Origin of the sequence: Pseudomonas sp. S30_BP2TU TE3576, from assembly GCF_050436025.1 — a bacterium.
Lineage (GTDB): Bacteria > Pseudomonadota > Gammaproteobacteria > Pseudomonadales > Pseudomonadaceae > Aquipseudomonas.
The window spans coordinates 2781818-2839488 of sequence record NZ_JBNDLK010000001.1; the positions used below are offsets into that span (position 1 = coordinate 2781818).

The window sequence follows — 57671 nt, forward strand, 5'->3', positions numbered from 1 at the left end:
CGGCTGCTGGAAATAACCTTTGAGAAAACGCAGCTTGTCGCGGCGGGTCAGGCCAATGTCCAGGGCCGAAAAGTACAGGGCCGCCAGGTCCTTGTTGCGCCACCGCGAGGTGATCGTCGGACGGGTCTGGGCACGGTGCAGATCGATCACCGAGAGTTTGAAGTCGTCCGCGGTCACCGGTTTGTCGGTGTGCAGCAGGAAATGGCAGATGTAGCAGTCGCGGTGGTTGACCCCGGCGCGGTGCATCATGCCGGTCATGCGTGCGACTTCGGCGATCAGCGCGCGCTTGAGTCTTGGCTCGGGCGGCTGCCGGATCCAGTTGATGCTGAAATCTTCGAGGCTGACCGTAGGCGCCAGCTCTTCGGTGACAATGAACGAGTGCTGGTCGGCCGGGTTGCTACCCTTCTCGCCGTACGCCACGGCGGTCATGGTGGGCACGCCGACTTCCTGCAGGCGCTGGATGGCCCTCCACTCTTGACCCGCGCCCAGTACAGGAAGCTTGGCAGTGAGCAGGTTCTTGAAGATTTCGCCCCAGCCGATGCCACGGTGGATTTTCACGAAAAACCCGTTGCCGTCGACTTCCGTGCGTAATGTCCGGCGTGCTTCCAGCTCGCGGTACACCTCGCCCTCAAGCCCCTCGACTTCGGCGAACGGGTCGCGTCCGGCCCAGAGGCTTTTGAACGGTTCAGCCAGCATCAACTTCATTTAAGCGTGCTCCGCCAGAATCACATCGGCCGCGTGCTGCGGCATGCTGTAGAGGTCGGCCGTTTCGGCGAAGGCCAGACCGTTGCGGCTCCAGGCCGCCCTTGCCAGAGCGTCGTTCAACATGCCGGTCAGGTACTGCGTCAGTTGTGCCTGATCGAACGGTTCGTCCAGCACCAGGCCCGCATCGGCCTCGGCAATGTAATGGGCGTAACCGCACACCGCGCTCACCAGTACCGGCAAGCCGGCCACCAGCGCTTCGAGCAAAACCGTGCCGGTGTTTTCGTTGTACGCCGGGTGGATCAACAGATCGGCACCCAACAGGAAACGCGGTATGTCACTGCGGCCCTTGAGGAACGTGACGTTGTCGCCCAGCCCCAAGGTCGCGCTCTGCATCTGGAATAACTTGGGGTCATCCTGGCCAATTACAAACAGCCGGGTGCGCTTCTTCAACTCGGCGGGCAATGCCGCCAACGCCTTGAGACTGCGGTCCACACCCTTGGTCTTGAACCCGGAGCCGATCTGCACCAGCAGCAGTTCGTCGTCCTGGAGCTTGAATTCCGCGCGGAACCCTGCGCGAATTTCGTCGGCATCGGCCGGCCGGCGACGATCCTGGGCAATGCCCGGCGGCAGCAGGTGGAAACGCTCCAGCGGTGTGTCGTAATGCTTGATGAACAACGGCTGCTGGACCTCGGAAATCATCAACACTTCGGTCCTGGCGTCCCTGGCGAACACTGCGCGCTCGTATTCGGCGAAGTGGCGATAGCGGCCCCAGCGGCGATACAGCGAATTGCGCAGGTTCTGCGCCTTGTCTTCGAAGCAGCCGTCGGCGGCGTAGTACACGTCCAGGCCCGGCATCTTGTTGAAACCGATCAGACGGTCAACCGGGCGCTTGGCCAGGTCCGCTTCCATCCACTCGCTGAGCTTTTCGTTGCGCCGATGGTTAAAGAACGCCTTGACCGGCGCCACCAGCACTTCGAAGCCCGGCGGCACGTCGCCCTCCCAGATCAGCGTGTAGACACGAATCTGATGGCCGCGCTTCTGGCACTCCAGGGCGATGCGCATGAAATCGCGCTGCAAGCCGCCGAACGGGAAATATTTGTACAAGACAAATGCCAATTGCATCAGCGCAGCTCCTCAGCCAGTAACAACGTGCTCAGTCGGCTGGCGACACGCTCGGGATTCAGTCGCGTGAAGCACAATGGCCACTCGCGTTTCAGGTCAAACTGACGGGCATCTTCGGCCGTCGGTTGGTAAGTGCATTTCTTTTGCAGGCACGGCGCGCAGGGGAAGTCGCTGGCCAGGTGAATCTGCGATTTGCCGTAGGCGCCGGTCAGGCCCGGATTGGTCGGGCCGAACAGCGACAGCGTCGGCACATCCAGCGCGGCGGCCAGATGACCCAGGCCGGTGTCTACCGCCACGCAGGCTTGCGCGCCGGCCAGCACCTTGCCGACACCCGCCAGGTTCAATTTTGGCAACACTTCGGCGTGTTTGAAATCCGCGGCGATGCGCTCGGCGCGGGCTTTCTCCTGGGCATTGCCCCAAGGCAACTTCACCCCTACGCCAAGGTAGCCGACCCGTTCGGTCAGCTCGCGCCAATAGGCTTCAGGCCAGTGCTTGGTGTCCCAGGTGGTGCCATGCAGAAACACCACGTAAGGATTCTTGCGCGGCAATTCCACCAGGCGCTCGACATTCAGACCGTAGTCGCCCAGGCCTTTGGGCAAGTCATAGCCCAACGCGATGGCGAACAGCTGACGCACTCGCTCCACCGCGTGCTGGCCTCGGGCGACGGCCAGACGTCGATTGTAAAAGTGTGCAGCAATTGGCTCGCGTGCCGAACTTTTATCGAGGCCGGCCACCGGCGCCTTGACATAACGGGTCAGCCAGGCGCTTTTCAGCAAGCCCTGGGCGTCGATCACCAAATCGTATTTCGTGGCACGAACGCTTTGCTTGAAACGCTTCCACTCACCGCTCTTGATGGTCTGCCAGATGTTTTTGCGCCAGCGACGAATCGCCACCGGAATCACCTTGCCCACCGCCGGATGCCAGGTCGGGATCTCGGCAAAGCCTTCTTCCACCACCCAGTCGAATTTGATGCCGGGGATCGCCCGCGCCGCGTCGGTCAACGCCGGCAACGCATGAATGACGTCGCCCAGCGAAGACGTCTTGATCAACAGAACCCGCAAGCTATTTGACCTCGACCACAGTGCCATGCAACCGCTGCAAGGCTTCGTTCACGGCCTGCGGCATGAGCTGGCGCAGACAGTTGTAATGGCCGAAACGGCAGGTGCGGTCGAAGCATGGGCTGCACTCGATGCCCAGGCGTACGATTTCCACATGCTCGGCCAACGGTGGCGTGAAACCCGGCGACGTCGAACCGTAGACCGCTACCAATGGGCGGTTCAGCGCGGCGGCGACGTGCATCAGGCCGGAGTCGTTGGACACCACCGAATCGGCGCAGGACATCAGGTCGATGGCTTCGGCCAGCGAGGTGCCGCCACTGAGATTCACTGACTCTTCACGCAGGCCGGGAATCAAACGTGCGCGAATGTCTTCGCCCACGGCGTGATCGTTTTTCGAACCGAACAGCCAGACTTGCCAGCCTTCGCGGATCTTCGTTTCGGCAACCTTGGCGTAATGCTCGGACGGCCAGCGCTTGGACTCGCCGAACTCGGCGCCGGGGCACAGGGCCAACACCGGACGGTCGAGGGTCAGGCCAAACTTTGCCAGTGCCGCTTCACGCGTGACCGGATCGATCTGCAGCGTCGGGCGCGGATACGGTTTTGGCAATTCAACGCCCGGCTCGTAAGCCAGGGCCATGAAGCGTTCGATCATCAGCGGGTAACGATCTTTGTCCAGCGTGCGCACATCATTGAGCAGGCCATAACGGAATTCACCGCGCCAGCCAGTGCGTTTCGGGATGCCGGCAAAGAATGGCACCAGCGCCGACTTCAGGGAATTGGGCAGCAGGATCGCCTGGTCGTACTGGCCGGCCAGGGATTTGCCGATGCGCCGACGCGTCGCCAGATCCACAACGCCGTGACCGAGCGGAAAGCTCAAGGCCTGGCGAACTTCGGGCATGCGCTCAAGAATCGGCCGGCTCCACTCGGGGGCCAGCACGTCGATTTCGCATTGCGGGTGGCGTTGCTTAAGACACTGGAAAAGTGTCTGCGCCATCACCATGTCACCGACCCAACTGGGCCCAACGATCAGAATTTTCATGTGGTTTCCATAAACGAACCGGGGAGGCCTACGCCTCCCCGCCTCGAAAATCACTGTGGAAGCGCTCTGCTCGCGATGGGGTCATCACCTTCAACATTGCTGTCGACTGTCACTCCGCTATCGCGAGCAGGCTCGCTCCCACATTGGGTATTGGTGTACCTCGATCTGCCCGACACTGCAGATCTACTGTGGGAACGGGCTTGCTCGCGAAGGGGCCATCACATTCAATATCTCTATCGACTGACACTCCGCCTTCGCGAGCAAGCCCGCTCCCACCTTTGAATCTTGTCACTCCGACTGGCGCGTGTCAGTTTAACCCCAGCTCACGCCAGATCCGCATGACTTGCCGCCGCTCGTCCGCGAACTGGTCGCCCGGAATCACCCCTGGGTCCTTCTGCAAGGCCTGCCGGTGGGCGGCGGAACGGTACGCTTTATACGCTTCACGCAACAGGCTGGCATCTTCGACGGGCATCAGTCCTTCATGCTCCAGCTCTTCCAGAATGCGGATGTTATCCGTCCAGCGCAGCAATGGCGGGTGTGTTTCGGACCACGCCAGGGCCGCGTATTGCACCATAAATTCAATATCGACGATACCTCCAGCATCCTGCTTGATATCGAACGGCGCCGTGGCTTCGAAGGCATTTGCCCCAGTGCCGGCCGCCGTACTCTTGCTGCCGAGGTTATCGCGCATCTTCGCGCGCATCTCGCTGACGTCCTGGCGCAAGGTTGGCAAATCACGCGTCTTGCCCAATATCGTGGCGCGGACTTTCTCGAATGCCTGGCCGACATCCTGACTGCCCACCAGCACTCGCGCCCGCACCAACGCCTGATGCTCCCAGGTCCAGGCTTCGTTCTCCTGATAACGGGCAAACGCCCCCAGGGAACTCACCAGCAACCCCGACGCACCGGACGGGCGCAGACGCATGTCCACTTCGTACAACTGACCGGAGTTGGTCTGCGCCGTCAGCAAGTGAATGATCCGCTGCCCCAACCGAGTGAAAAACTGCGCGCCATCGATGGGTTTCGGTCCATCGGTTTCAGCCTGTGGATCGCCGTCGTGGATGAACACCAGGTCCAGGTCCGAACCATGCCCGAGTTCCAGGCCACCGACTTTTCCATAACCGACAATGATGAAGCCGGGATCGCACAAGGTGCCATCCGTGCGCAGCGGCGTGCCGTACTTGGCCACGGTCTGGCGCCAGGCCAATGCCAGCACTTGCTCCAGGATCGCTTCGGCGAGCCAGGTCAGGTAGTCGCTGACTTTCATCAGCGGCAGGCTGCCGGCGATTTCCGATGCGGCCACCCGCAGGCGGTGCGCCAGCTTGAAGTGGCGCAGGGCTTCCATTTGCTGTTCGAGGTCATCCTCGGGAATCCGCGTCAGGCGCTCGCGCAGTTCAGCGGCCAACTCCGGCGCCAGTGGTGGCTTGAACAAGCGGCCTTCGTTGAGCAATTCGTCGAGCAGCAGCGGGAAACGGGTGATTTGCTCGGCGATCCACGGGCTCGCCGCGCACAGGGTCAACAAACGCCGCAACGCACCGGGGTTCTCGGTCAGCAGCACCAGGTACGCGGAACGACGGGCCACGGCTTCAACCAGCGGCAACACCCGCTCCAGCACCAGGTCCGGATTGTCATGTTCCACGGCCTGTGCCAGCAAACGCGGAATAAAGGCATCGAGGCGTTCACGTCCCAGCCGCTGCATCGCCCGCAATTGCGGACTGCTGCGCAGGCTGGCCAAGGCCTTCAGAGCTTTGGGGGCATCCTTGAAACCACCCTCTTCCAGCTGGCGACAAGCGGCCTCATCGTCCTGAGCCTCTTCCCACAGCGGCAACCACTCGCCGCCGACCACCACTTCGCTTTCGGCACCCTGCTCTTCGTCGGGATCGGCGATCACCTGCCCGAAGTGCCAAGCCACGCGGCCGCGCCAATACATCAATTGTTCGTGGAAGGCGGTCCAGTTGGCGAACCCCAGCATAAAGGCAATACGCGCCTGATCCTGTTCGCCATTGGGCAACATTTGCGTCTGGCGGTCGGCAATCGCCTGAATCGCGTGTTCGGTGTAACGCAGAAACTCGTAACCTTCACGCAGCTCGCTGATCACCGCCGGCGGCAGGTAACCCTGACCTTCCAGTGTGCTCAGCACCTTTAATAGAGGGCGTTGCTGCAAGCTCAAATCGCGGCCGCCGTGGATCAACTGGAACGCCTGGGCGATGAACTCGACTTCACGAATACCGCCGGAGCCGAGCTTGATGTTGTCGGCCATGCCCTTGCGCCGCACTTCCTGCTGAATCAACTGCTTCATGGTGCGCAGCGCTTCGATGGCCGAAAAGTCCAGGTAGCGCCGGTAAACGAATGGCCGCAGCATCTCTTGCAGTTGCGCACCGGCCACCTGGTCGCCGGCCACCACCCGCGACTTGATCATCGCGTAGCGTTCCCAGTCGCGGCCCTGATCCTGGTAATACTGCTCCAGCGCATTGAAGCTCAGCACCAGCGCGCCTGCCGAACCGTAGGGGCGCAAGCGCATGTCGACGCGGAACACAAAGCCGTCGACGGTCATCGGGTCCAGGGCCTTGATCAGCCGCTGGCCGAGACGAATGAAGAATTCCTGGTTATCCAGCGGGCGTTTGACGCCGACGGTTTCGCCACCCTCGGGGTAGGCGAAAATCAGGTCAATGTCCGACGACAGGTTCAGCTCCACCGCGCCGAGCTTGCCCATGCCGAGGATGACCATCTGCTGTGGCTCGCCGCTGCGGCGCCCGGTCGGCACGCCGAACTGCTGGCAATGGCGCACGTACAACCATTGATAGGCCTGATCGATACTGGCATCGGCCATGTCCGAGAGGTCGCGGCAGGTCTGGATCAAATCGGCCTGGCGGGTCAGGTCGCGCCAGATGATCCGCACCTGATGGCGTGCACGCTGGCGACGCAAGGCACGGCCAAGTTGATCGTCGGTCTCGGCTGCATTCACGGCAGCCGCGATCTGCGCGCACAACTCACCGGGAGCGAAGCTGCGGTCCAGTTCTCCGGACTGCACCAGCTCGAGCAACATCAAAGGGTCACGAACAGACTGTTCAATCACGAAATCGCTGGCGGCGGTGATGCGGGCAAATTGCGCCCAGCGTTCAGGCGTCCAGGCAGACAACCCGTGGTCGTCGTCCAGGGCGGCGACGGCAGCCCGGAACGACTGCTCGGCGCGGGTGACAAACGGCAGGAGAATGGCGGGCAGTTCGGCAAGCGAAGGGAGGCTCATGGTCTATCCTTGATCGGCGTACAACGGGCTGCATGTAGTGGATTTCTAAAACCCACTACCTGAGGGACTGTCGAACAAAAGTTAGAAATAGCTGAAATTTCTTTTATTTTGGCAGCCAGCATCAAGCTTTTACCTTTAGTAGTTGGAAAAAGACCAACCTTAACGATTATTCTCACAACGCAGCCGGGGGGCACAAGCCGCTCATCTGTAGTTTTACTACTCGTATATACATTAGACGGGCTGAAATGCCGGAAGATTTGTAGTAAAACTACACGCCGCCGGAACAACCTGTCGGCAATCCAAGAATTCATAACGTCTGCCCACAAGGCCAGTCGCTAACTCAGGCAACCGATTCTGGTAGCCTTTCCGCCCTGGAGCAAGCCATGCAAGACCTCGATCCCGTCGAAACCCAGGAATGGCTGGACGCCCTGGAATCGGTTCTCGACAAAGAAGGCGAAGACCGTGCTCACTATCTGATGACCCGTATGGGTGAACTCGCGACCCGCAGCGGTTCGCAGTTGCCTTACGCCATCACCACGCCTTACCGCAACACGATCCCCGTTACCCACGAAGCACGCATGCCTGGCGACCTGTTCATGGAACGCCGCATTCGCTCGCTGGTACGCTGGAACGCGATGGCCATGGTAATGCGTACGAACCTGAAAGATTCTGACCTCGGCGGTCACATCTCCAGCTTCGCTTCCAGTGCGACCCTGTATGACATCGGCTTCAACTACTTCTTCCAGGCCCCGAGCGACGAACACGGTGGCGACCTGATCTACTTCCAGGGCCACACTTCGCCAGGCGTTTACGCCCGTGCATTCATGGAAGGCCGCATCACCGAAGACCAGATGAACAACTTCCGCCAGGAAGTCGACGGTCAGGGCCTGTCGTCCTACCCGCACCCTTGGCTGATGCCTGACTTCTGGCAGTTCCCGACCGTATCCATGGGTCTGGGCCCGATCCAGGCGATCTACCAGGCTCGCTTCATGAAGTACCTGGAACACCGCGGCTTCATCCAGCCAGGCAAGCAGAAAGTCTGGTGCTTCCTGGGCGACGGCGAGTGCGACGAGCCGGAATCCCTGGGCGCGATCTCCCTGGCCGGCCGCGAGAAGCTGGACAACCTGATCTTCGTCATCAACTGCAACCTGCAGCGCCTCGACGGCCCGGTTCGCGGCAACGGCAAGATCATCCAGGAACTCGAAGGCGTGTTCCGCGGTGCTCAGTGGAACGTGACCAAAGTCATCTGGGGCCGTTTCTGGGACCCACTGCTGGCCAAGGATGTCGACGGCATCCTGCAACGCCGCATGGACGAAGTCATCGACGGCGAGTACCAGAACTACAAGGCCAAAGACGGCGCGTTCGTGCGTGAGCACTTCTTCAACACGCCGGAACTCAAGGCGATGGTTGAAGACCTGTCCGACGACGAGATCTGGAAACTCAACCGTGGCGGCCACGACCCGTACAAGGTCTACGCGGCGTACCACGAAGCGGTCAACCACAAAGAACAACCGACCGTCATCCTGGCCAAGACCATCAAGGGTTATGGCACCGGTGCCGGCGAAGCGAAAAACACTGCGCACAACACCAAGAAAGTCGATGTCGACAGCCTGAAGTTGTTCCGCGATCGTTTCGACATCCCGGTCAAGGACGACGAGCTGGAAAACCTGCCATTCTTCAAACCGGAAGAAGGCAGCGCCGAAGCCCGTTACCTGAGCGAACGCCGTACCGCGCTGGGCGGTTTCGTGCCACAGCGTCGCGCCAAGAGCTTCAACATCCCGACTCCGCCACTCGATACCCTCAAGGCGATCCTGGACGGCTCGGGCGACCGCGAAATCTCCACCACCATGGCTTTCGTGCGGATCCTCGCGCAACTGGTCAAGGACAAGGAAATCGGCCCGCGCATCGTGCCGATCATCCCGGACGAAGCCCGTACCTTCGGTATGGAAGGCATGTTCCGTCAGCTGGGCATCTACTCCTCCGTCGGCCAGCTCTACGAGCCAGTCGATAAAGACCAGGTGATGTTCTACAAGGAAGACCAGAAAGGCCAGATCCTCGAAGAAGGCATCAACGAAGCAGGCGCCATGAGCTCCTTCATCGCTGCCGGTACTTCGTACTCCAGCCACAACCAGCCGATGCTGCCGTTCTACATCTTCTACTCGATGTTCGGCTTCCAGCGTATCGGCGACCTGGCCTGGGCCGCTGGCGACAGCCGCACCCGTGGCTTCCTGATCGGCGGCACCGCCGGCCGTACCACCCTGAACGGTGAAGGCCTGCAACACGAAGACGGTCACAGCCACCTGCTGGCCGCGACCATCCCGAACTGCCGCACCTACGATCCAACCTACGGCTACGAGCTGGCGGTGATCATTCAGGACGGCATGAAGAAGATGACCGAAGAACAACAGGACGTCTTCTACTACATCACCGTAATGAACGAGTCCTACCAGCAGCCAGCCATGCCGGCCGGTGCCGAAGAAGGCATCAAGAAAGGCATGTACCTGCTCGAAGAAGACACCCGCGAAGCGGCACACCACGTTCAGCTGATGGGCTCCGGCACCATCCTGCGTGAAGTCCGTGAAGCGGCGAAGATCCTGCGTGAAGAGTTCAACGTCGGCGCCGACGTGTGGAGCGTTACCAGCTTCAACGAACTGCGTCGCGACGGCCTGGCCGTTGAACGCACCAACCGTCTGCACCCGGGCCAGAAGCCTAAGCTGAGCTACGTCGAAGAGTGCCTGAACGGCCGTAAAGGTCCGGTCATCGCCTCGACCGACTACATGAAACTGTTCGCCGAGCAGATCCGTCAGTGGGTACCGTCCAAGGAATTCAAAGTCCTGGGCACCGACGGTTTCGGCCGCAGCGACAGCCGCAAGAAACTGCGTCATTTCTTCGAAGTCGACCGTCATTTCGTGGTGTTGGCAGCCCTGGAAGCACTGGCTGACCGTGGTGACATTGAACCTAAAGTGGTGGCCGAGGCCATCGCCAAGTTCGGTATCAACCCGGAAAAACGCAACCCACTGGACTGCTGAGGAGAGACTCTGTGAGCGAACTCATTCGCGTACCTGACATCGGCAGCGGTGAAGGTGAAGTAATTGAACTGTTTGTGAAGGTCGGCGACCGTATCGAAGCCGACCAGAGCATCCTGACGCTGGAATCGGACAAGGCGAGCATGGAAGTGCCTGCGCCGAAGGCCGGTATCATCAAGAGCCTGAAAGTGAAGCTGGGCGATCGCCTGAAAGAAGGCGACGAACTGCTGGAGCTGGAAGTCGAAGGTGCCGCTGCTGCGGCCCCTGCGGCTGCCGCTGCGCCAGCCGCCAAGGCTGAAGCCAAACCGGCTGCTGCTCCTGCCGCCGCCGCTCCTGCTGCTGCGCCGGCTGCCGCCAGCGTTCAGCAAGTGCACGTGCCGGACATCGGTTCGTCGGGCAAGGCCCAGATCATCGAGATCCAGGTCAAGATCGGTGACACCGTCGCGGCCGATCAGTCGCTGATCACCCTGGAGTCCGACAAGGCGAGCATGGAAATCCCGTCGCCTGCCGCTGGCGTGGTCAAGGCCATCAGCGTCAAGCTCAACGACGAAGTTGGCACCGGCGACCTGATCCTGGATCTGGAAGTGGCGGGTGCTGCGGCACCGGCTGCTGCTCCGGCCCAGGCAGCCGCTCCGGCACCTGCTGCAGCACCTGCACCTGCACCTGCGGCAGCCCCGGCTGCTCCAGTGGCCGACAGCGTTCAGGATATCCACGTTCCGGACATCGGTTCGGCGGGCAAGGCCAAGATCATCGAAGTCCTGGTCAAGGCCGGCGACACCGTTGTGGCCGACCAGTCGCTGATCACCCTGGAATCCGACAAGGCCAGCATGGAAATTCCATCGCCAGCCGCTGGCGTGGTGGAAAGCGTTTCCATCAAGCTCGATGACGAAGTCGGTACCGGCGATCTGATCCTCAAGCTGAAAGTCAAAGGCGCTGCCCCGGCCGCTGCACCGGCACCTGCCGCTGCCGCCCCGAGCGCTCCTGCTTCGGCTCCAGCCGCTGCTGCCCCTGCTGCCGCCGCACCTGCTGCATCGCCGGCCGCCGCCCCAGCCAAGCCTGGTGCCAAGGTTCACGCCGGCCCTGCCGTGCGTCAACTGGCCCGCGAATTCGGCGTCGAGTTGAGCGCCGTGGGTGCCAGCGGTCCGCACGGTCGCATCCTGAAAGAAGACGTGCAGGTTTACGTCAAGGCCATGATGCAGAAGGCCAAGGAAGCACCGGCCGCCGCTGCTGGCGTAACCGGTGGCGCGGGCATCCCGCCGATTCCGGTCGTGGACTTCAGCCGCTTCGGTGAAATCGAAGAAGTGCCGATGACCCGCCTGATGCAGGTCGGCGCCGCCAACCTGCACCGCAGCTGGCTGAACGTGCCACACGTGACGCAATTCGACTCGGCGGATATCACCGAGCTCGAAGCGTTCCGTGTTGCCCAGAAAGCCGTTGCCGAGAAGGCCGGCGTCAAGCTGACCGTCCTGCCGTTGCTGCTCAAGTCCTGCGCGCACCTGCTCAAGGAACTGCCGGACTTCAACAGCTCGCTGGCGCCAAGCGGCAAAGCGATCATCCGCAAGAAATACGTGAACATCGGCTTCGCCGTCGACACCCCGGAAGGCCTGCTGGTACCGGTCATCAAGAACGTCGACCAGAAGAGCCTGCTGCAACTGGCTGCCGAAGCGGCTTCCCTGGCTGAAAAAGCCCGGACCAAGAAGCTCTCGTCAGACGAGATGCAGGGTGCCTGCTTCACCATTTCCAGCCTCGGCCACATTGGCGGCACCGGCTTCACGCCGATCGTCAACGCGCCGGAAGTGGCGATCCTCGGTGTCTCCAAGGCAACCATCCAGCCAGTCTGGGACGGCAAAGCCTTCCAGCCGAAACTGATGTTGCCGCTGTCGCTGTCCTACGATCACCGCGTGATCAACGGCGCCGCTGCTGCACGCTTCACCAAGCGTCTGAGCGACCTGCTGGGCGACATCCGCACCATGCTCCTGTAACACCGGCCGGCCCTCCTTCACCGGAGGGCCTGCTGCGTTCCACGTTTCCGAGCGCCACGCTCGTACCTCAACCCCGCCAATTTGGCGGGGCTTTTTTTGCCTGAAGTTTTTACCCTCGAAAGAAGCCTTCCTACATTTGTGGCTGATATCGCCCACAACTCGTATCCATTTCAACCTGTCTTTTTTTCGGGCCCAATAATTAAGCTTGGTTATGCGGTTATTTATTACAACCGATACAACCCACTCATTTATTCGATAACCGCCGAATGGACTCGAACATGTTAAAACCAACTGTCGGCCCGATTATTGGCCACACCACAACTAACCATGCGCGTATTTTCTTGCGCGGCGAATTACAAAAAAATGCGTTGGCATTTGCCGGCATTCGTTATCGACGACGCAATGACAAACACTGGACCGAAGGTGTTTTTGTCAAACTCGAACCTGCGCATGACATGTCCGCTGTCATTGCGCTAATCGGCCTGGTCGCCGATACCGACTATGAATATCAAGCGGGCTGGTTCAGCCCGATGAGCCCGGCGCACACCGTCGAGACCGTACAGGAACTGCCGCTGCAATGGCCGCGACAGATTTACCGCCTGCGTACCCCTTCCAGCCAGGCCTGCCTGCCGCGAGCCTATATTGTCGGCTCTTGTCGATACCTGCGCATGACCGCCGGCATGGCGTCCGCCCCGCACTGGGGCGACAGGATCTTCGCTTCGATTTCGCATCGGGTGGCGCAATCCAACCCGCCCGTCAGCGCCCTGTTGATGACAGGTGACCAGGTTTACGTCGATGACTTGAATGTCTTCGCACCGGATCGCGAACGCAATGAAATCCTGCACAAGTATCGCGTAGCCTTTTCCCAACCCAATATCGCCGAGTTAATGTCCGGACTGCCAACTTACATGATCCTTGATGATCACGAGATAGAGGACAACTGGCCAGCCAACAGGAAAAAGTCCGACGACTCCTTATATGCGAACGCAATAAATGCCTACGAGATATATCAGGCCAGTCACAGCCCGGCTCACGAACTCTCTGCCAATGGACAAATAAACAATCGCCTGGATAAGTACTGGTATCAATTTACCGAAGGCGATATCGAATGGTTTGTCACCGATAGCCGGACCCGCCGCAACTTGTCCGCCGACAATCGACGCATCCTGGATGAAAAACAGGAACAGGCCTTGTGCGAATGGCTGATCAACAGCCCGGCCCGGGTCAAGTTCGTGGTCACCAGCGTGATGTTCTACCCCGACCGAAAAAACAACGACAATGACGCCTGGAAAGCCTTTGCGGAACAACGCCTGCGCCTGCTGGAAATTATTCGTACACACCGGTTGAAGAATGTCATTTTCGTGTCCGGCGACGTCCATGGCTCCCTGACCAGCCGCCTGGGCCACAGCGAGGATCCGGACTTCGAGGTTCACACCATCGTGTCGTCACCGCTGTGCAACAGCAAACTGCTGCCTTATGCCAGATCATCCACGTTTATCCTCGATCGACCCCTGGCCCGAACCGCTGCCGGCGACTATCGTCATGAGCTGACCAGCAAGGTGATCAGCCAGGATAACTTTGCCCACCTGGTCGTCGAAGCCGGGCAGATTCAGGTGAATTATCACGATCGGGAGGGCCAGCTGTTGCAGTCCATCGGCATCCGTTTGCGCTGACCCGGAGACAGGTCGCAGCCGCTGGCAATACTTGCAGAACTGCGATCTTTTCGGCGAATAGCATTACTTTTAGCCTCCGACTGAAGAAATCCCTTCGGCTGCCGACATATTCTTATAGCACTTGGCCTTCATCTCTCTTGTCAGTCGGTGTCGCAATGATGCAACCTTGCCGCAGGCAACAGTAAAGAGGGCGAGAGCCCGGCGCGTTCAGCAAATTCGAAGCGAGTTTCCCTCCATGAAAAGCCAACCCGATGCCGCCAGCCGTATGGTGGCCGAGGTAGTGACGCAGTTGCCTGTGCCCTCGCGGCTCGGCATGCTGCGTTTCGAACGGCTTAATGAACCCAGCTGGGCGCTGCTGTTTCTCGATCCCAATTGCGAACGCCAGTTCGGCCTGCCAGCCGTTGAGCTGTGTGCGCTGGTGGGCTCGCCCTACGCCAGCCTGATGGAACCGGAAGCGCGCTATCAACTGCACGATGCGGTCCAGCAACAGCTGACTGAAAGCACGCATTACCTGATCCGCTACACCCTGCACACCGCCTCGGGCTCCCTGAGCCTGCTGGAACTGGGCGAAGCCTACAAACAACACAATCGACACCTGTTACGCGGCTACCTGTTGGTCATTGACGGCCTGTTCGAGGATGACCCGCTGCTACCGGCCCTGGATCTGGAAACCCAGAACTCACGCCTGCAAATCGCCCTGGAACTCAATCAGCGTGCCCAGCAGGAGCAACTGCTGCATCTGGACCGGGTGCGTGCCCAGCAGGACCTGATCCTGCTGCTCACTCGTCAACGCTACAGCAGCAACGATTCCTTGCGCGAAGCCGCCGAGCTGATCACCCGCAGCGCCTGCGACATTTACGAAATCGACTGCGCCAGCCTGTGGCACCTCGAAGGCTCGATGCTGGTGCCGATCTCGGCCTATCACCGCACCAAGCAGGAATACCTGCTGCCGCAGCCGATCGACGTCAGCGTTTTCCCCGACTACCTCGACGCCTTACACACTGGCCGTGCCATCGACGCCCATAACGCCATGCGCGACCCACGTACCCGGGAGATGGCTGAAAGCCTGCGCCCGCGCGACGTCAACGCGATGCTCGATGCCAGCATCCGCGTCGATGGCCAGGTGGTCGGCGTGCTGTGCCTGGAGCAAACCGGTGCGACCCGCGCCTGGCAGTCGGATGAAATCGCCTTCGCCGGAGAACTCGCGGACCAGTTTGCCCAGGTCATCAGCAACCACAACCGGCGTGCCGCCACCAGCGCCCTGCACCTGTTCCAGCGTGCGGTGGAACAAAGTGCCAACGCCTTTTTGCTGGTCAACTGCGACGGCGTGGTGGAATACGTCAACCCGAGCTTCACCGCAATCACCCAATATTCCACCGAAGAAGTGCACGGTCAGCGCCTGTCGGAACTGCCAGCCCTGGAGAACCTCAGCGAACTGCTGTTCGACGCGCCTTCGGCGCTGGCCAAAAGCAACAGTTGGCAGGGCGAATTCAAGAGCCGCCGGAAAAACCTCGAACCCTACTGGGGCCAGTTGTCGATCTCCAAGGTTTACGGCGACAACCGCGAGCTGACCCACTACATCGGCATTTACGAAGACATCACCCAGACCAAGCTGGCCCAGCAACGCATCGAGCGCCTGGCCTACACGGACAACCTGACCAATCTCGGCAACCGCCCGGCGTTCATCCGCAACCTCGATGAACGCTTCGCCCGGGACAGCGACGCGCCGATCAGCCTGTTACTGGTGGACATCGACAACTTCAAGCGGATCAACGACAGCCTTGGCCACCAGACCGGCGACAAACTGCTGATCAGCCTGGCCCGGCGCCTGCGCAACAGCTTGATCCCGAGCGGCAGCCTGGCGCGATTCGCCAGTAATGAATTCGCCGTGTTGCTGGACAACAGCGACCTCTCGGTGGGCCAACAAGTGGCCAACCAATTGCTGGCGACCCTCGACAAGCCGATGTTCGTCGACAACCAGTTGATCAGCGTCACCGGCTCCGTGGGCCTGGCCTGCGCGCCGCTGCACGGGCGCGACCCGCAAACCCTGATGCGCAACGCCGGGCTGGCGCTGCACAAGGCCAAGGCCAACGGCAAACATCAGGTGCAGGTGTTCACTGAGGCGCTGAACGCCGAGGCCAGCTACAAGCTGTTCGTCGAAAACAACCTGCGTCGCGCCCTGACCCAGAATGAACTCGACGTGTTCTACCAGCCCAAGCTGTGCCTGCGTAGTGGGCGCCTGTTGGGCATGGAAGCACTGCTGCGCTGGGACCATCCGGAAAAGGGCATGATCCGCCCGGACCAGTTCATCAGCGTCGCCGAAGAAACCGGGCTGATCATTCCGATCGGCAAATGGGTTGCCCGCCAGGCCTGCCGCATGAGCAAAGAGCTGACCGCCGCCGGCCTGGGCAACCTGCAAGTGGCGATCAACCTGTCGCCCAAACAGTTCTCCGATCCGGACCTGGTGGCCTCCATTGCCAACATCCTCAAGGAAGAAGCCCTGCCAGCTCAATTGCTGGAGCTTGAGTTAACGGAGGGCCTGCTGCTGGAAGCCACCGAAGACACCCACTTGCAACTCGACCAGCTCAAGCGCCTGGGCCTGACCCTGGCCATGGACGACTTCGGCACCGGTTACTCGTCGCTCAGTTACTTGAAAAAATTCCCCATCGACATCATCAAGATCGATCGAAGCTTCATCCACGAAATCCCGGACAATCAGGACGACATGGAAATCACCTCCGCAGTGATCGCCATGGCCCACAACCTGAAACTCAAGGTCGTGGCTGAAGGCATCGAAACTGCCGAGCAGTTGTCGTTCCTGCGCCGTCACCGCTGCGACGTCGGCCAGGGTTACCTGTTCGACCGTCCGATCCCGGGCAACGAGCTGATCGAAAAGCTCAAACGCTACCCGCGTGGCCCAATCGCCTGACAAACTCAGAATCTGTGGATGACACAAAACCTGTGGGAGCGGGCTTGCTCGCGAAGGCGGTGTGTCAGAGCCGTGGTTACTGACTGATTCAACGCCTTCGCGAGCAAGCCCGCTCCCACAAGGTAGTGCGTATCTGGCCGGCATTGGGCACACTGGCAGTCTGTTTATTTACAACTCAACCTGACTGAGAGGACTGATCATGGTTCTGCGCTCGGAAATTCTGGTGAACAAAAACGTGCTTCCTACTAAAGATCAAGCTCTGCCTGGCCGCGAAACCCCGATGAACTTGCCTGAGAAGCACTTTGTCTTCAAAGACACCCCTCTGCTGGGCCCATTCTTCGAGGACGTCGAGTTCGCAATCTTCGGCCTTGGCTGCTTTTGGGGCGCGGAACGCCGCTTCTGGCAGCGCGACGGCGTGGTCAGCACTGTTGTGGGTTACGCCGGTGGCTTCACGCCGAACCCGACCTACGAAGAAGTCTGCTCGGGCCTGACCGGCCACGCCGAAGTGGTACTGGTGGTGTATGACAAGGCCAAAGTCAGCTACCAGGAGCTGCTGGCGATGTTTTGGGAACTGCACAACCCGACTCAGGGCATGCGTCAGGGCAACGACATCGGCACCCAGTACCGCTCGGTGATCTACGCCACCTCGCCAGAACAACTGGAAGCTGCGCTCAAGAGCAAAGAAACGTACCAGGCTGAACTATCCAAGGCCGGCCTCGGTGAAATCAGCACCGAAATCGACCAGGCCCCGACCGTCTACTTTGCCGAGGCTTATCACCAGCAGTACCTGGCCAAGAATCCAGAAGGCTACTGCGGGATTGGCGGGACTGGCGTGACCTGCCCGATCTGATCGACAGGATCGAATGTAGGAGCCAGGCTCCCACTGGGTCTGTGATCGACACAAGACCCTGTGGGAGCGGGCTTGCCCGCGAAGGCGTCAGATCAGACGCCAATGAAATAACCGATCAACTCTCGGCAATCAACCAATCCATCTGCCACCCACCCTGGGTCTGCCCCAGCTTCTGGGACAACCACGGCAACAACTCACGCAACTCTTCCTCCAGCCCCCACGGCGGATTGGCAATCGCCAGCCCGGAACCGTTCAGGCTGTTCGGCGTATCCAGCGGATGCACCAGCAACTCCACCCGCAGCAACTTTGGCGCCCCCGTTCCAGCCAGGTCCTGGTAGAAACGACGCAACGCGCGCTGATCCTTCACCGGGTACCAGATCGCCGCCACAGTCTGGCGCATCCGGCCAATCGCCTCTTTCAGCGACGCGGCACAGCGTTGCATCTCGTCGAGCTTTTCGAACGGCGGATCAATCAGCATCACCGCACGCTTCTCCGGCACCGGCAACAAGGCCCGCGACACGTGCCAGCCCTCACCCAGATGCACCTTGACCCGGCGATCACCGGCCATGTTGTCCTTGAGCAGCACGCCGTCTTCCGGGTGCTTCTCGTTGAGCAACACGCGATCCTGTGGACGGGTCAGACGCCGCGCCAACTCCGGCGAACCCGGGTAATAGCGCAACTGTCCATCGGGGTTCATCTCGTGCAGCACCTGCATGTAATCAGCGGTCAGGATCGGCAGATCCGGCTGATCCCACAAACGCGCAATGCCTTCCAGGTATTCACCGGTACGGTTGGCCTGGTCGCCTTGCAGGTCGTACAGACCAATGCCGGCGTGGGTGTCGAGATAGGCAAACGGCTGCTCCTTGCGCGACATCAGGGCGATGAGGCGGGTCAAGGTCAGGTGTTTGAACACATCGGCGTGATTGCCGGCATGGAAGGCGTGACGATAATTCATGGCTGCTCCTGCGAAGGCCGGGAAGTTTACCTTTTACCGGCCGGCAAGTCAGGGGTTGGCGGCCGAGTGGACACAACCCAACCCCTGTGGCGAGGGAGCTCGCTCCCGCTGGGCTGCGAAGCAGCCCCAAAACCTGAGCCCCGGTTTTGCCTGACACACCGCAACCGCTGGTTTACGACTGCTGCGCAGCCGAACGGGAGCAAGCTCCCTCGCCACAAAAGCCCTCTGCGCTACGCTGATGGTCGAGCCCGCAACCGCCGCCCAACCACATCCAGCACATCACAGCCATCGCGCAACGGAATGGCGCAGAGCAAGGCAAAGTCACTGAGAATGAACGAATCACACTCCACCGAGCCACGCATGGACAGGTTCTCCAGCACCTGGGTGACGGCACGAATCCGGTAGCCGGCAGCGTCGGTCAATACATCCAGAGGTGCTTGGGTGTCGACGAACAGGGTGGGCATGTCGTTGCAGTTGCTGGTGAGCGCCATGAAGCGGTTTTCGGGGTGGGGGATGGGTTTTTCGTAGGGTGGATCGGGGTGAAGTGTTTTCATCGCTCTAGCTCCTAACGTATGGACTGGAGCCGCCAAACATCACTTCCACGCAATAGGTGGCGGCTGTACGCAGGTGTGGAAGACCGGGACGTTAGGCACCCGGCGCGCTCGAAAGCGCCCCGCGCACAACCACCATAAAACTGGCTCTTGGTGCACCTAACGATAGAGGGCTTCCACACCCTGCCACTGAATTTGCAGTGACCACCCAAGACTATCGATGGAGTTCGAGGCGCACCAGTTCATGGAAACCGCTACGTTTTGAAGGAAACTTCCGAAGACCTTGCCCGGAAATTTCTTGCATCCGTCAAAAGATTTTTACTCATAGACCAGTCGGAAACAAAACTAATCTTCCGACTTTTAAATCAACAAATATCGGAGCAACCCCAGTAAATCCAACTATCTCAATAAGGGTTATTGATCCACCTACGTCAAAAGCTACAACCCCTTCGGCGTCAACCGAGATGATTTTACCCGTCAAATTTATAGAGCCATCCATTACTCCAATGGAGCAGTCCTCCTTTGGGGCAGGAATCGCACTCTCCCCCCAAACAACGCGTTCCTCAATTTCCAGCTCAACATCATGACACGCACCTATTGTCGGTGGCACACCGCTCCAAACTGCAGCAGCATTGCCGAAATCGGTTGAGAACGTCACAAGGACCTCGTCCGCGATTTGAACCACATTATCTATCGTCACTTTCATTCTTTTTTCTTCGGCAAAGGAACTCGTACAACAGTGCTTTCTACGTTCATTACATTCCCTTTCAATTCAAGCATCCACTTCTCTTCGTGATAATGGTGCTTACTCGGGTTGCTACCCATTTCATGAGCCCCATAGCGGATGCTTCTTGTCCCATCAGCCGAAACAAGCCTATCGTTATCCGGGATACTCGTCCTAGGGTGGTTGTTTGTATATGGGCCTTCACCTAAGAACTCTTCCCACTTATTAATTGCGTCCTGAGGCTTAACTGGTTTGTTTGCATAAACTTCTGTGTGATACCCCGCACTTGGCGCATCACGAGATGCATTAGTCCGGGGTAAGTGTGGCTCACCACCTTCTACAACAGACCTCCCAGTCGGATCTCGCTCCCCCAACGACGGCTTCTTGCACCTATCCCCACCCGGACAATCCGCCAACCCCAACGGATCCACCCACCCCGTCGGATTGCGCGTGTACCGGTACGGGTTCAACCCGCCGGCCAGCTTGATCGGGTCCGGCGTCAGGTAGCGCCCGAGGTCCGGGTGGTAGTAGCGATGGCGGTTGTAGTGCAGGCCGCTTTCGGCGTCGCAGTACTGGCCCTGAAAACGCAGCGGCTGGTCCAGCTGTTCGCCGTCGCCGTGAGTCACTTCACGCAGCTGGCCGTGGGCGGTGTAGCGCGCCGACCAGACGATGGCGCCGCCGTAGCTGGTCAGTTCCTGCGGGGTGCCGAGGTGGTCGAGCTGGTAGTAGAACGGGCAGGCGTTGAGGCGGCCTTTGCCGTCGAGCAGGGCCAGCGGGCGGAAGCTGCCGGGTTCGTAGAGGTAGCTGCGGTAGTGCTTGGGGCCGCTTTCGGCGACGAGCTGGTCGCCTTGCCAGAAGAAGTGCGTGGTCTGGCCGTCGACGGTTTTGCCGATGCGCCGGCCGAAGGCGTCGTAGCGGTAGCTGGCGGTTGTGCCGTCCGGGGTGGTGACGCCGATCAGGCGGTGCTGGCTGTCGTAGCGGTAGTCGGTGACCTGGGCCGGAGTGCCGCGGCGTTCGCGGATCAGGTTGCCGAAGGCGTCGTAGTCGTAGTGGCTGTCATCGCGCTGGCGCAGGCGGTGGCCCTGCATCCGGGTGGGACCGGGGCGGTTGTGGATCAGCAGGTTGCCGACCGGGTCGTGGCTGAGGTGTTCCAGCGACTCGTCGCGCAGATGGCGCACGCGGGTCAGGCGGTCGAGCGCGTCGTACTGGTAGTGACGCTGGCCGTGGCGGCTGTCGTCGATCTGCAGGAGGTTGCCGTGGGCGCTGTAGGCATAGTCGCGGCGGTACAGGGCTCGTTGGTTTTGCCTGACGGCATGCGCCTGCAGGCGGCCCTGGTCGTCGTAGGCATAGTCGCTGAGCAGCCGGCCCTGCTGGCGCTGCTGTTCGCGGCCAAATTGATACCGGTGGCTGGTCAGGCGCGTGCCGTTGAGGTCGATCGCGGTCAGCGCGCCGCCCGGGGCGTGCTGGTAGTCGAGCACGCAGCCGTCCGGCAGGCGCAGGCGCTTGAGCCGGCCGCCGCTGTCATAGGCGTAACGCAGGGTGCCCCAGCCCTGGTGTTCGGTGATCAGGCGGTCCTGGCGGTCGTATTCGAACTCCAGCGGGTGGTCCTGGCCGTCGTCGACGCTGAGCAGGCGCCCGAGGGCGTCGTAGCGGTATTCGACCTTGATTCCGTCGGGCAGGGTTTTGACCCGCAGGCGTCCCGCTGCATCGCGCTGGTAGTGGGTGACCAGTGAAGAGCCGTCGTCACCGAATTCGGTTTTCTCCGACAACTGGCCGTTGAGGTCGTAGGCATACGCGGTGCGCCGGCCATCGAAGCCGGTTTCCTCGCGGATCAAGCCGCCGGGGGTATAGTCCAGGCGGTAGGTGTCGCCAACCTCGTTGTCGATCGCGGTGAGCAACAACTGTGCATGGTCGTAGCGGTAATTCAGCGTGCTGCCGTCGGGGTTGATGCGGCGGCTGACCCGGTGCAGGTCGTCGGCGTACTCAAAACGGGTGACGCGGCCCAGTTCGTCGGTTTCGGCGGTGACCTGGCCGTAGGCGTTGTAGGCGTAGCTGCGGCGGGCGCCGCTGGGGGAAATCGTCTGGATCAGGCGGCCGACGGCGTCCCACGCATAAGCGGTGACGCCGCCGTGTTCATCGCGCTGGGTAATCCGCCGTCCCAGCGCATCGTAGGCAAAGGCCCGCTGACCGCCATCCGGCAAGGTCTCTTCGAGCAGTTGCCCCAAGCCGTTCCAGACGAAATGATGGCCGCTCTGGTCCGGGTAGCGGACGGTCAGCAGCCGCCCCTGCGGGTCGTAGAAATAGCGGGTGACCTGCCCGTCGGGGTCGGTGACGGCGCTGACGTCGCCCTGGGCGTTGCGCTGGTATTGCCACTCGGCGTCACCGCGGCGGCGGGCGTGCAGGAAACCGTGGCGGTACTCGTAGGCCGTCGGCGCCTCGTCCGGCGGCAGCCGGGCGATCAGCCGGCCGAGCTCGTCATAACGGTATTCGGTGACGGCGCCGCGGGCGTCCTGCTCGGCGATCAAGCGGCCCTGAGCGTCGTAGGCCGTGTGCCGTTCGCCACCGTCGAGGCCGACCCGACGCACCAGTCGCGCCCGTTCGTCGTGCTGGTACAGCTCGCGGCTGCCGTCGCTGTTCTGCACGGTGACGCTGCCCTGGTCGTCCCAGACGTAACGCGCCTCCATCTGCGCAAACGAGGCCCAATGGCGGATACATCTGGCCGCTTTGCCGGCCCGTTCCCAGGCCCAGAAAAAACTCGCGCCGCCGGCCAGTTGCCGCTGCAGGATGACGTGCTGTTCGTCGTAGTCGTAGTGCTCGGACTCACCGGCGGCGTTGCGCGCTTCGATCAGGCGCTGGCGGGCGTCGTAGCGGTAAGTCACCAGGGTCTGCTCGGTGCGCCAGGCATCGGCCTCTCGGTCTGCGGGTCGATAAACCTGATAGTCGATGGCCACCAGGTGCTGGTGCTCGTAACGCAAGTACAACGAACGGCCGGCGCCGTTGTCGAGGCGCTGGATGCGGTCCAGGCGGTCGCGCTGCACCCTCAGCCGGTTGCCGTAGGCATCGCTGATCGCCGTCAGCCGGCCGTCGCGGAAGTGGTAGAAGCGTGGGGTGTCGCCGGCCAGGGCGAGGATCAGTTCATCGGGTTCCTCGCCGAGGTAGATCGCCGCCCGCGACAGGCTGTTGTGGATCACCGGGCGCGCCGCGGTCGGCCGCGGAAATGGCGTGCGGCGGTTTTCGGCGTCGATCCACAGCAGCTGTTCGCCGTCGAGCTCCAGGCGCTGCGACAGCGAATGGCTCCAGCCAAAACCGAGGCCGCAATCGAGTTCGACGGCGCTGGTGCGGTACAGACGGGTGAAGTCGAACGGCAGGAGGCCGTCGAGGGTGCCGTCGGTGAGGGTCAGCAGTTCTTCGCCGGTGACCATCGACACCGGGCACTTGTTCGTCGCCGTGCGCTCGACGGTGTCGGCGCTGTCGCCGTTGGGGTTTTTCGCCTGTTGGGGCGCGTCGTCGTGGTGTTCGTTGGGCTTGAGCGTGGTGTTGCGCTTGGCATTCCAGCGCAATTGCATCCGGCCTTTTTTCAGGCCTGCTGCGACACCGCGGGCAGCAACGGTTTTGTAGCGGTCGACATAACCGATGAACTGGCTGACGAGGCCAAAGATCGCTTTGACGAACCCCAGCACCACGTCCAGCAATTGCGCGCCATGCCGCGCCAAGCGCATCGACAGATAGGCTACGCCCGCCCCGGCAGCGGCGAACGTCAGGACCACGCCGATCAGCAGGTCGATCAGCAACTCCACGACAAATCTCGACAGCGATTCGGCCGTGACACCGGTCATGACACTCGGCGGTAGCATCTCCAGCCACAGGCTGGCGGTGCGCAGCAGCAGGCACAGCGCCGCCTCGTCACTGGCCAGCAGTTGCAACTTGGCCATCGCCTCGGGGGTTTGCTCCGCCAGCTCGGCCAACTGACGGGCGCCATCACCCAGCTGCTCAGCGAACCGGCGCGGGTCCTGCAATATCGCCGACAGCTCACCGACGCGGTCCCACACCCCGACCAGCGCCGCCCAACTCCCCGCCAGCAACCCGTTGCCCACCGCCGCCGCGGTCGACGACGGCCAGCGCGGTTGGAAGCCTTGCCACTCGCTGCGCAGCCAGGCCTGCAACTGCGCGGTCAGGCCATCGTAGGATTTGAACAGATCACCCAGCTGTTCCGGGGTGACGGCACTTTGCACGTGCACCCAATAGGACTTGCCCGGCGTGCCCTCGAACTGCCCCTTGCCCTGCTCATCCAGCGTGACCCGCGTCCGTTCACCACCCTCCCGCGCCACCACCTCGACCTGAATATTGCCCAGCGGAATGTCGTACACCGACTCGAACTGGCTCTCGATCAGCAGAATCCCGTTGGCCGGGCACTGCGCCACCGTCGAGAAGAAATCATCGTCGCCGCTGCTGACGACCTTGCTGGTATCACCGAGCTTGATCCGCCGGTCCATGCCCATCAGCGAAGGCAAGTCCAGGGCGTGGCTGACCTGATCGGCGCGGCGGTTGAGGAAGCGGTTGAGCTGTTCGCGGTACAGGCTCAGGGTGTGGGGGAAGGCGTCGAGCTCCTGCTCGATGCGCGCGATCTGATCCATCAGCTCAATTCCGCCACCAGGTACTCCACCAACGCCGCTTTGGGCGCGTCAGGCAGGTCGGGGATTTGCAGAAACGTCGAAACCTTGCTTCGCAAAACGCTCTCGGAAAACGCTTCGAACAAATCCGGGCGGTCCTCGCTCAACCACTTCAGCAGGTTGTTGAGACGAGCTGCGGCAGACTCGACGGCGAGGGTTTTCAGCAGCGCTTCGGGGACTTCCCACCATGGAAAAGCCTTGGTGGTTTTCAATGCAGTGCCGCCAATGTCCAGCGGCTGCCCATTGATCAGGCAGCGCTCGATGACCGGCATCAATTGCGCCGCGTTGACTTCGGCAGATTGCAGAATCGGCAGCAGAAAGCGCCCGTCCCAGAAGCGAAAGAACATCGTATTGGCGCTGGGCAGCAGTACTTGCGTGAGGCTGCACACATGCTCGACCAGCACTGCCTGGCTGGCAGCAGAAACCGCCAGCCACCCCCAATCGCGGGACGCCGTGTCAGCGATCCAGTGCAAAAACTCACTGTCGGCAGCGACGATTCCGACATAGGGCATCACCGGTTCCCACTCGGCATACACGGTGTCGGCCCAAATCGGCCGTGGAGCCTGAGTCGGGCTGGAACGCTGCCATGCTTTGAAGGGTTCAGCGCTGCTGGCGTTGCTGAAAATGGCAAACAACTGTTCGCCCGGCTTGAGCGGCTGCCGTTCCAGCCAGGCGCAGGGCGAGAAGACGTCAGGCGGCACAGACACCGTCCTTGCAACGTGCACATTCTTCGCAGAACGGCGCATCGCTTTTCAGGCTCAGCACCTGCGCGAAACTGAGGGCTTCGGGTTTTCGTTGAACGGTCGTGGTGCCCATCGTCGGCATCGGCGCGCCGCCCACCTGAATCGGTACGCTGCTGAAAATCCCCGCCGGGCCGATGTTGATCCAGTGCCCGCCCGACTGAATCGAGGTATTGAGGCCACCGTCGATGACAATCTGCTGCCCCGCGCTGACATGGACTTGCTCGCTCGCGCCCAAGGCATGGTTGATGACACGGACTTTCAAGTCGCCATGGACATGAAGGCTATCGCTGGATGCCTGTCCCTCGGCGCTGCCGATGATCACGCTGCGCCGGCTGCCGACCTGGACATGCATGTCCTGCAACACGTCCTGTTTCCAGTCGCGCTGGGCGCGCAGGTAGATTTCCTCGGCGCCTTTGCGGTCCTCGATGCGCAATTCGTTGTAGCCACCGCCACCGGGGCTGCTTTGGCTGCGGAAAATACTGCGGGTCTTGTCGGCGGGCAGGTTCAGGGGCGGCGATGTCGAGGCATTGGGCGCACAGGCCATGACCAGTGGTTTATCGGCATCGCCATGCATGAAACCCACCAGCACTTCCATGCCGACGCGCGGGATCAACACGCTGCCATAACGGTCGTGGGCCCAACCCGTAGCGACTCGCAGCCAGCAACTGGAGTGGTCATTCAACTCGCCGTGCCGGTCCCACTTCATCTGGACCTTGACCCGGCCGTACTCGTCGCAATGAATCTCGCTGTCCTTGGGGCCGGTGACCACGGCGCAGTGATAACCCGAGGCGTGAGGTTTTTCGATCAAGGGCGGGCGATAGAACACATCCCACGGCGTGGCCAGAAATGTATTGCGATACCCCTGGAAGTTGTCCGCATCACTGGGGGCCGATTCCTCCAGCACCTGCGGCTGACGCCCTCGGTGCTCGATTTGTGTAATCAGCCACAGGCCATTCCAGTTCTCATGCGGATGCTCGGCCAGACGCAGGAAATGTCCGCTGACCAAGGCCGAAACGTCGCTGCTGCCTTCGGCCTGGCAGCTATCGACGTTGTGTCGCTCCAGTGCCCGCTGAGCCAGATGGCTGCCCGTTTTACGGTCGGTAAACTGGCCGGGGAAGTGGTAGTCCTCCAGGGCCGGCTGTTGTTTGTTGTCGACGCCACTTTCGAGTAACAGACGCGGCTTGTGGAAGTCGTAGTCCCGGCGAGTAACCAGGGTGGTGCCAGCTTGCAGGTTCACATCGAAGCGTTTGATGACCGGCGTTTCGGCCGCCATGCCGCTGCCCGGCAGATACATCGACGGCTCGGTCAGCCGGGGAAAAATCGTCTGGTCATCGCCAAACATCAGCAGATGCCCGTCGGGGCTGTGCTGGAAGTGATAGTGGATACCGATCTCGGCACACAGCCGCTGGATAAAGGCCAGATCGCTTTCGGCGTATTGCACGCAGTACTCGCGCTCGGGGTATTGGCCGCTGAGCAGGAACTTGAAGTGGAGGTGTTCGAGAATGCCGTGGTCCTCGAGGACCTGGGCAATGATCTGCGGCACCGGTTTGTGCTGGAAAATTCGCTGATTGATGCGCCGGCCAAGGTAGGTCAGCCGTGGCACCAGACTGATCTGATAGCGTGTCAAACGCCTGCCGGATCCCCCTTGGCCAACCCGAAAAATCTGACCATGAATACCGGAACCTTGCCCATCGAAACGCAGAAACGCCTGACGATGCAGCAGACTTTCGAGCGGGATACCGGCTCGCTCGCTGACCAGTTCCAGTTCAAAACGGTAGGGTTGGCTGATGGCTTCCTTGCCCGTGAATTCAAGCACCTTGAAGTCATGGTCGGGGTCACCTTCAAGGCTCAGGGTGAATCGTGGCTGGTTAGCAGGGGCGAACATCCGATGTGTCTCTGCAGAACGATGGCGGGCGATTCTGCATGAGCGACAAGGGGGGCAGACTGGGGTGCAGGAAAATCAGAATTACCCTACTTTCCCTGAAGCATTTGCCTTCAGAAAACGGTTTATCCGGCTACAGACAACCCTACAAAAAGCAGCACATACCTTGTGGAAGCGAGCTTGCTCGCGAAGGCGGAGTGTCAGTCACCATCAACATTGACTGTGCCACCGCTTTCGCGAGCAAGCTCGCTCCCACAGGGTTTATGTATTTTCAGAAGGCACAAAAAAACGGCCCGTCTCTGGCAGGAGACGGGCCGTTTTTTTGTTCGGCGAAAGGTCAGAGCTTCAGCTCATCCCCATCACTTGTTCAAGCGGTAATCGGCCTCAGCGGCAGCAAAACGCTGGAACATACCGGCAGTCGGCACGCCCATCTTGCTGACGATGTAGATCGCCAGGCTGGCGAAGATGAAACCAGGGATGATTTCGTACAGGCCCAGCAGCTCGAAGTGTTTCCAGACGATCACGGTGATCGCGCCGACCAGGATACCGGCCAGTGCGCCGTTGCGGGTCATGTCTTTCCAGATTACGGAGATCAGCACGACCGGACCGAAGGCCGCACCGAAACCAGCCCAGGCGTAGCTCACCAGGCCCAGTACACGGTTTTCCGGGTTGGCCGCCAGAGCGATCGCAATCAAGGCCACCAACAACACCATGGCACGACCGACCCAGACCAGTTCCAGCTGCGAAGCGGATTTACGCAGGAAGGTTTTGTAGAAGTCTTCGGTCAGCGCGCTCGAGCACACCAGCAACTGGCAGCTCAGGGTGCTCATCACTGCGGCCAGAATGGCCGACAGCAGGATACCCGCGATCCATGGGTTGAACAGGATTTTGGCCAGTTCGATGAACACACGTTCGTGGTTCTCGCTCACCGGCATGGCCACAGCCGGGTTGGCCGAGAAGTAAGCGATACCGAAGAAACCTACAGCGACGGTGCCGCCCAGGCACAGGATCATCCAGGTCATGGAGATGCGACGAGCGTTGGCAATCGACTTGACCGAATCCGCCGCCATGAAGCGCGCCAGGATGTGCGGTTGACCGAAGTAGCCCAGGCCCCAGCCCATCAGCGAGATGATGCCGATGAAGGTTGTGCCCTTGAGCATGTCGAAATTGCCTGGATCTTGCGCTTCGATCGCCAGGAAGGTGGTATCGACGCCACCGGTGGCCAGCAGCACGATGATCGGCGTCAGGATCAGCGCGAAGATCATCAGGGTGGCTTGCACGGTATCGGTCCAGCTCACCGCCAGGAAACCGCCAACGAAGGTGTAGGCAATCGTCGCCGCGGCACCGGCCCACAGCGCGGTCTCGTAAGACATGCCGAAGGTGCTTTCGAACAGACGGGCGCCGGCCACGATGCCGGATGCGCAATAGATGGTGAAGAACACCAGGATCACCACCGCAGAGATAATCCGCAGCAGGCCGCTTTTGTCTTCGAAACGGCTGGCGAAGTAGTCCGGCAGGGTCAGCGCATCACCATTGTGCTCGGTCTGCACACGCAGACGGCCAGCAACGAACAGCCAGTTCAGGTAGGCACCGACGATCAGGCCGATGGCGATCCAGCTTTCGGAAAGACCGGACATGTAGATCGCGCCGGGCAAACCCATCAACAACCAGCCACTCATGTCGGAAGCACCGGCAGACAGTGCGGTCACGACGCTGCCCAGGCTACGGCCACCCAGAATGTAATCGGAAAGGTTGTTGGTGGAGCGATAGGCCATCAAGCCGATCAGCACCATTGCTGCGATGTAGATCACGAACGTGATCAGGGTTGGATTGCTTACGCTCATTAAGTGACGCCCTGGCTTTGTTTTTATGTAGCGGCGGCTGGTGAACCGCTGGCAAACGCATACGTTTGACAGACGATCCGGATTCCCGCGCATTTATGACTGATGTTTCCCCAGGAAAGCCATCAGCCGGAGCACCCGGATTTTGTCCGGGTTGCACCTTGGTGCGCGAATGCTATTCAACAAAGCAAATAAGGTGCAACCAGTTTCTTGAGAATAAGTTGCACCTAGTCGGAAATAAACGTTAAAAAATCGTTTTTGCTCCTTTTCGGAGCAAAAACGAGTGTTAACTCACTGGAAAAGCACCAAGCAAATGCAACACAGCCGTACCAGAATTTATTTCCTGACGAGCTGCGTAATATTTCGAGAAAAAAAGGGTTGCACCCGGTTGCACCTCAACAGTCGCACGGCTAATCTTGCCGCCAGCTGATGCCGCGCAGTCGTGGCAAACATGAGGATAAAAACATGGCTACCACCACCCTTGGGGTCAAACTTGACGACCCGACCCGCGAACGCCTCAAGGCCGCCGCAACCTCGATTGATCGCACGCCGCACTGGCTGATCAAGCAGGCAATCTTCAATTACCTGGAAAAACTCGAGGGTGGTGCAACCCTGACTGAGCTGAGCGGTTTGACCAAGGACTCCGACGACTCCGTCGACGCACCGCTGGATCACGCCCACCAGTGCTTCCTCGAATTCGCCGAAAGCATCCTGCCGCAATCGGTACTGCGTGCATCGATCACCGCCGCCTACCGCCGCCCTGAGCCGGAAGTCGTGCCGATGCTGATCGAACAGGCTCGCCTGCCGGCACCGATGGCCGAAGCCACCAATAAACTCGCCGCCTCGATTGCTGAAAAACTGCGCAATCAGAAGAGCGCTGGCGGCCGTGCCGGCATCGTTCAGGGCCTGCTGCAGGAATTCTCCCTGTCGTCCCAGGAAGGCGTGGCGCTGATGTGCCTGGCCGAAGCGCTGCTGCGCATCCCGGACAAAGGCACCCGTGACGCCCTGATCCGCGACAAGATCAGCACCGGCAACTGGCAGCCGCACCTGGGCAACAGCCCTTCGCTGTTCGTCAACGCCGCCACCTGGGGCTTGCTGCTGACCGGCAAGCTGGTGTCGACCCACAACGAAGCCGGCCTGACGTCGTCCCTGAGCCGCATCATCGGCAAGAGCGGCGAGCCGATGATCCGCAAGGGCGTCGACATGGCCATGCGCTTGATGGGCGAGCAGTTCGTGACCGGCGAAACCATCGCCGAAGCCCTGGCCAACGCCAGCAAGTTCGAAGCCAAGGGCTTCCGTTATTCCTACGACATGCTGGGTGAAGCCGCACTCACCGAGCACGACGCCCAGAAGTACCTGGCCTCGTACGAACAAGCCATCCACTCGATCGGCAAAGCCTCCCACGGCCGCGGGATTTATGAAGGCCCGGGCATCTCGATCAAGCTGTCTGCACTGCACCCGCGTTACAGCCGTGCGCAGTACGAGCGCGTAATGGATGAGCTGTACCCACGCCTGCTGTCGCTGACCCTGCTGGCCAAGCAATACGACATCGGCCTGAACATCGACGCCGAAGAAGCCGACCGCCTCGAGCTGTCGCTGGATCTGCTCGAGCGTCTGTGCTTCGAGCCGCAACTGACTGGCTGGAACGGCATCGGTTTCGTGATCCAGGCTTACCAGAAGCGTTGCCCGTACGTGATCGACTACGTGATCGACCTGGCACGCCGCAGCCGTCATCGCCTGATGATCCGCCTGGTGAAAGGTGCGTACTGGGACAGCGAAATCAAGCGCGCCCAAGTTGAAGGCCTGGAAGGCTACCCGGTCTACACCCGCAAGGTGTACACCGACGTTTCCTACATCGCTTGCGCACGCAAACTGCTGTCGGTGCCGGAAGTTATCTACCCGCAGTTCGCCACCCACAACGCCCACACCCTGTCGGCCATTTACCATATCGCCGGTCAGAACTATTACCCCGGCCAGTACGAGTTCCAGTGCCTGCACGGCATGGGTGAGCCACTGTACGAACAGGTTGTAGGCAAGGTTTCCGAAGGCAAGCTGAACCGTCCGTGCCGCGTGTACGCTCCGGTTGGCACCCACGAAACCCTGCTGGCCTACCTGGTACGTCGCCTGCTGGAAAACGGCGCGAACACCTCGTTCGTCAACCGCATCGCTGACCAGTCGATTTCCATTCAGGAACTGGTGGCCGATCCGGTGGCGAGCATCGAGCAGATGGCGACCGTGGAAGGTGGTTTCGGCCTGCCGCACCCGCGCATTCCTCTGCCGCGTGACCTGTACGGTTCCGAACGCGCCAACTCCAGCGGCATCGACATGGCCAACGAACATCGTTTGGCATCGCTGTCCTGCGCGCTTCTCGCGACTGCGCACAACCACTGGAAAGCTGCGCCGATGCTCGGTTGCGCGTCCAGCAACGAAGCACCGGTTCCAGTGCTGAACCCGTCCGACCTGCGTGACGTGGTTGGCCATGTACAGGAAGCCACCGTCGAAGACGTCGACAACGCGATCCAGTGCGCCCTCAACGCCGCACCGATCTGGCAGGCCACGCCGCCCGCCGAGCGCGCCGCGATCCTGGAGCGTGCCGCCGACCTGATGGAAGCCGAGATCCAGCCGTTGATGGGCCTGCTGGCTCGTGAAGCCGGCAAGACCTTTGCCAACGCCATCGCCGAAGTCCGTGAAGCCGTGGACTTCCTGCGTTACTACGCGGTGCAGGCACGCAACGATTTCACCAATGATGCTCACCGCCCGTTGGGCCCGGTTGTATGCATCAGCCCATGGAACTTCCCGCTGGCAATCTTCAGTGGCCAGGTGGCTGCCGCACTGGCGGCCGGTAACCCAGTATTGGCCAAGCCGGCGGAGCAAACGCCGCTGGTTGCCGCTCAAGCCGTGCGCCTGCTGCTCGAAGCCGGCATTCCGCAAGGCGTACTGCAACTGCTGCCGGGGCGCGGTGAAACCGTCGGTGCCGGACTGGTTGGCGACGAACGCGTCAAGGGCGTGATGTTCACCGGTTCCACTGAAGTCGCGCGCTTGCTGCAACGCAACATCGCCGGCCGTCTGGACAGCCAGGGTCGTCCGATTCCTCTGATCGCCGAAACCGGCGGCCAGAACGCGATGATCGTCGACTCTTCGGCCCTGACCGAACAAGTGGTGATAGACGTGGTTTCCTCGGCGTTCGACAGTGCCGGCCAGCGTTGCTCGGCCCTGCGCGTCCTGTGCTTGCAGGAAGATTCCGCCGACCGCGTCATCGAAATGCTCAAGGGCGCGATGGCTGAAAGCCGTCTCGGCAACCCTGAGCGCCTGTCCGTGGACATCGGCCCGGTCATCGACGCCGAAGCCAAGGCTGGCATCGAGAAGCACATCCAGGCCATGCGCGACAAAGGTCGCAGCGTGTACCAGGTGGCTATCGCCGACGCCGAAGAAGTCAAACGCGGTACCTTCGTGATGCCGACGCTGATCGAACTGGAAAGCTTCGACGAGTTGCAGCGGGAAATCTTCGGCCCGGTGCTGCACGTGGTTCGCTACAAGCGCAAAGACATCGATCAACTGATCGGTCAGATCAACGCTTCCGGCTATGGCCTGACGCTGGGCGTACACACCCGCATCGACGAAACCATCGCCAAGGTGATCGACAACGTCAACGCCGGTAACGTCTACGTGAACCGCAACATCGTCGGTGCCGTGGTCGGCGTGCAGCCGTTCGGCGGCGAAGGCCTGTCGGGTACCGGCCCGAAAGCCGGTGGCCCGTTGTACCTGTACCGTCTGCTGTCGACGCGTCCTGCGGATGCAATCGAACAATCCTTCGCTCGCGGTGATGCCGCCGCGGCACCGGACGTTCGTCTGCGCGACGCCATGAGCAAGCCGCTGACCGCCCTGAAAGCCTGGGCCGACAGCCACAAGTTTGCCGACCTGAGCACGCTGTGCGTGCAGTACGCCGCACAATCGCAAAGCGGGATCACCCGCGTCCTGGCTGGCCCGACCGGCGAGCGCAACAGCTACGCGATCCTGCCACGGGAACACGTGCTGTGCCTGGCGGAAGTCGAAGGCGACCTGCTGACTCAACTGGCGGCGGTACTGGCTGTCGGCGGTTCGGCAGTCTGGCCGGAAGCTGACTTGACCAAGGCATTGTTCGCACGTCTGCCGAAGGATATTCAGGCACGCATCAAGCTGGTTTCCGACTGGAACAAGGACGAAGTGGTGTTTGATGCGGTTCTGCATCACGGCCATTCCGACCAGTTGCGTGCGGTTTGCCAGCAAGTGGCCAAACGTGCTGGCGCCATTGTCGGTGTGCAGGGTCTGTCGCAAGGCGAAACCAACATTGCGCTGGAACGCCTGGTGATCGAACGCGCACTGAGCGTCAACACCGCTGCAGCGGGTGGTAATGCGAGCTTGATGACCATCGGCTAAACCCGATAAGCCAGGCAGCCACGATAGCTGCCTGGCAATCAAATCCCTGTGGGAGCGGGCTTGCTCGCGAAAGCGGACTGTCAGTCAACTTAAATGTTGAATGTGACAACCTCTTCGCGAGCAAGCCCGCTCCCACAATTGTTTTGTGGTGCCTGACAAGTCGCTTCTCTGCCCCACCATCACGCTCATCAATCATGCTATTCAGCATAAATTCACAAGACTAGACTCGGCCCATCCCAATAAAAAGGTAGGCCGCCATGTCCGAGACGTTGCTCAGTTCCCGTAATCTGGCTTTCGAGCTGTACGAAGTCCTCGATGCCGAGGGCCTGACCCAGCGTGAGCGTTTCGCCGAGCACAATCGTGAAACCTTCGATGCGGCCATCGGTACCGCTCGCAGCATCGCCGAGAAGTTCTTCGCTCCGCACAACCGCAAGGGCGACGAGAACGAGCCGCGCTATGAAAACGGTCAGGCGATTCTGATTCCGGAAGTGAAACCGGCGGTGGATGCCTTCCTCGAGGCCGGTTTCCTCAATGCTGCGCGCAGTTTCGACGCCGGCGGCATGCAGCTTCCTACCTTGCTGTCACAGGCCTGTTTTTCGCACTTCCAGTCGGCCAACGCTGCGTCGACGTCTTATCCGTTCCTGACCATGGGCGCGGCCAACCTGATCGAAAGCTTCGGTACCGACGAGCAGAAACGTCGCTTCCTGCAACCGATGATCGATGGCCGATTCTTCGGCACCATGGCCCTGACCGAACCCCACGCGGGCTCATCGCTGTCGGATATTCGTACCCGCGCCGAGCCTGCGTCCGACGGCACTTATCGCCTCAAGGGCAACAAGATCTTCATCTCCGGTGGCGATCACCCGCTGTCGGAGAACATCGTGCACATGGTGCTGGCCAAGCTGCCGGACGCGCCGGCCGGGGTGAAAGGCATTTCGCTGTTTATCGTGCCCAAGTTCCTGGTCAACGACGACGGCAGCCTCGGCAAGCGCAATGACGTGTTGCTGGCCGGGCTGTTCCACAAGATGGGCTGGCGCGGCACCACCTCTACCGCGCTGAATTTCGGCGATAACGGCGAATGTGTCGGCTATCTGGTGGGCAAGGCGCACCATGGCTTGAGCTACATGTTCCAGATGATGAACGAAGCACGGATCGGCGTCGGCATGGGCGCGGTGATGCTCGGCTACGCCGGCTACCTGTACTCGCTGGAATATGCCCGCGAACGTCCGCAGGGCCGCGTGCCGGACAGCAAGGATCCGAACACCGCACCGGTGGCGATCATCCAGCACGCTGACGTCAAACGCATGCTGCTGACGCAGAAGGCTTACGTCGAAGGCTCATTCGATCTCGGCCTGTACGCGGCACGACTGTTCGATGACACCACCACCCTTGAGACCGAAGCCGAACGCAAGCAGGCCCATGAATTGCTGGACCTGCTGACACCGATCGTCAAATCCTGGCCGTCGGAGTTCTGTCTGAAGGCCAACGAACTGGCGATCCAGATTCTCGGCGGCCACGGCTACACCCGCGAGTACCCGGTTGAGCAGTACTACCGCGACAACCGCCTGAACCCGATCCACGAAGGTACCCACGGCATTCAGTCGCTGGACCTTTTGGGCCGTAAACTGGCGCAGAACGGCGGTGCGGGGCTCAAGCAACTGATCCGCCTGATCGCCGACACTGCCGAGCGCGCCCAGGCGTTTGATTCGCTGACGCCGCTGCGCGAGCCGCTGGAAAAACTGGTGGCACGCCTGCAAGCCGTGACCATCGGCCTGCTGACGGACCTGGCCCAGGGCAAGGTCAACAGCAGCCTGGCGAACTCGGCGCTGTACCTGAAGGTGTTCGGTCACACCGTGATTGGCTGGCGCTGGCTGGAACAGGCGATCCGCGCCGAGGAAGGCCTGGCCAAAGGCAATGCGGCGGATGTCGGCTTCTATAAAGGCAAGTTGCAGGCGGCGCGCTACTTCCTGACGTGGGAAGTGCCGGGGTGTCACCATGAACTGGCGATTCTTGAGGCTCGGGACGATGTTTGCCTGGGCATGCAGGATGAGTGGTTCTAGCCCCAAATACTTGTAGTGCTGCTTAGATCCATTCGCGAGCAAGCCCGCTCCCACAGATGAATGCATTTCAAATGTGGGAGCGGGCTTGCTCGCGAAGGCGTCCACACAAACGCCACATCACCGCAGCTTGAACCCACCCATCTGCCGCGCCAGGTCATCCGCCAACCGCTGCAACGTCTGACAATCCTCACGGCAGGCCCTGACCTCCCCCGCTGTTGCCCGGGCCAGATCGGAAATGCCCTGCACGTTACGATTGATTTCTTCGGTCACCGCCGACTGCTCTTCCGTCGCCGTCGCCACCTGATGGTTCATATCGCTGATGCGCTCCACTTGCCCGGTAATTGCGGTCAATGAAGCGCCGGTACGCTGGCTCGACTCGACACCAGTGCCGGTCGCGGCTTGCCCGGAATGCATCGACGACACCGCGTTTTCCGCGCCTTGCTTGAGGCTGCCGATCATCTGCTGGATTTCATCGGTGGACGATTGCGTGCGCCGCGCCAGGGTGCGCACTTCATCGGCCACCACGGCAAACCCACGGCCCATGTCCCCGGCCCGCGCCGCTTCGATAGCGGCGTTGAGTGCCAGCAGGTTGGTCTGCTCGGAAATCCCGCGAATCACCGCCAGCACCTGATCGATGGACGCCACCTGATGGGCCAGCTCACCCACCGCTGTCGCCGCCACACCGATCTCCCGGGACATGCTTTCAATATGCCGGATCGACCCGCCCACCACTTCCCGCGCCTGCATCGCCTCGTCCCGAGCCGTTTGCGAGGCGAGCGCCGCATTGCCGGCGTTCTGGGCGATTTCCTGAACGGTCAGGCCCATTTCATGGACAGCAGTGGCGACCATGTCGGTCATTTCCTGCTGGCACCCGGAACGTTCGGCTGTGTTGTCCACCACCCGCGCCACCTGGCCGACAGCGGTGCGCAGTCGTTCGCTGGTGGTCAGCACTTCACCGATCATGTCGCGTTGGCTATCCAGGAACCGATTGAAACCGCGCGCCAGATCGCCCAACTCATCGGCGCGACTGGAATCTAACCGGTGAGTCAAATCTCCACCACCGCTACCGATGGCAACCAACGCCGCTGTTACCTGACGAATCGGCCGCACCAATCCACGGGCCAGCAACACCACCAGCAACAGGCACACCAGCGCTACCGCCAAACCGATGCCGCTGCTCATCCACATGGCGCGGCGGGCTTCGGCGTAAATTTGCGACTGCGGCACTTCGGCCACCAGGGTCCAGCCGAGGTCGCGAAGCGGCAAGCTCAATGCCAGATAATCTTCGCCATCACGCACAAAACTACTGTTGGTGGCGTTATTTTGACCCATCACCGCTTGCGCTGCCGTAGCACCAATCTGCTCGGTCAAGGTGCGCTTGCCGCTGAATTGAGCTTCAGGATGGACCTGGATCAAACCGTCGGAACGCACGAGATAGACCTTGCCGCGCTCACCAAAACTGTAGTTGTGAATCAGCTCCGACAGCTCTTTCATGCTCAGGCCAAGCCCGGCAACGCCCACGACTTTACCGGCCTGCTCGACCTTGAGGTCGATGAACAGCGCCAATTCTCCGGTGGCCGTGTCGTTGTCGATATTGAGGGTGCGCGGCTGGTTGCTGTCGAGGAACGCATAGAACCAGGCGTCTTTGGGATTGGAACGGCTGAGGGTCCGGTCCAGGCCTTTTTCGGTGAAGTAGTGATTGGACGCCGTGCCGACAATCAGCGCGGTAAAGGCTTTGTGCTCGGCGCGCAGGCCTTCGAGATAGGTGGTAAACGTGCCGGTCCGGGCACTGTCTTCACCCCCGGCCAGCCAGTCGCGCACCATGCTGTTGCTGGCGATGTCCTTGGCGGCGGTGAGGGGCTGAACGAGGATCCGCTCGATGTCGTTGCGCATCGCCTCGATGCTCGACGGCAAGGCTTGCCCGACCAGATAACTCTGGGCGAGGCGGTTGACCACCAGGGTATAAATGCCAACCACGATCAAAATACTGACCAGCAGGGCAGTGCCCATACTCAGGATCAACTGCCATTGAATACTGCGTCGCCAGAACTGCATTGAGCACCCCCAAAGAATAAGAGGCTGAAACACTGCAACAGCCGTGCCGATTGTATACAAGCCAATCGACAATCTATTCTTTGGTTGTGCGCAAAGCCGATCAGGCCTGATTGATCGTCTTGGAGATCACTTCAACCGTGGCGCTGACTTGCTCTTGGTAACGGTCGAGTTCGAGCTTGTGCTGCTTCTGCATTTCGATCTGCCGGGAGCACAGATTCATCGCCGCCAGCACCAGCAGTCGGTCACCGATCAGTGTCGGGTACTTCCTCTTGGTTTCGGCCAGGGCTGCCTTCAACATCATCGCGGCGTCCAGCAGGGTTTGTTCTTCCCCTGCCGGTGCCTTGATGGAATAGTCCTCCCCCAGGATCGAGACGACTTTTACCCCTGCGGCGTTGTAACTCATGCGCTGACAGGACCTGCGCTGACACGCTCAACCAGGGCCTGGATGCGAGCCGCCGTGGCACCTTGCTTCTCTTCCTGCTCCATTAGGCTCAGTTGCAGGCTTTCGTTTTCATCTTTGACCTGGGCCAGTTCTGCAGCCAGGGTCTGGTTGGTGCCGAGCAGGGTCTGGTTCTGCTGCACCAGGTCACTGACCAGTTGTTCCAATTGGCTTAGGGATGCTTCCAACATTTTGATTTTCCGGGCTTTTTCAAAGGGCGCGTACGATAAAGAAAAGTCACCGTGGATGCCAGGGTTATACAGGCGCAAAGCCTTGATTTTGCTGACGGGCGACCTTCCTCGCGAGCTTTAAAGACTGTGTGAGGCCGATCTGGTTCCGGCACTTCGTCGCCACAAGGTGCAACCGGCTGAAACACGCAGGGCTCAAGACTTAGGTCCGGCGACCGATAAGTCATCCATACAGCAGCCTCAGCCCCGCACGGATGCGCTCTTTTTCGGTGAACGCCATGTCCCTTCGTAATATGAATATCGCCCCTCGGGCGTTCCTCAGCTTTGCGCTGATCGGCGGCTTGATGATGGTTCTGGGGGTGTTTGCCTTGAATCAGATGAGCAAGATCCGCGGCGCCGCCGAAAATATCACCAACAATAGTGTGCCGAGCATCAAGAGCCTGGACGAGTTCACCCAACTCACCTTGCGCCTGCGCGTGCTGTCCTACCGTTTGCTGGTGAACCGCGAACCCGACGTGCAGCAGAAAACCATGGAACTGCTGGAGCTGCGCAACCAGCAGATTCGCACCGCCCAGGCGACCTACGAAAAGCTGATCGCCAACCCGCAGGAACGCGCCACCTACGATCAATACGTGCAACTGCTGGGGCAATATCGCCAGATCGAAGACCGGATGAAGACCCTGTCGCGCAACAATCAGGTCGATGAACTGCGCAACCTGCTCAATACCGACTTGCTGAGCAACTCCGAGGCAATCAACGCCGTATTGAACCGCCTGCTGGAGATCAACACCCAGCAGACCCACGACACCAACCAGCAGGCGGCCGACCAATACGATTCGGCGTTCAACCTGGTGATCACCCTGCTGGCGATCGCCACCGCCCTGACGTTGCTGCTCGCCTGGTTGCTGACCAACAGCATCACCCAACCGATCGCCAAGGCCCTGAGCGCCGCCGAACAGATCGCCGAAGGCAATCTGACGCGCCCGATCACCGTCGACGGCAATGACGAAGCCGGCCGCTTGCTGCTGGCCATGTCGAAGATGCAGGAAAAATTGCGCGACACGCTGCAACGCATTTCCGGCTCGGCCACGCAATTGGCTTCGGCCGCCGAAGAACTCAACAGTGTCACCGACGAAAGTGCCCGCGGCCTGACCCGGCAAAACAACGAAATCGAACAGGCTGCCACCGCGGTCAACGAAATGACCAGCGCCGTGGAAGAAGTCGCCCGCAACGCCGTCAGCACCTCGGAAGCGTCGAAGAACGCCACCACGTCTGCCGGTGACGGTCGTGACCTGGTGCAGGAAACCGTCAGCGCCATCGAACGCATGAGCGCCGACGTGCAAAGCACCGCGACCCTGATCGGCGACCTGGCCAACGAGTCCCGCGACATCGGCAAGGTGCTGGATGTGATCCGTGGCCTGGCCGACCAGACCAACCTGCTGGCCTTGAACGCCGCCATCGAGGCCGCGCGCGCCGGTGAGGCTGGTCGAGGTTTCGCGGTGGTGGCCGACGAGGTCCGTGCCCTGGCTCACCGCACTCAGCAGTCGACCAGTGAAATCGAACGCATGATCGGCAGCATCCAGAGCGGTACCGAGCACGCGGTGGATTCGATGCGCAACAGCACCGAGCGCGCCGAATCGACCCTGAACATCGCTCGCGGCGCCGGCCTGTCGCTGGACACCATCAACAGCGCCATCGTCGAAATCAACGAACGCAACCTGGTGATCGCCAGCGCCGCCGAAGAACAGGCGCAGGTGGCCCGTGAAGTGGACCGCAACCTGGTGAACATTCGCGATCTGTCGGTGCAGTCGGCCACCGGGGCGAATCAGACGAGTGCGGCGAGCAATGAGCTGTCGCGCCTGGCGGTGGACCTGAACACGATGGTTGGGCGGTTTAGCCTCTAATCACCCGGTAACGCGTCCCCTGTGGGAGCGGGCTTGCTCGCGATGAGGCCGGCACATTCAACATTGATGGCGACTGATACACCACTATCGCGAGCAAGCTCGCTCCCACAGGGGGTCTGCGATGACTCAAAAGCTTTTTGACAGCATCACATTTCAACAGGTTAGAATCGCTGGCACGCAGACTGCATGGTCAGTTTGTGCCCGCCTTTCAGATTTCTGGAGTACTGCCTTTGAATGCAACGACCATCAACAGCCTGTTCTTGATCGGCGCGTTGCTGGTAGGTGCGAGCATTCTGGTGAGCTCACTTTCGTCCCGCCTCGGCATCCCGATTCTGGTGATTATCCTGGCCGTCGGCATGGCGGCCGGCGTCGATGGCGGCGGCATTATTTTCGACAACTATCCCACGGCTTATCTGGTCGGCAACCTCGCGCTGGCGGTGATCCTGCTCGACGGCGGCTTGCGCACCCGGGTGTCGAGTTTCCGTGTGGCGTTATGGCCGGCGTTGTCCCTCGCCACCGTCGGGGTACTGATTACCACCGGGCTGACCGGCATGGCGGCCGCGTGGCTGTTCAACCTGAACCTGATCCAGGGCCTGCTGATCGGCGCCATCGTCGGCTCCACCGACGCCGCGGCGGTGTTCTCTCTACTGGGCGGCAAAGGCCTGAACGAACGGGTAACCGCCAGCCTTGAAATCGAATCCGGCAGCAACGACCCGATGGCGGTGTTCCTCACCGTCACCCTGATCGACATGCTCGCCAGCGGCCAGACCGGCCTGCACTGGAGCCTGCTGACCCACCTGCTGCGCGAGTTCGGCATTGGTGCTGTCATCGGCCTGGGCGGTGGCTGGCTCATGCTGCAACTGGTCAATCGCATCAACCTGGCCACCGGCCTGTATCCGATTCTGGTCATTGCCGGCGGCCTGGTGGTGTTTGCCCTGACCAACGCCCTGCACGGCAGCGGCTTCCTCGCCGTGTACCTGTGTGGATTGATGATCGGCAACCGTCCGGTGCGCAGCCGCCACGGCATTTTGCACATGCTCGACGGCATGGCCTGGCTGGCACAGATCGGCATGTTCCTGGTACTGGGGTTGCTGGTGACACCTCACGATCTGCTGCCGATTGCCTTGCCGGCGCTGGCGCTGGCGCTGTGGATGATTCTGTTTGCCCGGCCACTGTCGGTGTTGGTTGGCCTGCTGCCGTTCAAGGCATTCCATGGTCGCGAGAAAGCGTTCATTTCCTGGGTCGGCTTACGCGGCGCGGTCCCGATCATTCTGGCGGTGTTCCCGTTGATGGCCGGCCTGCCCAACGCCCAGCTGTACTTCAACCTCGCATTCTTTATCGTCCTGGTGTCGTTGTTGGTTCAGGGCACGAGCCTGCCGTGGGTCGCCAAGCTGCTGAAGGTCACGGTGCCCCCGGAGCCTGCGCCCATCTCGCGCTCGGCCCTGGAAGTGCACGTCACCAGCGAGTGGGAGCTGTTCGTTTATCGCCTCGGCGCGGAGAAATGGTGCATCGGTTCGCCCCTGCGCGAGCTGAAAATGCCCGAAGGCACCCGCATCGCCGCCCTGTTTCGTGGTCAACAATTGCTCCATCCGTCGGGTAGTACGGTGCTCGAAGTCGATGATTTGCTGTGTGTTATCGGCCATGAACACAACCTGCCGGCCCTCGGAAAACTCTTCAGCCAGGCACCACAACGGGGCCTTGACCTGCGCTTCTTCGGCGACTTCGTACTGGAAGGAGACGCCCAGCTGGCCGCGGTTGCCGCCCTGTATGGCCTGAAGGCCGAAGGCATTGATCCGGACATGTCCCTGGGCCACTTCATTGCCCAGAAAGTCGGCGGCGCGCCGGTGGTGGGTGACCAGGTGGAATGGAACAACACCATCTGGACCGTGGCGGTCATGGACGGGAACAAGATCGGCAAAGTGGGCGTCAGATTCCCCGAAGGAAGTCGCCCGGGCCCCGGACTCTTCCTCTAAACTGCTTCCACTCTCACTTGCTTGACCGGTCTTTATGCCTAACCTGCGCTCCATTTTCGCCATTGCCCTTTTGGGCTTGAGTCTTTCTGTCGGTACTTTCGGTACATTGCAAGCAGCCGAACCGCCTTCCAGCGAAGCCGTGCAGGCGAGCCTGGACAAGATTGCCGACCGCAAGCTGCCGGAAGCCGATCAGAAGGCCCTGCAAACCGTCCTGCAAAACACGCTGAGCCAGCTCAACAACAAGCGTGACTACGAGCAGAAACTGACTGCGCTCAAGCAGCAATTGAACAATGCGCCCAGACAGGCCGTCGAGAACCAGCGCGAACTGACCCGCCTCAAGGCCAGCACCGTGGTGCCGGTGGCGCAGCGTTTCGCCAAAGAACCGATCCAGCAACTGGAGCAAATGCTGGCCGAGCGCTCCACCCAGCAAAGCGATCTGCAAAAAGCCCTGGCCGATGCCAACAGCCTGATCATCACCGCCCAGACCCGCCCCGAGCGCGCCCAGGCGGAGATTTCCAGCAGCCAGACGCGCATCCAGCAGATCAACAACATCCTCAAGACCGGCAAGGACAGCGGCAAGACCTTGAGCGCCGAACAGCGCGACCAGCTCAATGCCGAGCTGGCAGCGCTGAACGCCCTGATCCCGCTGCGGCGCCAGGAACTGGCCGGCAATACCCAATTGCAAGACCTCGGCAACAGCCAGCATGACCTGTTGTCGGAGCGGTCCGACCGCCTGGATAAGGAAATCCAGGACTTGCAAAACCTGATCAACCAGAAGCGTCTGGCGTTGTCCCAGGAAACGGTCACCCAGCAATCCATCGAAGCGCAGAAGGCTGGTGGCAGCAGTCTTCTGGCCACCGAAAGCGCGGCCAACCTGAAGCTCTCGGATTACCTGCTCAAAAGTACCGACCGCCTGAATGAAGTCACCCAGCAAAACCTGCAGACCAAGCAGCAACTGGACAGCCTGACCCAGAGCGATTCGGCGCTGGACGAGCAAATCAACGTGCTCAAGGGCAGCCTGCTGCTCTCGAAGATTCTCTACAAACAGAAACAAGCGTTGCCGCGCCTGCGGCTCGACCGCAACCTGGCCGACCAGATCGCCGACATTCGCCTGTATCAGTTCGAAGTCAGCCAGCAACGGGAACTGCTGAGCAATCCGGCCACCTACGTCGAAAACCTGCTGTCGACCCAACCCCCCGAGCAAGTCACGCCTCAGTTGCGCAAAAGCCTGATGGAACTGGCCACTACCCGCGCCGACCTGCTGGAGCGACTCAACCGCGAACTGAGCGCAGTGCTCAATGAGTCCATCACCCTGCAACTGAACCAGAAGCAACTGCTCAGCACGGCGCAAAGCCTGCGGGCGACACTCGATGAGCAGATGTTCTGGATTCCGAGCAACAAGCCGCTGGAGCTGGAGTGGATTCGCAGTGCGCCGGATCGCCTCCAGCGTCAACTTGATTCACTACCGGTACTTTCAAGCCTGAGCGAACTGGCCGACGGCCTGACCCAGCGCCCGCTGCTGTTCCTGCCACTGGCACTGCTGATCGGTGCGCTGTTGTGGCGCCGCAAGAATTTGTACGCGCGACTGATCAAGGTTCACCAGGACATCGGTCACTTCAAACGCGATAGCCAGTGGCACACGCCGCAGGCGATTCTGATCAACATCCTGCTGGCGATGCCGGTTTCCCTGGGCCTTGCATTGTGCGGGTTGGCCCTGCGAATCGACGCCCGTGGGCAGAACGCCAATATGGGTGCGGCGCTACTGCAAATGGCCGGGGCCTGGCTGGTGTTCTACACCGCCTACCGGATCCTCGCACCGGGTGGGGTGGCAGAACTGCATTTCCGTTGGGAAAAGCCCCAGGTGGAATTCCTGCGCGTATGGGTCCGCCGCCTCGGCATCGTGGTGATGGCACTGGTGACCGTAGTGGCCGTTGCCGAACTGCAACCGGCGGCGCTGGCCGATGACGTGATCGGCATGCCGGTCGTGCTCACCTGCTATGCCTTGATGACCTTGCTGCTCAGCCGCCTGCTGATCAGCAGCCCGACCCACGAGAACGCCTCGCTGTTCCGCAAGCTCGTGGGGATCCTGTTCACCGCCCTGCCCGTGGCGTTGTTCGTGGCCGTGTGCTTCGGCTACTACTACACCGCGCTGAAACTCAGTGATCGTCTGATCAACACCCTGTACCTGCTGATGTTCTGGCTGGTGATCGAAGCCACCTTCGTGCGCGGCCTCAGCGTGGCGGCCCGACGCCTGGCCTACCAGCGTGCCCTGACCAAACGTCAGGCGGCGAAAGAGGCCGGCGATGGCGAAGCGGTGATCGAAGAGCCGAGCATGGACATCGAGAAGGTCAACGAACAGTCCCTGCGCCTGATCCGTCTGGCGCTGCTCGGCGGCTTCATGGCGGCACTGTATTGGGTCTGGGCCGACCTGATCACGGTGTTCTCGTACCTGGACAACGTCACCCTCTACGAATACACCAGCGGCACCGGCGCCAATATGAGCATGGTGCCAATCAGCATCGGCGACATGCTTGGTGCGCTGATCATCATCGGCATCACCTTCGCCCTGGCCCGCAACCTCCCGGGCTTGCTCGAAGTGTTCGTACTGTCGAAGCTGAATCTTGCCCAGGGCAGCGCCTATGCCACCACTACGCTGCTGTCCTACGTGATCGCCGGTGTCGGTTTCGTCTCGACGCTGTCGACCCTCGGCGTCAGTTGGGACAAGTTGCAATGGCTGGTGGCAGCGCTGTCGGTCGGCCTTGGTTTCGGCATGCAGGAGATCTTCGCCAACTTCATTTCCGGCATCATGATCCTGTTCGAGCGCCCGGTGCGGATCGGTGACACCATCACCATCGGTAACCTGTCGGGTACGGTGAGCAAGATTCGCATCCGTGCCACGACCATCACCGACTTCGACCGCAAGGACATCATCGTCCCGAACAAGACGTTCATCACCGGGCAACTGATCAACTGGTCCCTGACCGACACCATCACCCGGGTGACCCTCAAGCTCGGCGTCGACTATGGCTCCGACCTGGACCTGGTGAAAGAACTGTTGCTCAAGGCTGCGCGCGATAACCCGCGCGTACTGAAAGACCCGGAACCGCACGTGTACTTCCTGAACTTCGGTGAAAGCACCCTCGACCATGAGTTGCGCATGCACGTGCGCGACCTCGGCGACCGCAACCCGGTGCTCGATGAGGTCAACCGCTTCATCAACCGCGAGTTCAAGAAGCAGCACATCAATATCTCGTTCCGGCAGATGGAGGTTTACCTCAAGAACCTGCATGGCCAGGAATACAAGATGGTGCCGATCGAGCCGGAAGCGAAAACCATCGTGCCACTGGTCGACGGCAAACCGCCGCAAGAACCGCCCGCCGCCAAACTCGACTAACCGGCCTTTCCCCAGCAGAATGCTCGGACATTCTGCTGGAGCCGGCCCTTGAAAGCCCTCGACGAACTCACTTTCGATAATCGCTTCGACCGCCTGGGCGATGCGTTTTCCGCCCATGTGCTGCCCGAGCCCATCGACAATCCACGCCTGGTCGTGGCCAGCCCCGCCGCCATGGCGCTGCTGGACCTCGACCCGGGCGTGGCCGAAACCCCGGAGTTCGCCGAACTGTTCAGCGGCCACAAGCTCTGGGCCGACGCGATCCCCAGGGCGATGGTCTATTCCGGGCATCAGTTCGGTTTCTACAACCCGCAACTGGGCGACGGTCGCGGCCTGTTGCTGGGCGAGGTGTACAACGAGGCCGGCGAACATTGGGACCTGCACCTCAAGGGCGCCGGCCAGACGCCGTTTTCACGCATGGGCGATGGCCGGGCGGTACTGCGTTCGTCGATCCGCGAATTCCTCGCCTCCGAAGCCCTGCATGCCCTGAACATCCCGACCACCCGCGCTCTGTGCGTGATCGGCTCCGACACCCCGGTGTGGCGCGAAAAGCAGGAGCGCGCGGCCATGCTCTTGCGGCTGTCGCCGAGCCATGTGCGCTTCGGGCACTTCGAATATTTCTACTACACCAAACGCCCCGAGCAGCAGAAAGAGCTCGGTGATCACGTGCTGGCCATGCACTTCCCGCAATGCCTGGAACAACCGGAGCCGTACCTGGCAATGTTCCGCGAAGTGGTCGAGCGCAATGCCGAACTGATCGCCAAATGGCAAGCCTATGGCTTCTGCCACGGGGTGATGAACACCGACAACATGTCGATCCTCGGGGTTACTTTCGACTTCGGCCCGTTCGCCTTCCTCGACGACTTCGACGCCAACTTCATCTGTAATCACTCCGACGACCAGGGCCGTTACTCCTTCAGCAACCAGGTGCCGATTGGCCAGTGGAACCTCAGCGCGCTGGCCCAGGCCCTGACACCGTTCATCAGCGTCGAAGCCCTGCGCGAAACCCTCGGCCTGTACCTGCCGCTGTTCCAGGCCCATTACCTGGACCTGATGCGCCGCCGCCTCGGCCTGACAACAGCCGAAGACGATGACCAGAAACTGCTGGAGCAGCTTCTGCAACTCATGCAGAACAGCGGCGTCGACTACAGCCTGTTTTTCCGTCGCTTGGGTGATGCAGCACCAGAACAGGCCATCACCCGCTTGCGTGATGACTTCGTCGACCTCAAGGGCTTTGATGCCTGGGGCGAGCGCTACATCGCCCGGGTGGCCCGTGAAGGCGCGCTTGATCAAGAGCAGCGCCGCCAGCGGATGCACGCGGTCAACCCGCTGTACATCCTGCGCAACTACCTGGCACAAAAGGCCATCGATGCGGCAGAGAGCGGCGACTACTCGGAAGTCCGCCGACTGCACGCGGTGCTGTGCAATCCGTTCGAAGAACAACCGGGGATGGAAAGCTATGCAGAGAGGCCGCCGGAATGGGGCAAGCACCTGGAGATCAGTTGCTCGTCGTGAGGTAACTAATCCAAAGGATCGATGGCGCTGACAACTCGAGCAACGATGTCAGCCATCGTCACGTCATCCAGGCGCTCGATAAACTTGGCCGAGCCATCACGTACCCGCTGTTCAATGTCAAAACTGCGCACCTGATTGCACACGGCGACGCCGTTCGTTTCGTGACCGGATACGAAAACTGCCAGACCGGAACCTCGGCTAAAGCTCCCGCCACTGGTCACAGGTACCGTCATGCTGACACCGAGTGAATTGATCTCTCTTGGCGTGATCACTACAAAACGATGCCGATTCATCATTTCACGACCCGCAACCGGATTCGGATCGATCCAGTAAACGTCTCCCCGTTGTGGGGCTTGCCGACGAACCATCAACCCAACTCCCGGCCGACTGGCCCACCTTCACGAGCAGACGCTGTCTGTTCGTTCAGCTCAGCTATTTCATCGGAACCCTCAAGGAGTTCTGCAAGTCTGTAACGTTTGCGGGCAGGAGGTGAAACCGGCCGCGCAATCAACTCACCATCGACAACGTTCAGCTCCAGTTGCGCCCCGACCTCCAAGTGCAGCAGCTTGAGCAGAGTCGGCGGTATCGTCATAACCGCGGCACCGCCCTGACGGCGGATTTTGGAAGTCACGGACACGGGATCACTCCTATCCGGTAATTGAGAGCCATGGTTTTTTGAATAAGTGCAACAAAAGTAGCACGCAGCAGCAATCAAAGCGAACACCTCGCAAGCCGAATGGGGTACCGAGTTGCTTTCAGCGTAGCCAGCACTTCAAAACTGAATGCCTGGAAAATGTGAGCATTTGCGACAGTCACTAGATCAACCTCAAGCGACCCTGACTTGACAAACCCCGCTCCCGGCTCCAAATCACCAACATTGATTGCCCAACCCTTCGGAGTCTGACAATGACCGACCCGCTCCTCATCCCCTGCCCCCACTGCAACGGCCTCAATCGCATTCCCGCCGAGCGTCTCAACGACCATCCAAAATGCGGGCGTTGCAAGGCTGAAGTCCTGCTGAGCAAACCGTTTGAATTGAAACAAGGCGACTACGCCAGCCAGATCAAGGGCGATCTGCCGTTGCTGGTGGACGTGTGGGCGGACTGGTGCGGGCCGTGCAAGTCGTTTGCACCGGTGTTCGAACAAGCAGCCGGGCAACTGGCGGGCAAGTGCCGGCTGGCCAAGCTCGATAGCGAGGCGAACCAGCAGTTGTCGGCACAGTTGGGGATTCGCTCGATTCCGAGCCTGATCCTGTTCAGGAACGGCCGGGAAGTCGCCCGGCAGAGCGGGGCCTTTCCGTTACCGCAGTTGATCGCCTGGCTGCGTAGCCAGGGCATCTGAAACACCACGCAACCCTGTGGGAGCGGGCTTGCTCGCGAAGAGGCCGCTTCACTCAACATCTATGTTGACTGATACAACGCCTTCGCGAGCAAGCCCGCTCCCACAGGGGTTTTGTGTTGGCAGCCAGAATCAGGCGTTTTCCAGCAGGTTATGCAGCTCGACAAATTGCTGGGTCAGCTTGTGCCGCGGGTCGAGATGGATCAGCGGCGTATTGGCCTGGTGGGATTCACGCATGCGTACCGAGCTGGCCAGGTACACCGGCAGCACCGGCAGGCCCTCCGCGATCAGTTCGTCGAGGATTTGCTGAGGCAGGCTGGCACGGGCCTGGAACTGGTTGACGACGATGCCTTCGACTTCCAGGCTTTCGTTGTGGTCTTCCTTCAATTCTTCGATTTCCGCCATCAGGCCGTACAACGCCTGGCGTGAAAAACTGTCGCAGTCGAAAGGAATCAACACGCGATCGGCCGCGATCAGCGCCGAAACCGCGTAGAAATTCAACGCCGGCGGGGTATCGAGGTAAATCCGGTCATAGTCTTCACTCAGTTCTTCAAGCAACTTACGCAGTTTGTTGATTTTGTGCTTGGCTTCAAGCTTTGGCTGCAAGTCCGCCAGCTCGGCGGTGGCGGTTACGACATGGAGGTTATCGAACGGGGTTTCGTAGATGTCGACCTGATTCTTCCTGGAGAACGGCCCGGAAGACAGCGTTTGCTTGAAGAAATCGGCGATGCCCATCGGGATATCGCTACCGGTGAGCCCCGTCAGGTACTGAGTGGAGTTGGCCTGGGCGTCGAGGTCCACCAACAGGGTGCGAAAGCCCTCGCTGGCACTGACCGCCGCCAGATTGCAGGCGATGCTGGATTTGCCAACGCCACCTTTCTGATTGAACACCACGCGCCGCATGTCAAAACCTCCGTGTATCAAAGAATGACCGAGTGTAGTGGTCCACGACGATGCTTCGCTACCTTGTCGGTCAAAGGACTACGCAGTCAGTTGCCTTGCCTTGCTTGAAAAGCCCTGAACGGCCCGCTGATTCGACGCCAGAACCGACAGACGGGGTAATGAATTTGTGAATAATTACCAATCGTTCTTTTTTTTGCGCGTCAGCCGCTTCATCTTGCTGAGCAAAATGTAACCAGCATTTGCTACACGTTCCCGGCACCGGGATAATGCGCGCCACTCGGCGCCAAACGCCGCGCAGGGCGAGTCTCGGCTCTCGGCCACTCCCCGCGTCAAGTAAGCCCGCAAGGGTGGGATGAATGTCTGTGATCAACTTCAACATCGCCCAATGGCGCGCCTGGGCCCCGGGGCTTGATAGCGTGAACGACTGGCAGGCCTGGAGCCGACAACCGGTCGTGCCGCCGGACAGCGGTGCCGCTCCCGACGTTTCGTTTCTGCCGGCCATGCAGCGTCGGCGGCTCAGCCGCCTGGCACGGATGGCATTCTGTGTCGGCTGGCCATTGGCCGAAGGTCGGCAGGGTCTGCCATTGGTCTTTGTTTCCCGTCACGGCGAAACGCCTCGCACGGTCGACATTCTCAGTGATCTGGCCACCGATCAGCCGCTGTCGCCGACCCAGTTCAGCTTGTCTGTGCATAACGCGATTATTGGTTTGTGGTCGATCATGCGGGGTGAAACCAGCGAAATGACGGCCCTGGCTGCCGCAGGCGACGGCCTGGAACACGGCATGCTGGAAGCGGCCGCGCTGCTGGCTGAAGGCGCTCCCGCGGTACTGCTGGTGATCACCGAAGAGCAGCCACCCGAGGCTTACTCAACCTGGATCGACGACGTGCCGTTCCCTTATGCCGTCGGCCTGCTGATTACCCCCGGTACCGACTGGCAGTTGTCCCTGAACAGCCCGTCGGATGCGTTGTCCAAATCCCGCTGGCCACACGCGCTGAATCTGCTGCGTACGCTGCTCGGCCAGCAAACCACCTGCCAACATGCCTGGAAAAATCGTGTATGGACCTGGCAACGCAACCCGTGACCGAGAAAAACCGCGACGCCTATTACTGGCGCTTGCTGGCCACCGCCGCGAGCTTTGCCCTGTTCGGGTTGGGCGGGCTGTGCCTGCGCCTGGTGATTTTCCCTGTGCTGAACTGCCTGCCTGGCGACGCCCAGACCCATCGGCTGCGGGCCCGGCAAACGGTCAGCCGCTGTTTCTGGATTTTTGTGCGTTTCATGGCCCGTACCGGGGTGCTGACCTACAGCATTGAAGGCGCGGAAAAACTCGGTCGTCCCGGGCAGATGATCATGGCCAATCACCCGTCGCTGATCGACGTGGTGTTTCTGATCGGCCTGGTGCGTCACGCCAACTGCGTGGTCAAGCAAAGCCTCTGGGAAAACCCTTTCACCCGCGGACCGCTGCGCTGCACCGAATACATCAGCAACGACGGCAGCATGGACATGCTCGACGCGGCCGCCGACGCGCTGAAAGACGGCCAGACCCTGATCATTTTCCCCGAAGGCACGCGCACCCGGCCCGGCCAGGCGCCGGCCTTTCATCGGGGCGGCGCGGCAATCGCCCTGCGTGGTGCGAAAATCCTCACCCCGGTCATTATCAGGGTCAGCCCGACCACATTGACCAAGGCCGAGCCCTGGTATCGCATCCCCAAACGGCGCGTACACTTCAGTTTTCGGGTTGGGGCCGATATAGACCCACAGGCCTTCGCCTCGCTGGGGCCGGCTCCGCAAGCCTCGCGCAAGCTCAACGATTATTTGCATTCTTACTTTATCAAGGAGCTCGCCGAAGATGAGCGATCTGTACACCCATAGCCTGGTGCTGGAAATCAAAGAACTGATCATCGACGCCCTGGGCCTCGAAGACATCAGTGCCGAAGACATCGGCAACGACCAGACGCTGTTCGGCGAAGGCCTGGGCCTGGACTCGGTGGACGCCCTGGAACTGGGCCTGGCCATCCAGAAAAGGTACGGCATCAAAATCGACGCCGATGCCAAAGACACACGCAATCACTTCAGTAACGTGGCGAGCCTTGCGGCGTTCGTCACCGCAAAACAGGCAGCTTGAGACCGGACCATGCAAACTCGTGACGACATTTTCAACACCCTGCGCGATGCCTTGGTCGAGCTCTTCGAACTGGATCCCGAACGTGTGAGCCTCGAATCCAACCTGTATCAGGACCTGGAAATCGACAGCATCGACGCGGTCGACCTGATTGATCACATCAAACGCCAGACCGGCAAGAAAATCGCGGCCGAAGAATTCAAATCGGTGCGTACCGTCAGTGACGTGGTCGAGGCGGTCTATCGTCTGGTTCAACCGGCCGCATGAGCCGCTTGATTGGCCTCGGCCTGCTGCTGGCGGGCCTTTTGTATCCCTTTGCGGTGTATTTCGGCATGGAGCATTTCGCCCCGTGGCAATTCGGGCTGCTGCTGGGTGGACTGTGGCTGGCTCGCGCACTGACGGGAAAACGACGACCGGGCAGTTTGTGGATGGCCACGGTGGCCATTGTGTTCTGTCTGTTGCTGGCACTGTTCGACAGCCCGGCGCTGCTGCGCTGGTACCCGGTGTTGATCAGCGGTTTCATGTTGGTGCTGTTCGGATCGAGCCTGACATTTGGCCCACCGATCGTCGAACGCCTGGCCCGGGTGCGCGAGCCGCAATTGCCGGACGAGGGGATTCGCTATACCCGTCAGGTGACCATCGCCTGGAGCGTCTTTTTTCTTTGCAACGGTGTGTGCGCCGCCGCCCTGACACTGTGGGCGCCGCTGAGCTGGTGGACGCTGTACACCGGTCTGATTTCCTACGGATTGATAGGCCTGATGTTTGCCATTGAATGGCTCATACGACAAAGGGTACGAGGCCGCCCATGAATTGGATAAAACTTGAGCACCTGCTGCTCAAGGCTCAGCCGGAGCGCGCCGTAACGACCGGCCCGGCACTGGATCACGCCCAACTGTGCGAACAGGCGCTGCGCCTGGCCGCCGGCCTGCAAGTCCGGGATGTGCGGCAGATCGCCGTGCATCTTGAAGATGCCGCCGATCTGGCGGTCGCGTTGCTTGGCACCTGGCGTGCCGGGGTCAGTGTGTTGCTGCCGTCCGACCTGCAACCGCAAACCCGCCAGCGCTGGTCAGGTGAAGTTGATCTGTGGCTGAGCGATCAGCCCGACGATGCGCACCTGAGCGACTTTCGTCATCCGCCACTGAGTGCGACAGCGCTGGATCTCGATCACTGCCAACTCAGCCTGTGCACATCCGGTTCCAGTGGTGAACCCAAGCGCATCGAAAAGAACCTGCGCCAACTGGCCAATGAAGTCGAAGCCCTGGAGCAGTTATGGGGCGCTGATCTTGGCCAGGCATGCATTATCGGCAGCGTTGCCACCCAACACATCTATGGCCTGCTATTCCGGGTGCTGTGGCCGCTGTGTGCCGGGCGCCCGTTCGTACGTCGGCAGCTGGCCTTTCCGGAAGACCTGCAGCGCGCCAGCCGCGAGTACCCGGCCTTCGCCTGGGTGGCCAGCCCGGCGCTGCTCAAACGCATGGGCGACAACCTCGACTGGCCTGCCTTGAGCGCGGTGCGCCGGGTATTTTCCTCCGGCGGCGCATTGCCGGTCGAGGCCGCACAGAGCCTGCATGAGCGTCTGGGGCAATGGCCAACGGAAATTTTCGGCAGTTCGGAAACCGGCGGCATCGCCTGGCGTCAGGGCGCTGAACTCTGGCAGGCCTTTGCCGATGTCACGCTGACTCAAGACAGTGAGGGTGCGCTGCTGATCGCTTCGCCCTACTTGCCTGGCGGCCATGTCGAACAGACTGCCGATTCAGCGCGCATCGCCGTCGATGGTCGCTTCGAATTGCTCGGGCGACTGGACCGGATCGTCAAACTGGAAGAAAAACGCATCTCGCTGCCGATGCTGGAACAGGCGCTGATGGCTCATGAGTGGGTCGTCGAAGCGCGGCTCGGCGTCGTTCAGGAAAACCGTGCCTCCCTGGGGGCGTTGCTGGTGCTGAGCGAGGCCGGTTTGCATGTTCTGCGCAATCAGGGTCGACGCAGCCTCACCGAGCAATTGCGCCAGCACCTGAGCCAACACTGCGAAGCCCTGGCCCTGCCAAGACGCTGGCGCCTGCTGCGACAAATGCCGCTGAACACCCAGGGCAAACTGCCCCAGGCCGACGTCGACGCCCTGCTGTTGGCACCGCGCCCCAAAGCCCCGGAGGTGCTGGAGCAAGTCGAAAGCAATGGCGAATGGAGCCTGCAACTGGCCGTGCCACCGGACCTGGCCTATTTCAGCGGTCATTTCCCCAAGGCGCCGGTATTGCCTGGTGTGGTGCAGGTGGACTGGGCGCTGAGCCTGGGCCAGCAACTGATGAACCTGCCGAAAAAATTCGCCGGCATGGAAGTCTTGAAGTTCCAGCAACTGGTGCGCCCTGGAGATGAAGTCCAGCTGCACCTGCGCTTCGACCCGGCGCGCGGCAAATTGTATTTCGCCTATCGCAATGAAACCGCCACTTGCTCAAGCGGGCGGATCTTGCTGGAGGCGGCGCATGTATAAGTTTGGTGAGTGCTGCGCACTCATTCGCGAGCAAGCCCGCTCCCACATGAGGTCCACGGCGTTCACAAATCCAGTGTGGGAGCGGGCTTGCTCGCGAAGCAGACACCTCGGTCCCTCAGGTGTACACCAACATGCATAGCCCCTGCGCCATTGTCCCGGTGTACAACCACGAAACGGCCATCACCACCGTAGTCGATGCCCTGATCGCCAGCCATCTGCCGTGCATTCTGGTGGACGATGCCAGCAGCCCACGCTGCGCCCGGGTGCTGGATCGTCTGGCCCAACGTGAAATGGTTTACCTGATCCGCCTCGCCGAAAACCAGGGCAAGGGTGGCGCGGTCATGACCGGCTTGCGCGAAGCTTCGCGTCTGGGCTTCAGCCACGCCCTGCAGGTGGATGCCGATGGCCAGCACGATTTGCAGGACGTCAAACGCTTCATCGAACATTCACGCGCCCACCCAGAGGCGGTGATTTGTGGCTACCCGCAGTACGACGCCAGCGTGCCGAAAGGCCGTTTATATGCGCGCTACCTGACGCACGTCATGGTCTGGATCAACACCCTGTCGTTGCAGATTCGCGACTCCATGTGCGGTTTCCGGGTTTACCCCTTACCGCCAGTCCTGGCGTTGATCGAATCAGCGAAAATCGGCAAGCGCATGGACTTCGACTCGGACATCCTGGTGCGCCTGGCCTGGCGCAATCAGCCGATGCAATGGCTGCATACCAAAGTCCACTATCCGCTGGACGGCGTTTCGCATTTTCGGATGTTCCACGACAACGTGCTGATTTCCAGCATGCACACGCGGCTGTTCTTCGGCATGTTGCTGCGTGCGCCGATGATCCTCTGGCGACGGTGGCGAGCATGAGCGCAGACAATCAACACTGGGCCGATCGCGAAGAGCGGGGCAGTTTCTGGCTGATGAAACTCACCGCGTTCGGCGCCAAAGTGCTGGGCCGGCGCCTGCTGAGCCCGTTGTTATACGGCATCGTGTTGTACTTTTTCCTGTTCGGTCGCAGCGCCCGCAAAAGCGCCTGGCAATATCAGCAACGCCTGGCCGACTGGAGTGATCGCAGCGAATTGCGCCCGACCCATTGGCGAGTGTTCGGCCAGTTCATGGCCTTCGCCGATTCCATGCTCGACAAACTCGACGTATGGAGCGGCAAGCTGAGCATCGAGCAAATCGAAATCGTCGACCCGGCATTGCTGCGTGACCAGTTGCGTGGTGCCCGCGGGCAGATGCTGGTGGGCGCACACCTGGGCAATCTGGAAGTCTGCCGCGCACTGGCGGAAATCGGCGAGAAGGTCACGATGAACGTGCTGGTGCACACCAAGCACGCCGAACAGTTCAATCGATTGCTGGGCGAGGCCGGGGCGACCAGACTGCGCCTGATCCAGGTCAGCGAACTGGACCCGGGGATCATGCTGCAATTGAGCGAACGCCTGGAGCGCGGCGAGTGGCTGGCGATTGCCGGCGACCGCGTGCCATTGCATGGCGGACGCAGCGTGACTGTGGACTTCCTCGGTCATCCGGCCAGGTTCCCCCAAGGCCCGTGGTTGCTGGCCGGCCTGCTGAAATGCCCGATCAACTTGCTGTTGTGCCTGAAAAAGCCCGACGGCGACTATCGACTGACCATCGAGCCGTTCGCTGACGCAATCACCTGGAAACGCAGCGACCGCGAGCAGGTCATTCATCAGTGGGCCTCCCGCTACGCCGAGCGCCTGAGTCACTATTGCCTCGAAGCGCCCCAACAATGGTTCAACTTTTACCCTTTCTGGAAGACTGATGACGACGCCAACGCTTGAGCCGGTAACCTTCGGCGAACTCCCTTTGCGCATCGAAGACGTGCTGGCCCTGGCCAACCGTCAGGTGCCGACGCAGTTACAGGGCGATCCCGAGTTCCGCCGGCGCATCGCCAAAGGTGCGCAGTTCCTCGATTCCCTGCTGGACAAGGAAGGCGTGATCTACGGCGTGACCACCGGTTATGGCGATTCCTGCGTGGTCGCGGTACCGCTGCATCATGTCGAGGCGCTGCCCCGTCATCTATTCACGTTCCACGGCTGCGGCTTGGGCAAACTGCTCGACGCCCAGGCCACCCGTGCGGTATTGGCGGCGCGCTTGCAGTCGTTGTGCCACGGTGTTTCCGGGGTCCGCGTGGAGCTGCTGGAGCGCCTGCAAGCGTTCCTTGAACACGACATCCTGCCGCTGATTCCGGAAGAGGGTTCGGTGGGCGCCAGCGGTGACCTGACACCGCTTTCGTACGTTGCCGCCACACTGTCCGGCGAACGCGAAGTGCTGTTCCGCGGCGAACGCCGGCAGGCTGCCGATGTGCACCGCGAACTCGGCTGGCAGCCACTGGTGTTGCGTCCGAAGGAAGCCCTGGCGCTGATGAACGGCACCGCCGTGATGACCGGTCTGGCCTGCCTGGCTTACGCCCGTGCCGATTACCTGCTGCAACTGGCCACGCGTATCACCGCGCTCAATGTTGTCGCCCTGCAAGGCAACCCGGAACACTTCGACGAGCGCCTGTTCGCTGCCAAGCCACATCCGGGGCAGATGCAGGTCGCCGCGTGGCTGCGCAAGGATCTGGCCATCGACGCACCGACCGCACCGTTGCATCGCCTGCAAGACCGCTACTCCCTGCGTTGCGCGCCCCATGTGCTGGGCGTGCTGGCCGACAGTCTGAACTGGCTGCGTTCGTTCATCGAGATCGAACTCAACAGCGCCAACGACAACCCGATCATCGACGCCGAAGCCGAGCGGGTGCTGCACGGCGGGCACTTCTACGGCGGGCACATCGCATTCGCCATGGACAGCCTGAAAAACCTCGTGGCCAACGTCGCCGACCTGTTGGATCGGCAACTCGCGCTGCTGGTGGATGAGCGTTACAACCATGGTTTGCCGAGCAACCTGTCCGGCGCCACGGCTGACCGCGCCATGCTCAACCACGGCTTCAAGGCCGTGCAGATCGGCACCAGCGCCTGGACCGCCGAAGCGCTGAAAAATACCATGCCGGCCAGCGTTTTCTCGCGCTCCACCGAGTGCCACAACCAGGACAAAGTGAGCATGGGCACCATCGCCGCCCGGGATGCGATCCGCGTGCTGGAGCTCACCGAACAGGTGGCAGCGGCCACGTTGCTGGCGGCCAATCAGGGCGTCTGGCTACGCGGCCAGGCCGAAGATGCACGACCACTGCCACCCGCTTTGGCCGCCATGCATGAAGCGTTGGCCAAGGACTTCCCACCGGTCATCGAAGACCGCGCGCTGGAAAGCGAATTGCGCCTGTGCCTGCAACGCATCGCCGAACAACACTGGAGGCTGCATGCGTAGCAAGGGATTTCTGCACACCGACACGGAAATCGTCGTACCGTTCTTTGACGTCGACAGCATGCACGTCGTCTGGCACGGCCATTACGTCAAATACCTGGAAGTCGCCCGCTGTGCGCTGCTGGACAAGATCGGCCACAACTACACTGCCATGTCCGAGTCAGGCTACGCGTGGCCGGTGATCGACCTGCAATTGCGCTACGTGCGCGGTGCAGTATTCGGCCAGAAACTGAACGTGCGCGCCAACCTGGTGGAATGGGAGAACCGCTTGAAGATCAACTACCTGATCAGCGATCTGCAAACCGGTGAGCGCTTGACCCGGGCCATGTCGGTACAAGTCGCCGTCGACCTCGCCAGCCGCGAGATGCAACTGGCCTCCCCGACCGTGTTCACCGAAGCGGTTGAAAGGGTGCTGGCATGATGTTCTGCCCTCCCTGTTCCCCTGTAGGAGCGAGCTTGCTCGCGATGGTCGTTAACGATGACACCGGGCACCTGACAGTCCGCGGCGCCCTCAGGTTTTTCGCGAGCAAGCTCGCTCCTACAGTGTTCTGCGTGTTACTG

40 protein-coding genes and 3 pseudogenes (2 of these 43 running past the window's edge) are annotated in these 57671 nt (G+C 60.9%); 24 read left to right on the plus strand and 19 right to left on the minus strand.

Annotated features, from left to right (window positions below):
• From rfaP to glnE, 5 genes are all read right to left on the minus strand, one after another.
• Window positions 1–705, minus strand: the 5' portion of a protein-coding gene (rfaP, locus tag ABIA48_RS12590) for a lipopolysaccharide core heptose(I) kinase RfaP (protein WP_429488988.1). 102 nt of this gene lie to the left of the window's left edge; only the first 705 of its 807 coding nucleotides appear in the window; it begins with the start codon at window positions 703–705; its stop codon lies beyond the left edge, outside the window.
• Entirely contained in the window at window positions 706–1827 is a 1122-nt protein-coding gene (locus tag ABIA48_RS12595) for a glycosyltransferase family 4 protein (RefSeq protein WP_429488990.1), read from the minus strand. It abuts the gene before it with no gap.
• Window positions 1827–2888 carry a lipopolysaccharide heptosyltransferase I gene (waaC, locus tag ABIA48_RS12600; protein WP_429488992.1) on the minus strand — a complete coding sequence of 354 codons (1062 nt, stop codon included), beginning with the start codon at window positions 2886–2888 and terminating at the stop codon, window positions 1827–1829. Before waaC ends, ABIA48_RS12595 begins: the two co-directional genes overlap by 1 nt.
• 1 nt (window position 2889) lies before the next feature.
• A complete protein-coding gene (gene waaF, locus ABIA48_RS12605; protein WP_429488994.1) occupies window positions 2890–3924 on the minus strand; it encodes a lipopolysaccharide heptosyltransferase II in 1035 nt (344 codons plus the stop codon).
• A 307-nt stretch (window positions 3925–4231) separates the two neighbouring features.
• Window positions 4232–7171 (minus strand): bifunctional [glutamate--ammonia ligase]-adenylyl-L-tyrosine phosphorylase/[glutamate--ammonia-ligase] adenylyltransferase, encoded by a 2940-nt coding sequence (gene glnE, locus ABIA48_RS12610; protein ID WP_429488996.1) that lies wholly within the window; start codon window positions 7169–7171, stop codon window positions 4232–4234.
• A gap of 383 nt (window positions 7172–7554) precedes the next feature.
• Here glnE and aceE point away from each other — a divergent pair, with 383 nt between their 5' ends.
• From aceE to msrA, 5 genes are all read left to right on the plus strand, one after another.
• Complete coding sequence (gene aceE / locus ABIA48_RS12615; RefSeq protein WP_116262946.1) at window positions 7555–10200, plus strand: pyruvate dehydrogenase (acetyl-transferring), homodimeric type; 2646 nt, start codon at window positions 7555–7557, stop codon at window positions 10198–10200.
• A gap of 11 nt (window positions 10201–10211) precedes the next feature.
• Window positions 10212–12179 (plus strand): dihydrolipoyllysine-residue acetyltransferase, encoded by a 1968-nt coding sequence (gene aceF, locus ABIA48_RS12620; protein WP_429488998.1) that lies wholly within the window; start codon window positions 10212–10214, stop codon window positions 12177–12179.
• A gap of 278 nt (window positions 12180–12457) precedes the next feature.
• Window positions 12458–13852, plus strand: a complete 1395-nt coding sequence (locus ABIA48_RS12625; protein ID WP_429489000.1) for an alkaline phosphatase D family protein — start codon at window positions 12458–12460, stop codon at window positions 13850–13852.
• Window positions 13853–14087: 235 nt separating this feature from the next.
• Window positions 14088–16781, plus strand: a complete 2694-nt coding sequence (locus ABIA48_RS12630) for a sensor domain-containing phosphodiesterase (RefSeq protein WP_429489002.1) — start codon at window positions 14088–14090, stop codon at window positions 16779–16781.
• Between the two features lie 199 nt (window positions 16782–16980).
• Window positions 16981–17631: a peptide-methionine (S)-S-oxide reductase MsrA gene (gene msrA / locus ABIA48_RS12635; RefSeq protein ID WP_429489004.1), complete on the plus strand. Its 651-nt coding sequence runs from the start codon at window positions 16981–16983 to the stop codon at window positions 17629–17631.
• A 115-nt stretch (window positions 17632–17746) separates the two neighbouring features.
• Here the strand turns inward: msrA and ABIA48_RS12640 are convergent, their stop codons facing one another.
• From ABIA48_RS12640 to putP, 7 genes are all read right to left on the minus strand, one after another.
• On the minus strand, window positions 17747–18586 hold the full coding sequence (locus tag ABIA48_RS12640) for a 23S rRNA (adenine(2030)-N(6))-methyltransferase RlmJ (RefSeq protein ID WP_429489006.1): 840 nt from the start codon (window positions 18584–18586) through the stop codon (window positions 17747–17749).
• A gap of 230 nt (window positions 18587–18816) precedes the next feature.
• Window positions 18817–19140 (minus strand): hypothetical protein, encoded by a 324-nt coding sequence (locus ABIA48_RS12645; RefSeq protein WP_429489008.1) that lies wholly within the window; start codon window positions 19138–19140, stop codon window positions 18817–18819.
• Between the two features lie 319 nt (window positions 19141–19459).
• The gene (locus tag ABIA48_RS12650) at window positions 19460–19843 is read right to left on the minus strand and encodes a hypothetical protein (RefSeq protein ID WP_429489010.1); all 384 of its coding nucleotides are present in this window, start codon (window positions 19841–19843) and stop codon (window positions 19460–19462) included.
• Window positions 19840–24495, minus strand: coding sequence for an RHS repeat-associated core domain-containing protein (locus tag ABIA48_RS12655; protein WP_429489012.1), 4656 nt, complete (start codon window positions 24493–24495; stop codon window positions 19840–19842). Before ABIA48_RS12655 ends, ABIA48_RS12650 begins: the two co-directional genes overlap by 4 nt.
• Window positions 24495–25232 carry a DUF4123 domain-containing protein gene (locus tag ABIA48_RS12660; RefSeq protein WP_429489013.1) on the minus strand — a complete coding sequence of 246 codons (738 nt, stop codon included), beginning with the start codon at window positions 25230–25232 and terminating at the stop codon, window positions 24495–24497. The genes ABIA48_RS12655 and ABIA48_RS12660 overlap by 1 nt, the downstream gene beginning before the upstream one ends.
• A complete protein-coding gene (locus ABIA48_RS12665) occupies window positions 25222–27159 on the minus strand; it encodes a type VI secretion system tip protein VgrG (protein ID WP_429489015.1) in 1938 nt (645 codons plus the stop codon). Before ABIA48_RS12665 ends, ABIA48_RS12660 begins: the two co-directional genes overlap by 11 nt.
• 356 nt (window positions 27160–27515) lie before the next feature.
• Window positions 27516–29000 (minus strand): sodium/proline symporter PutP, encoded by a 1485-nt coding sequence (gene putP / locus ABIA48_RS12670; protein ID WP_429489017.1) that lies wholly within the window; start codon window positions 28998–29000, stop codon window positions 27516–27518.
• Window positions 29001–29462: 462 nt separating this feature from the next.
• Between putP and putA the strand changes: the two genes are divergently transcribed.
• Both putA and ABIA48_RS12680 read left to right on the plus strand, forming a co-directional pair.
• On the plus strand, window positions 29463–33413 hold the full coding sequence (gene putA / locus ABIA48_RS12675) for a trifunctional transcriptional regulator/proline dehydrogenase/L-glutamate gamma-semialdehyde dehydrogenase (protein ID WP_429489019.1): 3951 nt from the start codon (window positions 29463–29465) through the stop codon (window positions 33411–33413).
• Window positions 33414–33670: 257 nt separating this feature from the next.
• On the plus strand, window positions 33671–35473 hold the full coding sequence (locus ABIA48_RS12680) for an acyl-CoA dehydrogenase (protein ID WP_429489021.1): 1803 nt from the start codon (window positions 33671–33673) through the stop codon (window positions 35471–35473).
• 117 nt (window positions 35474–35590) lie between these two features.
• Here ABIA48_RS12680 and ABIA48_RS12685 read toward each other — a convergent pair whose 3' ends face one another.
• The 4 genes and pseudogenes from ABIA48_RS12685 to ABIA48_RS12700 all read right to left on the minus strand — a co-directional run bounded on the left by ABIA48_RS12685 (window position 35591) and on the right by ABIA48_RS12700 (window position 38158).
• Window positions 35591–36436: a methyl-accepting chemotaxis protein gene (locus tag ABIA48_RS12685; protein ID WP_429492856.1), complete on the minus strand. Its 846-nt coding sequence runs from the start codon at window positions 36434–36436 to the stop codon at window positions 35591–35593.
• Window positions 36437–36454: 18 nt separating this feature from the next.
• Window positions 36455–37528: pseudogene (locus tag ABIA48_RS12690) on the minus strand (HAMP domain-containing protein); the annotation flags it as partial.
• 100 nt (window positions 37529–37628) lie between these two features.
• Window positions 37629–37931, minus strand: a complete 303-nt coding sequence (locus tag ABIA48_RS12695) for a cell division protein ZapA (protein ID WP_204930769.1) — start codon at window positions 37929–37931, stop codon at window positions 37629–37631.
• Window positions 37928–38158 (minus strand): hypothetical protein, encoded by a 231-nt coding sequence (locus ABIA48_RS12700; RefSeq protein WP_007981178.1) that lies wholly within the window; start codon window positions 38156–38158, stop codon window positions 37928–37930. Before ABIA48_RS12700 ends, ABIA48_RS12695 begins: the two co-directional genes overlap by 4 nt.
• A 341-nt stretch (window positions 38159–38499) precedes the next feature.
• Between ABIA48_RS12700 and ABIA48_RS12705 the strand changes: the two are divergent.
• The 5 genes and pseudogenes from ABIA48_RS12705 to selO all read left to right on the plus strand — a co-directional run.
• A pseudogene (locus ABIA48_RS12705) lies at window positions 38500–39156 on the plus strand (MCP four helix bundle domain-containing protein); the annotation flags it as partial.
• A 303-nt stretch (window positions 39157–39459) separates the two neighbouring features.
• Window positions 39460–40059 (plus strand): annotated as a pseudogene (locus ABIA48_RS12710) (methyl-accepting chemotaxis protein); the annotation flags it as partial.
• 230 nt (window positions 40060–40289) lie between these two features.
• Window positions 40290–42032 carry a potassium/proton antiporter gene (locus ABIA48_RS12715; RefSeq protein ID WP_429489023.1) on the plus strand — a complete coding sequence of 581 codons (1743 nt, stop codon included), beginning with the start codon at window positions 40290–40292 and terminating at the stop codon, window positions 42030–42032.
• 34 nt (window positions 42033–42066) lie between these two features.
• A complete protein-coding gene (gene mscK / locus ABIA48_RS12720) occupies window positions 42067–45426 on the plus strand; it encodes a mechanosensitive channel MscK (RefSeq protein WP_429489025.1) in 3360 nt (1119 codons plus the stop codon).
• Window positions 45427–45474: 48 nt separating this feature from the next.
• Window positions 45475–46938 (plus strand): protein adenylyltransferase SelO, encoded by a 1464-nt coding sequence (selO, locus tag ABIA48_RS12725; RefSeq protein ID WP_429489027.1) that lies wholly within the window; start codon window positions 45475–45477, stop codon window positions 46936–46938.
• Between the two features lie 5 nt (window positions 46939–46943).
• On the opposite strand, the gene ABIA48_RS12730 is transcribed toward selO, so the two are convergent.
• Window positions 46944–47306, minus strand: coding sequence for a type II toxin-antitoxin system PemK/MazF family toxin (locus tag ABIA48_RS12730; protein WP_007981168.1), 363 nt, complete (start codon window positions 47304–47306; stop codon window positions 46944–46946).
• Complete coding sequence (locus ABIA48_RS12735) at window positions 47306–47575, minus strand: AbrB/MazE/SpoVT family DNA-binding domain-containing protein (protein ID WP_007981166.1); 270 nt, start codon at window positions 47573–47575, stop codon at window positions 47306–47308. Before ABIA48_RS12735 ends, ABIA48_RS12730 begins: the two co-directional genes overlap by 1 nt.
• A 269-nt stretch (window positions 47576–47844) precedes the next feature.
• On the opposite strand from ABIA48_RS12735, the gene trxC reads away from it, so the two are divergent.
• A complete protein-coding gene (gene trxC / locus ABIA48_RS12740) occupies window positions 47845–48279 on the plus strand; it encodes a thioredoxin TrxC (protein ID WP_429489029.1) in 435 nt (144 codons plus the stop codon).
• Window positions 48280–48408: 129 nt separating this feature from the next.
• Here the strand turns inward: trxC and ABIA48_RS12745 are convergent, their stop codons facing one another.
• The gene (locus ABIA48_RS12745) at window positions 48409–49179 is read right to left on the minus strand and encodes a ParA family protein (protein ID WP_429489031.1); all 771 of its coding nucleotides are present in this window, start codon (window positions 49177–49179) and stop codon (window positions 48409–48411) included.
• A gap of 356 nt (window positions 49180–49535) precedes the next feature.
• Between ABIA48_RS12745 and ABIA48_RS12750 the strand changes: the two genes are divergently transcribed.
• The 11 genes from ABIA48_RS12750 to ABIA48_RS12800 all read left to right on the plus strand — a co-directional run.
• Window positions 49536–50261, plus strand: a complete 726-nt coding sequence (locus ABIA48_RS12750) for a beta-ketoacyl synthase chain length factor (protein ID WP_429489033.1) — start codon at window positions 49536–49538, stop codon at window positions 50259–50261.
• Entirely contained in the window at window positions 50237–51049 is an 813-nt protein-coding gene (locus ABIA48_RS12755; RefSeq protein ID WP_429489035.1) for a lysophospholipid acyltransferase family protein, read from the plus strand. Before ABIA48_RS12750 ends, ABIA48_RS12755 begins: the two co-directional genes overlap by 25 nt.
• Window positions 51027–51302 carry a phosphopantetheine-binding protein gene (locus ABIA48_RS12760; protein WP_204930787.1) on the plus strand — a complete coding sequence of 92 codons (276 nt, stop codon included), beginning with the start codon at window positions 51027–51029 and terminating at the stop codon, window positions 51300–51302. The genes ABIA48_RS12755 and ABIA48_RS12760 overlap by 23 nt, the downstream gene beginning before the upstream one ends.
• Before the next feature lie 9 nt (window positions 51303–51311).
• On the plus strand, window positions 51312–51566 hold the full coding sequence (locus ABIA48_RS12765; protein WP_007992314.1) for an acyl carrier protein: 255 nt from the start codon (window positions 51312–51314) through the stop codon (window positions 51564–51566).
• Window positions 51563–52108: a hypothetical protein gene (locus tag ABIA48_RS12770; protein WP_429489038.1), complete on the plus strand. Its 546-nt coding sequence runs from the start codon at window positions 51563–51565 to the stop codon at window positions 52106–52108. The genes ABIA48_RS12765 and ABIA48_RS12770 overlap by 4 nt, the downstream gene beginning before the upstream one ends.
• Window positions 52105–53784 (plus strand): AMP-binding protein, encoded by a 1680-nt coding sequence (locus tag ABIA48_RS12775; RefSeq protein ID WP_429489040.1) that lies wholly within the window; start codon window positions 52105–52107, stop codon window positions 53782–53784. The genes ABIA48_RS12770 and ABIA48_RS12775 overlap by 4 nt, the downstream gene beginning before the upstream one ends.
• Before the next feature lie 131 nt (window positions 53785–53915).
• Window positions 53916–54650: a glycosyltransferase family 2 protein gene (locus tag ABIA48_RS12780; RefSeq protein ID WP_007992320.1), complete on the plus strand. Its 735-nt coding sequence runs from the start codon at window positions 53916–53918 to the stop codon at window positions 54648–54650.
• Window positions 54647–55588 (plus strand): glycosyl transferase, encoded by a 942-nt coding sequence (locus tag ABIA48_RS12785; protein WP_429489042.1) that lies wholly within the window; start codon window positions 54647–54649, stop codon window positions 55586–55588. Before ABIA48_RS12780 ends, ABIA48_RS12785 begins: the two co-directional genes overlap by 4 nt.
• Window positions 55569–57113: an HAL/PAL/TAL family ammonia-lyase gene (locus ABIA48_RS12790; RefSeq protein WP_429489044.1), complete on the plus strand. Its 1545-nt coding sequence runs from the start codon at window positions 55569–55571 to the stop codon at window positions 57111–57113. The genes ABIA48_RS12785 and ABIA48_RS12790 overlap by 20 nt, the downstream gene beginning before the upstream one ends.
• Complete coding sequence (locus tag ABIA48_RS12795; protein ID WP_429489046.1) at window positions 57106–57531, plus strand: acyl-CoA thioesterase; 426 nt, start codon at window positions 57106–57108, stop codon at window positions 57529–57531. Before ABIA48_RS12790 ends, ABIA48_RS12795 begins: the two co-directional genes overlap by 8 nt.
• Window positions 57528–57671, plus strand: partial view of an outer membrane lipoprotein carrier protein LolA gene (locus ABIA48_RS12800; protein WP_429489047.1) — the start only. The gene runs 561 nt beyond the window's last position; only the first 144 of its 705 coding nucleotides appear in the window; its start codon is at window positions 57528–57530; its stop codon lies beyond the right edge, outside the window. Before ABIA48_RS12795 ends, ABIA48_RS12800 begins: the two co-directional genes overlap by 4 nt.

Bases quoted from the DNA above. Each gene is read 5' to 3' on its own strand.
- ABIA48_RS12765 (WP_007992314.1), top strand. From the start codon at position 51,312: ATGCAAACTCGTGACGACATTTTCAACACCCTGCGCGATGCCTTGGTC.
- ABIA48_RS12630 (WP_429489002.1), top strand. From the start codon at position 14,088: ATGAAAAGCCAACCCGATGCCGCCAGCCGTATGGTGGCCGAGGTAGTG.
- glnE (WP_429488996.1), bottom strand. From the start codon at position 7,171: ATGAGCCTCCCTTCGCTTGCCGAACTGCCCGCCATTCTCCTGCCGTTT.
- ABIA48_RS12595 (WP_429488990.1), bottom strand. From the start codon at position 1,827: ATGCAATTGGCATTTGTCTTGTACAAATATTTCCCGTTCGGCGGCTTG.
- ABIA48_RS12795 (WP_429489046.1), top strand. From the start codon at position 57,106: ATGCGTAGCAAGGGATTTCTGCACACCGACACGGAAATCGTCGTACCG.
- ABIA48_RS12750 (WP_429489033.1), top strand. From the start codon at position 49,536: ATGTCTGTGATCAACTTCAACATCGCCCAATGGCGCGCCTGGGCCCCG.
- ABIA48_RS12775 (WP_429489040.1), top strand. From the start codon at position 52,105: ATGAATTGGATAAAACTTGAGCACCTGCTGCTCAAGGCTCAGCCGGAG.
- ABIA48_RS12695 (WP_204930769.1), bottom strand. From the start codon at position 37,931: ATGAGTTACAACGCCGCAGGGGTAAAAGTCGTCTCGATCCTGGGGGAG.
- putP (WP_429489017.1), bottom strand. From the start codon at position 29,000: ATGAGCGTAAGCAATCCAACCCTGATCACGTTCGTGATCTACATCGCA.
- ABIA48_RS12700 (WP_007981178.1), bottom strand. From the start codon at position 38,158: ATGTTGGAAGCATCCCTAAGCCAATTGGAACAACTGGTCAGTGACCTG.
- ABIA48_RS12755 (WP_429489035.1), top strand. From the start codon at position 50,237: ATGGACCTGGCAACGCAACCCGTGACCGAGAAAAACCGCGACGCCTAT.
- ABIA48_RS12645 (WP_429489008.1), bottom strand. From the start codon at position 19,140: ATGAAAACACTTCACCCCGATCCACCCTACGAAAAACCCATCCCCCAC.
- ABIA48_RS12730 (WP_007981168.1), bottom strand. From the start codon at position 47,306: ATGGTTCGTCGGCAAGCCCCACAACGGGGAGACGTTTACTGGATCGAT.
- ABIA48_RS12785 (WP_429489042.1), top strand. From the start codon at position 54,647: ATGAGCGCAGACAATCAACACTGGGCCGATCGCGAAGAGCGGGGCAGT.
- trxC (WP_429489029.1), top strand. From the start codon at position 47,845: ATGACCGACCCGCTCCTCATCCCCTGCCCCCACTGCAACGGCCTCAAT.
- ABIA48_RS12685 (WP_429492856.1), bottom strand. From the start codon at position 36,436: ATGATCGGTGAAGTGCTGACCACCAGCGAACGACTGCGCACCGCTGTC.
- ABIA48_RS12625 (WP_429489000.1), top strand. From the start codon at position 12,458: ATGTTAAAACCAACTGTCGGCCCGATTATTGGCCACACCACAACTAAC.
- ABIA48_RS12770 (WP_429489038.1), top strand. From the start codon at position 51,563: ATGAGCCGCTTGATTGGCCTCGGCCTGCTGCTGGCGGGCCTTTTGTAT.
- ABIA48_RS12680 (WP_429489021.1), top strand. From the start codon at position 33,671: ATGTCCGAGACGTTGCTCAGTTCCCGTAATCTGGCTTTCGAGCTGTAC.
- ABIA48_RS12650 (WP_429489010.1), bottom strand. From the start codon at position 19,843: ATGAAAGTGACGATAGATAATGTGGTTCAAATCGCGGACGAGGTCCTT.
- ABIA48_RS12780 (WP_007992320.1), top strand. From the start codon at position 53,916: ATGCATAGCCCCTGCGCCATTGTCCCGGTGTACAACCACGAAACGGCC.
- ABIA48_RS12640 (WP_429489006.1), bottom strand. From the start codon at position 18,586: ATGAATTATCGTCACGCCTTCCATGCCGGCAATCACGCCGATGTGTTC.
- ABIA48_RS12655 (WP_429489012.1), bottom strand. From the start codon at position 24,495: ATGGATCAGATCGCGCGCATCGAGCAGGAGCTCGACGCCTTCCCCCAC.
- ABIA48_RS12790 (WP_429489044.1), top strand. From the start codon at position 55,569: ATGACGACGCCAACGCTTGAGCCGGTAACCTTCGGCGAACTCCCTTTG.
- ABIA48_RS12665 (WP_429489015.1), bottom strand. From the start codon at position 27,159: ATGTTCGCCCCTGCTAACCAGCCACGATTCACCCTGAGCCTTGAAGGT.
- mscK (WP_429489025.1), top strand. From the start codon at position 42,067: ATGCCTAACCTGCGCTCCATTTTCGCCATTGCCCTTTTGGGCTTGAGT.
- putA (WP_429489019.1), top strand. From the start codon at position 29,463: ATGGCTACCACCACCCTTGGGGTCAAACTTGACGACCCGACCCGCGAA.
- aceE (WP_116262946.1), top strand. From the start codon at position 7,555: ATGCAAGACCTCGATCCCGTCGAAACCCAGGAATGGCTGGACGCCCTG.
- ABIA48_RS12745 (WP_429489031.1), bottom strand. From the start codon at position 49,179: ATGCGGCGCGTGGTGTTCAATCAGAAAGGTGGCGTTGGCAAATCCAGC.
- waaF (WP_429488994.1), bottom strand. From the start codon at position 3,924: ATGAAAATTCTGATCGTTGGGCCCAGTTGGGTCGGTGACATGGTGATG.
- msrA (WP_429489004.1), top strand. From the start codon at position 16,981: ATGGTTCTGCGCTCGGAAATTCTGGTGAACAAAAACGTGCTTCCTACT.
- ABIA48_RS12760 (WP_204930787.1), top strand. From the start codon at position 51,027: ATGAGCGATCTGTACACCCATAGCCTGGTGCTGGAAATCAAAGAACTG.